The organism is Prochlorococcus sp. G4PB16 (genome assembly GCF_059772465.1).
In genome coordinates this window covers 285,641-343,311 of the sequence record NZ_CM186289.1, presented here as the reverse complement: position 1 = coordinate 343,311, position 57,671 = coordinate 285,641, and the positions used below count along the sequence as shown (strand labels likewise).

Genomic DNA, 57,671 nt, shown 5'->3' with positions numbered 1-57,671 from the left:
ATCTGTATCTTTATAAATAATGTTGGAGATTGAATTACTGCTTTTTTTTGTAAGAGCTATGATTCTTGAGTTACTAAAAGAGTTTTTATATTGTTCAAATGATTCATATAAATGCACATCTACATTTGCCCAGTAATCTAAACCTGCTCTTTTTAAATATTTATCTTCAAAGCTAAACCCCGTTGGCTTAATAATATCTAGAGACATATTAAAGGCTAAACATGATCTACCAATTGTGCCCGTATTCTGGGGAATTCTTGGTTGAAATAATGCGACTCGTGGTCGAGAACTATTTAAGGAATTCATGGTATTAAATAACCAACTTTTTCTAGGTCTATTGCTGTTCCATTTAAAGCAAGCCACCTTTTTTTTGATTGGCGACTTATCAAAGAGGTCAGGGTGCTATGGCGTTCACGAAATAAATGACCTATTGGTGTCGCTGGAACAATTCCCCAGCCAACCTCCTCAGAAACAACAACAATGCATAAATTATCTTCTGAAAGGCAATTAAGAAATTTAATTTGGAAATTATTCCATTGATCTTCATCTTCTATTAAGTAATGCTCAACTAAGCCACCTAAAGAGTCTATTAATATTGATTGATTTTCTTTAATCGATTCAATTTCCTTGCAGATGTCTTTTGGATGCTCAATGATCGTCCAGTAATCTGGTCTTCTCTTCCTGTGAAGATCTATCCTTTGTTGCCAAGCTGGATCATTTGGCCTTGGTTTTGATGTTGCTATGTAAGTGACGGGATCTTGTTCCTTTATTAAAAATTCTGCTAATTCACTTTTTCCACTTCTTGTTGGTCCTGTAATTGTTATGAGTCCTTTATAGTTTTTCGGTATTGGTGTGATCATATTCTGAGTTATTTGATAAATCTATTAATAGTGTTTTTATATAATATATCGATAGGCTTAAAGATTAAAGGTAGGCATAGATATGTATAATAAAGAGTCAATATATTTAGTCAAACTTGATTGAATAGATAAATGTATAAAATTTCAAAGTTAGTTATAATATTTGGATCCTTTTTATTAATTTTTTCAATTATAAATATTGTAACTGCTAGTCAAGTAAATCCAGCTTTAGTTAGAGCAGAAACAATATCTGGAATAGCTTCAATAGCTTTAATAACTATAGGTTATCTATGGACTGAGATTAAACCTAAACAACCATCCAAGGCTAGCTTGGATGGGAAGGAGGGCTTTGAACTTTGTAATGAATTAACTGACGATCAAAGAAATGAATTAGCGTGGGGAAGCCAACAAATACTTACTGCAACAGCAGCTAGTACAATATTAATATATTGGGACAATAAAGTAATTCTTAGAAGAGGCTTGATTTCTGAAAAATTTTTTGAACCTGGAGAAATATGTAAAAGATCTATTGATCAAAACCGTTTAATTTCATTAGTTAATACTGAATTATTTCCAGGTAAAGATGAGTTTGATAGCGTTTTAAGTAATTTACCTGCAGTTATAGTTTATCCTCTTGAAAATAGAGGACTCACAATAGTTGGGGGTTGGTCAAAGAGATCATTTACCAATTCTGATGAAAAATGGATATCAGGATGGTCTGATAAGTTATACGTACTACTCAGCAAGTAGAAAGTTAATAGTTGCTTCAACCTGTTTATCCTTAGATGTAAATAATAAAGTATTATCTTTTTTAAACCATTTCGCAAAGTCAGATTTAATAATTACCTGATATTCCTCTTCCCCTTCAGAATTATATATATATCTATTGAATTCACTATTGTCTATTTTAAGTAGGCTTGCATCAATATTATAAAATCCATTAGTTGCGTTTATTCTAGTATTATCAAAATTAATATTAAGTGGATTATTAATATCAATAATTGAGTTATTTAAATCCCAATCAAAGGAATTAGTATTTATATAGTAATCCTGGTTGTCAAGAAATGATATGTTTACACTATTAAAAACTCTAATAGAATTAGTTAAATTATTGAGAGTTGAATTGCCAGACTTAACTTTAAAGTCATTACCATTTTTATTAATTATTTCGATTGAGCTGTCAAATATATCTATATCATTATTTGATGGGTCAATTATGGCTATAGGACTACTGATTCTTACACTGGTTTGATTATTAGGATTCTCCTGAAGTAGTTCAAAATCATTAATGTAGCTTTTATTATCAACCTGAGTAGAAGATTTGTTTGATCTTTGACACCCAAGGAGAGGGAATGTAGAAATTATTAGCAGAAGATAAATCGATAAATATTTCACTATACAGTATTCTCATTAAATTCAATTTTATGCATTACAGGACAAGGGTCTTGTAGTCCATTGTCAGGATCTAACAAACCCCAATGTAATGATTTTAGAAAATTGATAGTTGTAGAATCAATATTTAGTTGATTTAATATTCTAATACTTAAATTTGGTACAAAAGGATTTAGCAATATTCCTATAATTCGGCAAGATTCAAGTACAGAATATATATCAAGAGCAACAATATCTTTATTTTTTATATCTTTAATTAGCTTCCATGGTGCACGATCATTTAGGTAAAGATTTGCACTATTAGACAGGTCTATAATTGCGTTAGCTGCATTTTTAAAATTACTATCTTTAAATGATTGCATATATTCATCTATTTTTAGCTCTGATTTAACTTTAAGAGGAGATTCAGTTGATAAAGAATTATTTATTGGAATTTTATCATTGAACCATTTTTTAGACATTGTAATCGTTCTGTTTAACAAATTACCAATAGTATTACATAAATCACTATTAACAATATCTACAAATCTTCTCATTTGAAAATCACCATCTTCACCAAATTCAATATCTCTTAAAAGATACCATCTCATCGCATCTATACCACCATATTCCAAGAGATCAATCGGGTCGAGCACGTTACCTAATGATTTACCCATTTTTTGGCCTTCTCGTGTTAAAAACCCGTGCCCAAAAACACTTAAAGGTGGCTTCATACCAGCAGAAAGTAGCATTGCTGGCCAATAAACTGCATGAAATCTGAGTATATCCTTTCCAATTACATGTAAATTTGCAGGCCAATTACATAACGATTCCTCAGTGAGTTCAGGAGAGTTTTGATCACAAAGAGATCCACTAATATAACCTAATAAAGCATCGAACCATACATAAAAAGTGTGATCTTTGTTTCCAGGAACATCTATACCCCATTTTAAGTTTACTCTAGAAATTGAGAAATCCTTTAAACCTTTTGAGACAAAATTGATAATTTCATTTTTTCTACTTTTAGGAGAAATAAACCCGTCAATTTGAATTAATTTTTCAATTTGCTCTTGATATTTTGATAATTTAAAAAATAAATTTTCTTCATCTCTCCACTCTAATTCCTTTTTATGAATAGAACATATTGGGCTTTTATCATCCTCATCTACATCTTTATATTCCTCACATCCAACACAATACCAGCCACTTTGTCTACCCATATAAACATCATCAGATTTCAAAACTTTTGAATAAAATTGATGAACTAATGATGTGTGATCTTCAGAGGTTGTTCTTACAAAACGATCATAACTAATATTTAATTTATCCCATAAATATTTATACTTTTCTGTGATTTCATCACAATGTAGTTGAGGTTTAAGATTTTTACTTTCTGCGGTTCGCTCTATTTTTTGACCGTGTTCGTCAACGCCAGTAAGAAAAAGTACTGTATTTCCACTTAGTCTTTGAAATCGAGCTATTGCATCACAAGCGATTGTTGTATATGAACTACCTAGATGAGGCTTGTCATTAACATAATATAGTGGTGTTGTAATTGTGTATTTCATATTCATAATATATTCTAATTATTATATTGTATTTTTAAAACTCTTGCACAATTATGATGAACGCTTATTTTGATAATGAAATTAATTCAAAAAACATTATATCATTGTTATTATTATTGATTATTTTTTGAACGTTAAAGCTCTCGCCGATATTTAAGCTCATTTTTGAATTTAGATTACATATAGTAGAGAAATGGTAGTCTAGAAAGTATAAAATACAAATGTTTTTATATCTGTTTACCCAATTGAGTAAAATCACATTATATATATTTAAAGAGTTTTTATCGAACCATTTATTTAGCCAATATTTTTGATCCTCTCTATATCTCATAATATTTTGTCTTCCTTGATTATTAATCTCTAGAATCATTTGTTCAACAGCTTCTTTGGATATAAGTTTATTATTATTTAGATATCTATTTAATTGAAAGTTAACTATCAAGTCAGCATATCTTCTTATCGGTGATGTGCCATGTAGATAAGATGTTAATCCTAAACTGGAGTGAGGCATTGGATTTATAGAGTAATATGACTTACCCATGGCTTTCTTAAGTAAAAAATTGTATAAAACTTTATTATTAGAATCTTGAATATTATCTTTAGAAACTTTTTCTATAGGTTGTTGGACTCTATATGGAACTGGAATTTTATTGAGCTTAGTAAAATATGAAATAAGATTTCCATACAAGATCATTGCTTCACTTATTAATTGTCTCGATAACGTTGGATCTATTATCTTAAGGGTGGGATTGTTATTTTCTACAATAATCTTTCCAAATGATTCTAATATTTCGGTAGCACCTGAATTTTTTCTCCAACATTTTCTACTTTGTAAAATTTCAGATATAATACTTAAATCTTCTTCTTCTTTTGGCGCATAATCTATTAGTTCATCAGCTTCTGTATAATTTAGCCTGAAGTCTACTTTAATAATACTCTGAACTATTTCTGAAGAACCAATACTACCGTCTTCATTAAAAATAACACCTAAACTTAATGATTCTCTCTTTTCTTTATCACTTAGACTAAACACATCATTTATTAAAATTTCAGGAAGCATATAATAAGTATTTGTTGATAAATAAACAGTTGAAATAAGCTTCCTTGCCTTCTTATCAATAGCTGATTGATATTCAAAATATGAAGTAGGGGAAGCAATGTGGATCCATAACTTATGTTGAAAAGATATTTTTTCTAAAGAAATAGCATCATCTATTTCAGACGTTTGAGAATCATCTATTGAATATGTTTTAAGATGTGTTAGATCTTTAACTGAAGTATTTGCATTATTTGTTTGTTTAAATCTAGAAATTATATTTTGAACTTCATTATCTATTACTTTATTGGACATTCTATTATTAATAGAATATTAAATTACCCTTCTGGATTAACAAAGGGAAGTAAGGCAATTATTCGTGCTCTTTTAACTGCTGTGGTTAAATCTCTTTGTTGCTTAGCTGTTAACCCCGTAAGTCTTCTAGGTAAGATTTTTCCTCTGTCTGTAATAAATTTCTTTAATAATTCTACGTCCTTATAGTCAATAGGATCTCCAGGCTTTATGGGAGAGAGCTTTTGTTTGAATAGTGAATTAGTCATTTTTAATGTGTGTATAAAAAGAAATGATTATTTTATTTCTCTATGAATAGTCATCTTGTTTAATTCAGGGCAGAATTTCTTAAGTTCCAGCCTCTCAGTAGTGTTCCTACGATTTTTTTCTGTGGTGTATCTAGATACTCCTGCAGAACGCTTTTCTGAGCTAGGTACAGATCTAGACTCAGTACATTCTAAAGTGACCACTATTCTGGTACCTTTTTTAGCCATATCATCTTAGCTCAACTTTTGTGAGTCTATGGAACAAAGTACAATCTTACTAGGCTAAGCACCCTTTTTTATAAATTCATTCGAGCACCTATGTTTAACTCCTGTCAGAACAAATCATGAAGGTATCAGTTTCTTGGCTAAAAGATCTTGTGCAATTTACAAATGATATTGATGAATTGTCTGAAAAGCTTTCAATGACAGGCTTTGAAGTTGAATCAATAGAAGACTTATCAGCCCAAGCGAAGAATGTTGTCATTGGTTATGTTGACGAGATCACACCACATCCAAATGCCGAAAAGCTCAAAGTTTGTTCAGTAGATGTTGGTTTACCCAAAAAGTTAAGTATTGTTTGTGGTGCACCAAACGTAAAAGCCGGATATCACGTACTTGTGGCGAAGGTTGGAGCCTATTTATCTTCAAAGTCATTAAACATAAAATTATCTAATTTACGAGGGGTAGAAAGCGCAGGAATGATTTGTTCATTGGATGAATTAGGGATTGAAAGTAGTAATGAAGGTATAGAAATTCTTGAAGAAAGTGAAACAAATATCCCTCCAATTGGTTCAAATGCTATCGATTATCTTGGTTTAAATGACACAATTATTGAATTAGCAATAACTGCTAACAGGCCTGATGGTATGTCTTTGGCTGGTATAGCACGAGAAATATCAACAATATCAAATTCAAAATTAACATTACCAACTTTAAATTTCAATAAAGAGTTTGAAAAATTTGTGCCACAAATAAGAGAAAAAGAAACGATAGGGTCAGACTTTATTTACTCACTTACGTATATAGATAATATAAACAATACTGGAAAGATAAATAAATCTATATCTAATAAATTAAATTCATTAAGACAAAATTGTATAAACCCTGTTGTAGACATAACAAATTTTTTAATGCTTGAGCAAGGCCAGCCACTACATGCCTTTGATGCAGATCTATTAAATAATATAGTTGGTAGAATTGTTATGCCAAATGATTTTGGTATTAGAAATGGTAGAGAAGGCGAATCATTTATTGCACTCGATAAAAAAGAATATAAATTAAATGAAAATATAAAGGTAATTACATGCGGTGATATTCCAATTGCAATAGCTGGGGTTATCGGAGGAAACAACAGTTCCGTAACTGCTAAAACTAAAAGAGTTTGGTTGGAAGCAGCTGTATTTACTCCTACATCAGTAAGAAATAGTAGTAGAGAAATAGGGCTCAGAACAGATGCAAGTAGTAGATACGAAAAAGGGATATCACCTAAAATGACAACTGCTGTTTCACTAAGAGCTAGTGATCTTATTTCGTTAGAATTAGGTGGTAATATTAAATCGACTCACGTTAATAATGAATTTATTAGAAAAGATATTACTCTCAATCTTAGAATAGACAAAATAAACAAGGTTCTAGGTAAATTGAGTTACATAGATAATAATCTATTAGGTAAAAGTTCTAATGCACTCCGTTATCTTAATAAGAATGATATTGAGCCTATTCTAACAAAACTTGGCTGCCTAATTACGTCAACTTCTAGTGGTTGGGATGTACAAATTCCTCCTTACAGATCAACTGATTTAACTAGAGAAATCGATTTAATAGAAGAAATAGCAAGACTAATTGGATATGATAATTTTGATTCGAATATACCAGATCCTCTTGAGCCAGGAGTACTAAAACCTGAAAATTTAGTTGAAAGACGTTTGCGAAATTCCTTTATCCACAATGGTTTTCAAGAAGTAGTGACTTCATCACTTGTTGGTCCTGATAACACTGATGAAAATGCTGTATTTATCAAAAATCCATTACTGTCAGAGACCAGCAGATTGAGAACAAATGTATGGGATGAACATCTTAAAATACTCAAGAGAAATGTTTCATTTGGAGCTGAAGGGTGTTGGATCTTTGAAATAGCAAAGACATACAAAAAAGATAAAGAAAGCTTTGTTGAAACAAATTTATTATCAGGTGCTTTGACTGGAAATAAACGAATTAGTAAGTGGGGCTCAGCATCAAAACAAATATCTTTAGATTATTTTGAAGCAAGAGGAAAACTTAAGCAATCCCTTGAAGTTCTCGGAATTGAAATTATTGATAAGCAACTTATCGAAAAAGATTTCATGCATCCGGGTCGAACTTCTGAATTATTTCTTGAAGGGAAAAGTATCGGCTTCTTTGGGCAAATACACCCTTATCTCGCCGAGAAATATGATCTAATTAAAGAAACATACTTATTTAACCTTGAGTTTGATTCATTGATTAAGGCAACGACAAGGAAAACAAAATGGACAAGAATTTACAAGGATTACCCCACTGTTCCTTTCATGGAAAGGGATATTGCGCTTATTCATTCAAGAAAATATAGTTCCTTAGAAATAATAAATCTAATAAAGAAATCTGGTAGACCACTTTTAGAGAAAGTGGAATTGATAGATCGTTACGAGGGATCTTCTATTCCCGAGGATTCGATTAGCCAGGCTTTTAGAATAAAATACAGAGATCCTAAAAAAACCCTAATAGAAGAAGATATAAATCCAATTCACGAAAAAATAAGATCTGCTCTTAAAGAAAAATTAAACGCGGAGCTCAGAAGCTAGTCTTAGATGTATTGAGTGCGACTCATTCTAAGTCCAAGACAAAGACCAATACTAGACTAATTAGATGGTTTTGAAAAATATAATACCAATTCAGCATATCTATTCGATAAGTCAAATTATTTACTTGGATTAAAACCAAAATAGGATCAATAACGCTTACGCTAATATCAATAAGTTTTCAAAGTTATTGAAAAATAGTCTTATAAGTCTTAAAAGAGATTTAATTCTAGACCCACAAACGGTCTCATACTAGATGCATGAGAAAAAATTCAATTCTACCCCCCAGAAGCATATCTTATTAACTCAAATCCAAGAGATTAATTACATTGATAGCATGCATAACTGTCTATAAAGCAGTTATGCATGCTATAAAGCCCTGTCATATCAATGCCTTACAGCACTGATATCATTCATGGACAAAAGATGGACATCTTTCGTGTCAGGCTGCATTAAAAAAGCAAACCTATGCAAACAGTAATATTGAAATATCAATTTTTACTCATTTAAAAATGCGAGCGATGAAGTCAAATACCTATATGTATTTTTTTTTTAATAAAAACATCAATAATAATTTTACATAAAGGATTTATTTTTATCCAAATCGATGTTTTTTTTGACGAAATCAAGCCAAATCAAATTCAGTCTACACGATCTGTTTCTAGTCTTATTAATAGACTAATTATGTGTCTTAGCTAAGACACTTGGGATTCTAATTTTGTATAAATCTTTATCCAAATCCAAGTTTCCAACGAAATCAAGCCAAATCAAATCCAGTCTACACGATCTAATTCTGGTCTTATTAATAGACTAATTATGTGTCTTAGCTAAGACACTTGGGATTCTAATTTTTGTATAAATCTTTGAGTAATTGATAAGCCTCATTTAGTTTTCTCATTGTTTCGTTTGATCCTCCAGCATCAGGATGATTGGAAAGAGCCTTTTCTTTATAGGAATCTCTAATAAATGAAAGCGTTAGAGATGAACCAGCCTTAGTTGGTAAACCCAATAACTTAAGAGCACCATGAACAGTCATCGTAGACTCAAGCGTTTGAAATGAAGTCACATTTTGACTACGTTTGAATTTGTTAACGAATCTACGAATGAGAGTGGGTATTCTACTTCTTAGATTTTTAGCTGAGAAGGGGTCTTCTAGCGCCCCAGCCAATATAACCACATCATCAAAAGTTACCGAATTGATTTTCCATTCATTGCAATAGGAATTAAGCATTTTACAGGCAGCATTCCAGGTAAAAGGAATATTTTCTGTGCCATCGACATTTGGCCAGATATCTCTAGCAAGCCATATCATTGAAGCCTCAAGCACACTTTCAGTCGGTTTTTGCCCATAAAGATAGATCCAATGTTTTACAGCAGCATCTTTCGCTTTTAATAAATCATCAATATCAATAGTAGTAATTGAGGTGTCTTCCATATTTTTAAAAGTTTTATCTTTACTCAAGCTTCTCTTTAGATTTGTAGTTTGTTTTCTAATAAAACCTGGTAATTCAATGCCTGTGGAGATAATTTCTTGTTTTTTTCTATGAACATCATTAGCTTCGACTCCATTGACAGCAACATTTTTTATTTCAATATTCTTATTTCCAACTATCACAAGTGCTTTTTCTTCCTGGTTAGTAATATCTATCCCATTTTTAGCAGATGAATTATCATGATTACTATTACGATTAAAATCTAGTTGTCTATTTTCAATTATATCCTCATCTAAATCATTAGAAAAAATAACCTCTAATAATCTCTCGAAAACTAGTCCTCTAGCTCTAAATCCCCACTCTTTGCGAAGTCGATCGACGCCATCAACTAGATCAATCGGCAAATCAATTGATATTCTCTTAACTTCCTTGCCCTCCCCTTCTGTCACAAGATCCTTATATCTAGTCATATATTAATAGTCTTTCTATCTTCAACACACATTTAGCTTTGAATTTATATATATATATCTAATTGAAAATATATTATATTTTCTGTATATTATCTTAAAATTTAATTATGGCCACGTAAATCAATATTATTATGTATTATTTTTTTAGTGTATCAAATAGTAATCAGAAATGAACTTCTGCGAATCATCCAGAAACTGGAGTGAAAGAAAAAAATTTTTTCAAACAAGGAAATTAAATTTTTTAATTTCTGTTAAAGAATCTTATGAAAGAAAACTTGCTGCTATTACTGCATCAATATCAAAACTTGAAGAACAAATGAATTCAACAACAACTGGTGTCGAAAGCTAAATTAACTTTAATCTACATTCTTAAATTACATCCTTTAATATTCTTTCTGGGCCAAATTTTGTAAGAGTATCGACATCAGATCTTTTTGTTCCAAGAAAATAACCGGCGAAACCAAGAGCATTTATATTAAATCCATTGGATCTATCAGTTTTACGAGTTATCAGTGCAAACCACTTAGATGTTATAAGTAAATTATATGGTTTTAAAGGTTTATTAATTAAATCCATATCGCCTATATTCATCTCACTTACCATAGACTTATATGAGTTAAATAACTCATTCGAGCTAGAATCTTTGTATATATTCCTTGGTCTAATAGAAATACAATGAGAAATTTCAGAATGGGTATCCATAGTATTATTTAATAAAGAGCAAAACCATTCATATCTTGGACAAATACTCTCATTAAAATGTCTTGGTAATAATTGAAAATGTCGATGAGGCTGACTAGCACCAGCTTCTTTACTACTATTAAAAAACCATAAACCTGTAGTATTATTATCAACATTCAGAATAGCTTCAAAGTCATCTTTATCTAACCAGCCATTTTGTGGCATCCAAGTATTGGTTATTAATAACATATGCCCTATTTGTACAGGGTATTTATTTAGTATTAATGTATGTTTATCATTTATTGACTGTATTTGTAATCTTTTATCCCAAGGGATAAATGGATTTCGTTTAGGTCCATATTCTATTAAATACTTGGGTATCGGACTTTTAAGAAAACGAAGCTCAAAATCATAACATTCTTCATTAGATTTATATTTTATAGTATTCAAAGGAATTACAGCTCCGCAATTAACAGCTTTTCTATTAATTTCGAGTGCTTTTGACCATATAGATTCGCTCTTCACCTTAGATAGACCTTTGATAAATAATCTTTATAGATTATATAATTATTAATCTATAAATTTAAAATTTAAATAAAAGCTTATTAACCAATTGCTAATCAAAAATTTTAAAAAGCTGAAAGAATGTAATCACAATTCTAGAAGTCATGGAATTTATGCCTGACAAGCCGATCAAGGCATGAAAGATCTAATTCCATCCAGATAATTGGTTCGACGCTCTAGAGACGATTTGCGGGCTTCTAGAGACCACTTAATTCCTTCTTAGATTTTCTTTCTTATTCTTTAAAAGATTATTTTAACAAATATTTTTGAATTGCAAAAGATAAAAGATTAAATTCATGAATTATTTCATAAATCAGTATTCAGCTGAAGTCCATTGCACCGCAAGGACTTTGGGATGAAACAAGGAAATTCAAATTTATCAATTTGCAAAATAGTTTGAGATTATTGGCAAATAAGGTTGACGAAAGCAGGGGGGAAAGAGGTAAAACCTGATTCAGTAATGTGTCCTCAATGGATTGGGACTTTTCTGAAGACGAAGCTTTTTTAGCTCTATGCGATGCGTTTCGCGAGAGCGGGGAAACATCCGCAATGGAATTTTTGGCAACTGGTGAGGGTGCTAGTCACTTTCAGGAACTAACTCAAAATGCTGCTGGAGAGGGCATTGACTTAAGTGACTCAGAATCAATGGCTGAGTTCCAGATGGAAGTATTAGAAACTATTGATGAAATGAATAACTAATTTTTCAAATTAATTTATAAATTGGGGAAAATATTTAAATTCCAAAGTATTTAGCTGCTGGATGTAATGCAACAATAGCTGTTGTACTTTGTTCAGGATGAAGTTGCTCACTTGTATCCATGGAGATGTTAATTTTTTTAGCTTGAAGCCATAACAATTGTTTTCTAGAATCAGAAACTTCAGGACAAGCAGGATAACCAAAAGAATAACGGCATCCTCGATATTTAACATCTAAGATATCTTTTATATTATCTGGTTCATAATCTTCAAATCCACACTCAATCCTAATAATGGAATGTATATATTCAGCAAGTGCTTCTGCAAGCTGCACGGTCAATCCATGAAAAAATAAATAATCAGAGTATGAATCTTGACTAAATAATTTATGGGAATATTCACTAGCTGATTCTCCCATTGTTACAGCCTGCATTGGCAAATAATCTGTAGGTTTATTATTATTTAAATCATTATAAAAATCTGCTATGCAAAATCTTTTTCCAGATCTTTGCCTAGGTAATAAAAAATCACCTAAAAGACTTTGGTGATCTTTATCATATACATTTAAGTTATTACCCACTCTACCACAAGGAAAATATCCATAAACTAAAGATGGATTAATAAGGTTTTCATTTATTATTTTATTCATCCAGTAATCTAACTTCGGCTCTGCCTTCTTAAGTAAAAAGTCCTTATAATCTGATGCAGACATCTGTTTTGACCTTCTCATCTGCCATTGGCCTGCAAATAATGCATTACGATCTAAGAATTTATAAATCTTAGTTATGTCTATATCTTTTTCTAATAAAAACTTTGGGCCAATAAATGGTGGTTGAATAGGTTCTATTTGAGATATATCTTTTGATCTTGAATTATCTTCAAAAGGCTTATCAATTATTTGTTTTATACTAATTTTTTTATCATTATTAGTATTTTTATAATTACCAATAGTGATCCCCTCAGGAGCACCTTCTTTAAAGCCTAAGATATTATCCCAGTTATTTAATTCCTTTGCTTTCATATATGAATCCATAAATTTCAAATCTGTAAATGCATCTCTTCCGTAAATAACTTTCCCTCTATAAACACTTGCACAATCTTGATTAACAAATTTTGGAGTGAGTGCTGCACCACCAAGAATAATAGGCACTGATATATCTTCTTCATTTAATGCTTTAAGATTATCTTTCATAAATGCAGTTGATTTAACTAGTAGTCCACTCATGGCAATACAATCAGCGTTATGCTCTTTCTGAGCATTAATTATTGAATTGACTTCTTGCTTAATTCCTAAATTAATAACTTCATAACCGTTATTTGATAAAATTATATCTACTAGATTTTTGCCAATATCATGAACATCACCCTTAACTGTAGCGATAATAAATTTTCCTTTTGATTGATTAACCTCAGATTTATCCATAAAATCCTCTAAATATGAAACAGCAAACTTCATTGTTTCCGCAGATTGGAGAACAAAGGGTAATTGCATTTGACCCGAACCAAATAATTCACCAACTACTTTCATGCCATCTAATAAATATTCATTAATTATTACCAAAGGTTTATATTTCTTTAATGCTAGATCAAGATTTGAATGTAAATTAGTTTTTTCACCATCAATAATATGATTCTTTAGTTTTTCTTCTATTTGTAATTTAATATCATCATTATTAGTACTTTTATTTATAATTGTCTTTGAATCATCGAAATAACTAGTCAAGGTTGTTAAGGGATCATATGTGCATACTTTATTTTCAAATATTCTTCTATCATAAATAAGATCCATGCAAATTTTTACCTCTTCTTCACTTATTTTGTTTAGAGGTAAAATCTTTGAAGGAGAAACAATTGCAGAATCAAGACCGGCCTTAATTGCTTCATTAAGAAAGATAGAATTAAGAACAATTCTTGCACTAGAAGATAAACCAAAACTTACATTTGAAATTCCAAGGATTAAATGAACTTCTGGATGTTTATCTTTTATTAACTTAATTGCTTTTATAGTTTCTAAACCATTTTTTCTATCTTCTTCTAATCCTGTTGAGATAGGTAATGCTAACGGATCATAAAAAAGTTCATAAGATTTTAATCCAGAATCAGTCGCATCCTTATAGGCTCTTGTTGCTATTTCTGCTTTTTTGTTAGCAGATCTAGCCATTCCATCTTCGTCAATTGTTCCGATTACGACGGCTGACCCGTATCGTTTAGCAAGATCAATTACTTTATAGAATCTATCTGGTCCATCCTCATAATTAGTAGAATTTAAAATACATTTTCCGCCAGCATGTTTTAGCCCACTCTCCATTTTTTCATAATCTGTTGAATCAAGCATTAAAGGCAAATTAATATTATTAACAAGTCTTTTGACTAACATAGACATATCTTCGATCCCATTTCTTCCAACAAAATCTACATTTACGTCTAATACATGAGCATTTTCCTTCAGTTGAGATTTTGCAATTCCAACAAGTCCGTCCCAATCCTCATCGTTTAGTAGTTCTCTTACTTTTTTAGATCCACTAGCATTTAATCTCTCACCTACGATCAAGAAAGAGTTATCTTGTTCATACGGAATAGACTCATATATTGATGATGCAGCTGGGATTATAGATCTTTCTTTTGAAAGAGTATCCAATCTTTGCTCAGAACATAAAAGCTCTTTAGATAAATCTGAAAGTTGCTTAATATGTTCCGGTCTAGTTCCACAACAACCTCCAATTAGTTGAACCCCTAAATCATTAATAAAATGACTAAGTTGGAACTTAAGTTCCATTGGAGTTAGTCGATAATGAGCCTTGCCACCTACATTCTCTGGAAGTCCTGCATTTGGTATACAACTAATATGAAATGGTGAATGTTGCGATAAATATTTAATATGATCTTTCATTTCTTCAGGGCCAGTTGCACAATTAAGGCCCAAAATATCAATATTAAATGGCTCCAGTATTGTTGTAATAGAAGAAATATCACTACCAATAAGCATCTGGCCAGTGGTTTCCATGGTTACCGACACCATTAATGGAATTCTCTTTCCAAAACCAATAGCTTCATTCACGCTTTGCAAAGCAGCCTTGATTTGAAGGACATCTTGGCAAGTTTCAATAATAAAAAGATCAATTCCACCTTCAATTAGTGCTTTAGCTTGCTCGAGATAAGAATTTTTTAGCTCATCAAAACTGATATGACCTAGGGTTGGTAGCTTGGTTGTTGGTCCAATAGATCCAGCTACAAATCGTGGTTTTTCCTTTGATTGATATTTATTTACAACATTCCTTGCTATTTGTGCCGCTTTTAAATTGATCTCATAAGCTTTATAACCAATTCCATATTCATCTAGAACAATTGAAGTAGCACCAAATGTATTTGTTTCGATAACATCACAACCTGCATTTAAAAATGATTCATGTACTTTTTCGACGCTGGAAACTGATGTCAATACAAGGTTTTCATTACAACCTTCTAATGAAGCTCCGCCATAGTCATCTGCATTAAGTTGTTGATCTTGCAGAGACGTGCCGGTAGCGCCATCAAAGACTAATATCGGTCTCTTTTCAGAGTTGAGATAGCCTAAAAAATCAGTCATAAATTATATATTTAACTTATAAAAATGAAAATCATTAATTTAAATAAGTTATATAATCTTATTTTAAGATATATGTACACGTTTAACCCAATTTTCATATTCAGGATCTAAACCTTCTGTAATTTTAGTCAACTTCGTTCTCAATGAATTCATTATTGGCATATCTTTGCTCATTGATGTAGTTTCAATCATTTTTATAGGGGTAATTTTTGCCGCCGTTCCTGTAAGGAATACTTCATCAGATATAAACAATTCTGTTTTATCTACTGGTCTTTCAATAACTTTTAAACCATCTTTTTTTGCCAGTTCTATAACACTTGAACGAGTTATACCTTCAAGAATATCTTGATCAACACCAGGTGTAATTAATTCACCATTACGTACTATAAAAATGTTCATACCACTGGCTTCACTGATTTTTCCTTGACTATTTAATAATAGAGCTTCATCAAATCCACTTTTTACTGCTTCAGTTTTGGCTAAGGAGCTGGTGATATACGCTCCACTAATTTTACCTCTTAATGGAAGTGAGTTGTCCTGCTGACGAGTCCAGCTACTAACGCGACAAGTAACCCCATCAGGTGATAGATAATCACCTAGTTCTATTCCATAAATAAAGAAATTAGTTTCTATATTATGTAATCTTGGTGCAATTCCTAAGTCACTAGTATATACAAATGGTCTGATGTATACAGGTTGATTCGGTTTGTTTTTAACAAGAAATGTTTCAAGAGACTTTAATACAAAATTCTCATCTAATTCAGTCAGCAAAAATCTAGCACTTTGACATAATCTTTTTGCGTGTTTGTCTGCTCTAAATAATAAAAATGATTTACTATTATTCGGATCAGGAATAGCCCTCATCCCTCCAAAAGCTGCAGTTCCATAATGAAGCGCATGAGTAGCTATAGATAGCTTCGCCTCATTAAATGGGATACATTGCCCTTCAAACCAAGCGAATGGAAGAAAATTATGCATTATTAGTTCCAGCTAAGATGAAAACAATCAGCATTTCAGTTTTTACTGTTCTTATTACACATAATAAATGAATGCATAGAATTTCCACCTTTCCAGGGAATGAACCTCAAGAAGAGAATACATTTATCGAACAGCCATCAGCTCCAGTTATCTTCCTAACTAGCGCTACATCTGATATAACCTGTTTATCTACAGTATTAAAGGTCCCTGACAATAGTAAGTGGAAAAATAAAATAAGAGCATTACCCATAGCTTATTTATCTTCAAATGCATCAATTGATCATTATATAACTAATACATGTAATACAGCTGAAATTATTCTTGTTAGGTTTTTAGGGTCAAGATCATACTGGTCTTATGGATTTGAACAATTAGGTTTATGGCAATTAGAGAAACCAAATAGACATCTTATAGTAGTCTCTGGAATTGAAAGTACAGCAAATGATGTTCAAGGAATTAGTAGCTTAAATCAAGAGAAAGTTCATTTAATTCAAACACTTTTAAATCAGGGGGGTATAAAAAACTATAATTATATGCTTCAAACCTTAGAGAAAATAATTGATGTTGAAGAAATTAATTTAAATTCAGATTTAATTGAATATCATGATGAGTTAATAACATGGAAATGGGAAAATAATGATAATCCATCTATTGCCGTATTTCTCTATAAATCACTTTTACAATCGGGCAATACAGAGTTAGCTGATAAAATAAATGATATATCTAATAAATACAAATTAAATGCTAAAATAATATGGATTACAAGTTTTAAATCAAAAAATATAGAGAATAAAATAATAGGTTTATTAGAGAAAGAGAACATAAAAGCAATAATAACTACAACCTCATTTTCATCGGTTGAATATAAACATGATGATGTGAAGAAAAACCTGTGGGATAGATTAGATATACCTGTATATCAACTACTAATATCTAGCTCATCTATAACTGAGTGGAAAAAATCTACAGTAGGTCTTAACCCCATTGATTTATCTATTCAAGTTGTTTTACCAGAGGTGGATGGTCGAATATGTACAATTCCAGTTGCATTTAAAAATCTTACTTATACAGATAATGAATTATCAATTTCTGTATATAAAACAGAGCCATATGAAAAACATATTGAATGGTGCATAAAATATATAAAAAATCTAACTTATCTACAACAAACGAATAATTCAAATAAAAAAATAGCTCTAGTGATAGCAAATTACCCAGTAAAAGACTCAAGAATCGCGAATGGTGTTGGTTTAGATACACCCGAAAGCCTTTTAAATATTTTGAACTGGCTTAAAGACGAGGGATATAATCTAGGAAATGAAGACATTCCTGATAATAGTAAAGAATTAGTTAACCTCATCTTAAGTCATAGGACTAATTCTGAAGAAACAATCTCAAATGAACCTCAATCATATTTAAATATTCAAGATTATTTAATTTATTGGAAAGAACTCGAATCTAACGTTAAAGAAAAGATATCAAATCGATGGGGAGACCCAATTGATTCCTTTCAATTAGAAAAGTCTGGATTTCCTATTAATGGAATCAACTTTGGAAATATAACAATATTAATTCAGTCAAATAGGGGTTTTGAGAGCGATAATTTATCTGATTTACACTCGCCCGACTTACCTCCTACACATAAATATATAGCACAATATTGTTGGCTATATAATACATTTAAAGCGAATGCAATTGTACATCTTGGTAAACATGGAAGTTTAGAATGGTTACCAGGAAAAGGGGTTGGTTTAAGTCATAATTGTTTCCCATTTATTCTTTGTCCCCCTATTCCAAATATATATCCATTTATTGTAAATGATCCTGGCGAAGGCTCACAAGCAAAAAGAAGAACACATGCAATCATTATAGATCATTTAACCCCACCACTATCTCATGCCGGAAGTTTTAATGACCTACTAATAATTGAAAATTTAATTGATGAATATTATGAATCTAAGTTAATTAACGATAATAGAAATGAATTATTAGAAAAAAAGATATTAGATATTTTAATTAAAAATTCATGGCCAGGAATTGAATCAAATAAATTACAAGTACAAAAGGATAAATTAATCATCCAAGATATAATAGATAATGCAGAGAGTTATTTATGTGAAATAAAGAATTCTCAGATAAGAACTGGTCTTCATGTGTTTGGAGTTAATCAGAGTATAGATAAATTATTAGAATTAACACTCACAATTTCTAATGTACCTACAGGAAAAATTCTCGGTCTAACACAAGGTTTAGCAGAAGATTTAGGTTTTGCGTTAGACCCTTGGAATGACGAAGAGAGTAAAAACTTAAACCAAGGTGACATTGATTTATTTAAAGACTATACAGATATTAATGCAAGGAAAGTCGGTAAAGTAGTTGACTGGTTGAATGACATCGGGAAATATATAATAGAGTTTCATTGTTTTAAAATACTTAATTACAAGAATAAATCAAAAAAGAAGATAAAACTTGATAGAAAAATTTTAAATTACCTAGATCATGAAAAACCTAATATTTTTGTAAATCATTTACTAAATAATATTTTACCCAGACTATTAAATAGTTCAGCTAACGAAAAAACAAATTTTCTCGAGGCTTTAAATGGTAAAAGAATTTCTAGCGGCCCTTCTGGGGCTCCTACAAGAGGGAAATTAGAAGTTATACCCACAGGCAAGAATTTCTTTTCGGTTGATATAAGAGCAATACCAACTGAAACAGCTTGGGACTTAGGGAAAAGAAGTGCTGAACAAATAATGGAACTTTACCTACAAGAAAATGGTGAACACCTTTCACACCTTGCTATTTCAATTTGGGGTACTTCAACAATGAGAAATGGTGGAGAAGATATTTGTCAGCTTTTTGCTCTCATGGGTTTAAGGCCAATATGGGACGGTACTTTAAGAAGAGTAGTTGACGTTGAGGTTATTCCCCTCAGTGTATTGAACAGACCAAGAGTAGACGTAACTTTAAGAATTTCTGGTTTATTCAGGGATGCATTTCCACAGATAATTGAATTGATTCGAAGAGGTCAAAATCTTATTGGAAATTTAAAAGAATCCTCTTCTAATAATCCACTTGCTGAGTCATATAGAAATGGAAATACAAAATCAAGAATATATGGATCTGCCCCCGGATCATACGGAGCAGGATTACAAGAAATAATCAATAGTGGATCTTGGGAGAATCAATCAGAACTCGCTGATGCTTATATCGAATGGAGTAAATGGAGATATGAAGGTTCAAATAAAATCATAAAAGACAAAGATGGATTAGAAAGTAATTTATCAAAGGTAAAAGTAGTACTTCATAGTCAGGACAATAGAGAACATGACATACTTGATTCAGATGATTACTATCAATTTCAGGGCGGATTAATTTCTGCGATTAAAAAAACTAGTGGAACAAATCCTCAAGCCTTTTTTGCAGATAATTCAAGGTATCAAAGGCCAAGAATTCATAAACTCTCAAAAGAAATTGATAAGGTTGTTCGTAGCAGATTAATAAACCCTAAATGGATAGAGGGGATTAAAGAACATGGATACAAAGGAGCTTTTGAAATGTCAGCTAGCCTTGACTATTTATTCTCTTATGATGCAACTACAAACTTAGTTCCTAATTGGTGTTATCAATCTATAGTGAGTAATTGGTTAATGAATAATAATACGAAAAATTTTATTAGTGAAAACAATCCCTGGGCTTTAAGAGATATCGCTGAAAGATTACTAGAAGCATCTAACAGAAAACTTTGGACAAATGCAACTAATGAAGAAATATCATCTATAAAAAAATTACTATCAGATATAGATAGTAAAATTGAAAACTATACTTCTAGTAATAATATATAAATTATTTAACGCCTAAGAAGAGATAGTCCGTGGCTATCGGTACCACAGGTTGATAATAATGAATAAGAGTTTGCGCAATCAAATATTTTATCGCATACAAATTCTGATGGGATCCAATTATGTGCTCTTTCATAGTTATACCAAGTTTCAACAGCATCAAAACCAAGTTTAGATGCTTCATTAATCAAGAGATCAAATGGAAGCTTATATCTAGCGGGATGAGCTAAAACGGCAATTCCATTAGCTTTATGAATCGAATCTACTACTGTCGAAGCTAATAATTCATTACCAATAGCAGCCTTATGAGAAACATAAGGTGATAAGTATTTTGAATTATGATCAAAACCAAGACCTAAAACATGAACTAAACAGCCCTTTAATAGACAAGTAATTTCAATACCAGTCCAAAGTTTAGGAAAATTTGATCTCTCCTTATATAAAGAGTCGTTAATTTTGCTTAATTCAATATAAGCGTTAACTGAATGATGATCTGTAATTGCATAATGATCAATATTTAATTCAATTGCTTGGTGATAAATTTGTCTAGCAGTCAAACTTCCATCGCTAAATGTTGAATGCATGTGAAAGTTGATAGAATTCGGACAACTGTTCTTAGTAATTGATTTAATTATTTTAATTAACTTATGATTATCGAAATTAGACATATTAATTAAATCAAAATTTGGATACTGATTCAATTAATTCATCAACCTTTTTAAAATCAGTTAATTCATAAACTTGTGAGATATCCTTAGGTCCATTTGTAATAACCATTATGAATAATATTGCTAATTTATTTACACAATCAAGACTAGGGTAATCTAGTCTCCCAGCAAAAACTCCTTTTATGGTTGGTTCCCATTGTACTTTTTTAAGAAATTTTATAATATAAGGATTAGTTTCTGGTGTGTTTTTTTCGGGTTTCCGAGCAGTAAGATTTAATGAAAAGAAGGCAGTCTTTTTTTTCTCTAATGTTTCTTTATTGGTATTAATAAACTCATAAACATTCTTGCGATGATAACCATATCTTACACTTGCTCCAAGAACAATCTCGCTGAAATCTGACAAGTTAAATTTATCGGATTCCTCAAGAGAAGAAATTGTTATCTCCTTATCTTTATTAAGTTTTTCAGACATATATTCACATATATGTTTTGTATGTCCGTCAACGGTTGAATATAAAATTAAAAGTTTAGACTTTTCTTCAGTCACAGTTAGTTTTTGATACTTGCTTATATTTTACTTCTAATTTTCAATAAAAACCTGAATTATCAATTTCTATTAATTATTGATAGTTATATCAATAGTGATTAACTATCTCTGATTCGTTATAATTTATCATTAAATTAATCATTTTCGTCTGGATGAAAATATTTCCGGATAACACCAGCCGTAGATGATCCTAATCCTGGTGTTGATGAAAGTTCGGAAAGAGATGCCATTTGGATTGCCTCTATTGATCTAAAATGCTCCAATAATAATTTGATTCTTTTTGGTCCCAATCCTGGTATCTCATTTAATTGAGAGCGTTTCATACGTTGACTTCTTTTTTGTCTGTGAAAGGTAATTGCAAACCTATGAGCTTCATCTCTAATTCTTCTTAACAAAAGCATTCCAGGTTGATTAGGGTCAGTGTCTAATGATTGTTTAACATTTGGAATAAATATCTCTTCTTTCTTCTTGGCTAAAGATATGAGATTTATATTTTGATCTAGATTCAACTCTTCTAAAGCCTCTAATACCGAACTTAATTGCCCTTTACCTCCATCTATTACAACTAAATCAGGCCAATCATTTAAATTATCCTTATCTAACACACTAGATTCATTACTTGATAGTTTATTCATATCACCTCCATCATCTTTATAACGAGCCCATCTTTTAAATCTCCTAGTAATAACTTCAGCCATTGATTCGAAATCGTCACTATGTCCTAGTTTTATATTTGAACTTTTAATTTTATATTTTCTGTAATGTTGCCTAGCCGCAATACCATCAATAAATACTACTTGAGAAGCTACAGCATCACTACCTTGAATATGACTAATATCATAACATTCAATTCTTTTTGGAATTTCTACTAACTCAAGTATATTGGTCAAATCGTCAAGCTCAACTAAATTTTTATCATGAGATTGTCTAATTCTTTGCAACTCCATATTTGCATTCTTTTCTACTAATTTTATAATTTCCGCCTTCTTAGATCTTTTTGGGATTGTTATATTAACTTTTTGCTTTTTTAATTCACTTAGCCATTCCGATATTATGTATGTATTTTGTAATTGATGTTGTACTAATATTTCTGAAGGTATTTCAATCGGATCAACATTTGAGTAATGATTTTCTACAACTTTTTGAAGTATTTGAGAAGTACTGAGATTATTATTATCTGAGAAATATCCAAGTCTTCCAATTAATTTTCCTGAGCGCATTTGAAAAATTTGAATAGAGGATATATTATCTTCTGATGCCAATGCGATTATATCTCTGCATACAGATGAATCAGGAATAATCATCTTTTGAGATTCATACAATCTATCTATACCTTTTAGCTGATCTCTGACAGATCCAGCTTCTTCAAACTTCAATGACTCTGAAAAAGAATGCATCTGTTTTTCTAATAATAGTCTCAATTCTTCAGTTCTCCCTTGAAATATCATTTCAACACGTTTTAGTGTATTTTTATAATCTTCTGAACTTATTTCTTCTTGACAAACGCCTGGACATCTTCCAATTGAATAGTTAAGACACGTTCTATCTTTGTAAAGCGGTATTCTTCTTTGTCTAAGAGGAAAAAGTTTCTTTATACTAAACAGGGTCTGTCTAAGTAAATAAACATCAACGTATGGACCATAATATTTATCTTTTTTCTGTCTTTCCCGTCTTTTCCTAGTTAAAAAGATTCTTGGATATTTATCACCCCAGGTTATACAAATATAGGGATATTTCTTATCATCTTTTAATAGAACATTAAAATAGGGTTGATTAGATTTTATTAAATTTGATTCTAGAGTTAAGGCTTCACTTTCGGTATCAGTAACTATCAACTCAATATCTACAACTTGCCTAACCATTAAAGAGATTCTTGGAGTCAATTCATCGCTGGCTCGAAAATAACTTCTAACTCTATTTCTTAACTTTTTTGACTTACCAACATATAACAATCTATCCTCTCGATCTTTCATCAAATAACAACCAGGATCGTTTGGTATATCCTTCAAAAAATTCGATAGTCTTGACTTGTCCTTAATTAACGGCGTTAATTCCACCGATAATGTCTCGTTAAATTAACCGCCATAGTTCCAACCTGTACTCGCTAAATTTAATGCAGATCCATCTTTATTCAATACTGCACTCTTTACTTCAGCGACAAAGACTGTATGGTCGCCGTGTTCTACGCCCGAAATAACTTCACATTCAACTCCACCTATTACATCTTCGATTAAGGGCATACCAAACTCTCCATAAGTGAATTTACAAGCTTCAAATCGTCCACCTAATCCTTTTTGAGGCTTAAAGAACACAGCTGCTAGATCCTTTTGATCTTCTCTCAAAACATTAAGAGAAAACATCTTAGTTCTTTGAATAATTCCATGACTAGATCCATCTGCGCGAACAGCCATTACAACTAATGGTGGCGTAAATGATCCTTGCGTTACCCAGCTAGCAGTAAAACCATTTATTTCATCTCCTTCTCTTACTGCACATATAAATAATCCATGAGGGATTTTGCGCAAAAGAACTTTTTTGGCATCCTGATCAAGAGTCATGCGCTTTGATACGTTTATATTTATGAGATTCTATGAAAGAAATGGACTTTTTTAAAGTTAAAAAACCATGAAGGCACTTTATCCTGGTAGCTTCGACCCTTTAACGTTTGGACACCTTGATCTAATTCAAAGAGGAAGTGATTTATTTGGAGAAGTTCTCATTGCGGTATTAGAAAATCCTTCGAAAAAGGCAACTTTCTCTTGCGAAAGAAGAATAGAGCAGATTAAAAATGCAACCAGAGATATACCAGGTTGTAGAACAATAGCTTTTAAAGGTCTAACTGTGGATTGTGCTCGTGAACATAATGCGGATCTAATATTAAGAGGATTAAGAGCCATGAGTGATTTTGAATATGAACTACAGGTTGCTCATACAAATAGGTCTTTAAACAAACAATACGAAACAATTTTTCTTGCGACTGAAACACATCATAGTTTTTTAAGTAGTTCTGTAGTTAAAGAAGTCGCAAGATTTGGTGGAGAGATTCGTCATATGGTTCCTGAGTTTATAGCCAAAGATCTAATGGCACTAAAATACTAATTAATTACAATTATCAGTATTATCTACTATTGATAATATATTCATTATATGTTTTGTCGAATTATCCATGTTGTTAACTATAATACTAAAAAATTTACCTTCCCCTAAAATAATACCAGAAACGGATCTAACATTATTAAGTCTCCCGGATTTAGCCAAAATTCTACCCTTAAGGTTTATTGGAGCTTTTACATTAGCTAGCGAGCCCCTAACACCTAATATAGAAAATGATGAGAAATAATAGTCAGAAAATCTATTAAGTTTCATTCTTCTCAAAAACTGAGATAAACCATAAGTGGTTACTCTATTCTTTCTCGATAAACCACTAGCATCTGCAAAGATAAAATTGTCAGAATTAAAGTTTTGATCTTTTATCCAATTATTGTATTTTAGATTAGGGAAATTATGAGACCAATCACTTATTGAATGTCTGAAAATAACTTCAGCAGTAAAATTATGGCTCTCAGAATTAACAAGGTTAAGTAAAATATATAAAGGAGCAGAATTGATAACTTTAATTGTCGAAATATAATCAATAGGATAGTTTTCGTTAACGGATTTTACAAAATATTTTTTTGATAAATTCTTTTTTCTTAGAGCAGTTTCTAGCTCATAAATAAAATTATCAATTGGATTATTTAAAGAATTAATACTTGAATTACTAGCTATTGAATATTTAGTAATAGGTGCCCCATATTCTTCATTTCTATCGGCATAGGACCAGCTTGAAGGCCACCAATTTTTTGGATTGTTTTTTTTAACGACTATTGGCGTTTTTAAACGTAAATTATAATTAGTATTATTAAGATCGCTAATTAAATCTTCTAAATGACTTTTATCAAAATCAGGATCACCTGATGCATCTATATATAAGCTTCCATCATTTATCTCTTTAATAGATGTATTAAGAGTATAATAAGGTCCTAGAATATCTAAAGAGAAGCCACTAGAAAGGATCTTCTGATTAGAGGCAGGAATCCTAGGTATTTGACCATTAATATCTGCAATGAAGTCACCAGAATCATCTAAAATACTAACGCTAATATTAGATTTAAAGTTATAAGTATACTCCTCCAACTCGTCTTGCAAAGGCTGACATATATTAAACTTTTCAAGACCTATAGTATTAATATTAATTCTTTGTCTTAAATATGAATATAATTTAAATAAATTACTATTTAAAATATTTATTGATAATAAAATTATGCCAATATATAAATAATGTTTTTTTCTCATGGATTATAAGTTTAGGATTATAGTTTCATCATCAGGACGTTTATCAAATGATTTAACAAAAGTATATCCATCGGGGTTTAATTTAAAAAGCTCCCAGTCATTAGGAAATCTTTTCAATAATGCACCCATAGATAATGGTTGAACAAAGTAAATTACCTTCCATTTTTCAGCAAATCTTTTTCTCATTTCTCTACCGACACTTCCAATTCCTACTATTGGATCTTCCAACTTACCGTTAACCATAATTACCGTTGAATTGGTATGAGAACATACTTTCTCAAACATCTCAATGTCATATGGTTGAGGAGAACAGACTAATAATAAAGAATTCAACGAATCTGTAGAATTAATAAACTCCTTAAATGTAAAAATCTTATTGGTCAATCCAGGGTTATCTCTTTTAGCAAGAGCCGCACCACCAGCATCGGCCCATAATAAAACATTATCTAATTTAATTTCAGTTAGTTTGTGAGATAAACGAAAAATTATTGGATTGATTCGTAATCCTTCAAATTTAAGGTTGATAGAAAGAAAAGATTGTTCAGAATTACTTAAAAAATAACTTTGAATTGATTCAAATACATTTGTTTCAGCTTCTCTAAGATCTGAGGGTAGGATATTCATAATTTGATGTTCATTGTTTTTAGAGTTCTAAAGATTGCAATAATTCATATATTATATTTGAAACTGAATTAATATCATCATTTGAAATCCATGGACCAATAGTTATTCTTATTCCAGATTCTTGGAGTGGTTTATCAATATTAATTGCTACCAGTATTGGATTTGGTCCTTGACTAGATGATGAGCAAGCACTACCACTGCTTATATAGACGCCATGTTGTGACAATAATCGAACAATTTCTCTACCATTAATTGGATTCATTGATTTTGTATGACAGAGAAATGAGAGATTATTCGGTAATCGTTCTTTAGGATGACCAGTAAATGTAAGTTGTTTAGTCTTAACTAGATTATTTTTTAAAATAGAAGTCATTTTAGAAACATTATTCTCTGGAAATAAAGTTTCATTAGCACTAACTTCTACATATTCATTTTGTAGGTCAATTGCTGTAGAAAAACCTGCAATAAGCGGAACTGACTCAGTACCAGATCTTATAGAGCCATTCTTAAATCCATAGTAAGGATCATTTATCAATAAATCTCGAACGCCCTTTCGCAACATTAATAATCCGATTCCTTTAGGGCCTTGAAGTTTATGCGCAGAGGCACTAAGCATATCAACATTTAAATTAGTCCAATCAAAAAGACCGCTAGGGAGGACCTGTGTCGCATCAGTATGAAAAAGTATATTTCGTTTTTTACATTCCATACCTATTAGATTTATGGGCTGAATGGACCCAATCTCACTTTGCCCCCAGATTATCGAAACAATTTTTGTCGGAGGAGATAACATTTCATCCAACAGATCTAAGTCAATAATTCCATAATTATCTACAGGCCAGTATTTAATATCCCAGCCATCATTAAGCAATTGATTGGCTATTAAATTAATAGAAGGGTGTTCAACGCTACTTATAACAAGTCTTCCTTTATCAAGATTTTTAGATACAGATTTAAGAGCAAGATAATTCGATTCCGTTGCTCCAGAAGTGAAAAATATTTCGTCAGATGTAGCTTTTAATTTATTAGCTATTGATAATCTAGATCTTTCTAAAATATCTCTTGCGACAACCCCAACTTTATGAATACTTGATGGATTCCCCCAGCATTCAGATTGTATATCCTGTAATTTATTAATAACATCAATGTGTGGCGGAGTAGTCGCTGATGCATCGAGATAAATATTTTTCATATAGAAGAGTGATTAAATATCTATCTCTCCACTAAATACTTTTAATGCAGGCCCCTGCATTAAAACTGGACCTGCTTGATTGGGCCATTCAATTTCTAACTTTCCGCCTGGTAAATACACATTAGCTTTATTTAAAGTTTTACCTAGATTAGCTGTTACTACTAGACAAGCGCAAGCTCCAGTTCCACAAGCCAGTGTGGGCCCGCATCCTCTCTCCCATACTTTAACTTTAATATTTGATTTATCAATTAATTCTACAAAGTGAACATTGGTATCATTGGGAAATGTATTGTGTTTTTCAAGGTATCTTCCCCAATCTTCAAATGGTATATTTTCAATTTTATCAACAAATACGATCATATGAGGATTTCCCATGCTAGCAGCATAAACATTTAAAGTTTGATCATTTATAGTAATCTTTCCATTGGGAATAGTAAAATTATTCATTAACAATTTAGTAGGTATATCTTCAGGCAAAAGGATAGGTTCTCCCATATTTACTTTGATATTTTTATTACCATCAATAGAGGTAATAATCTGACCAGCTTTAGTTTCAATTCGAATCTCAGACTTATCTTTAATTTCATTATTATCGTTTATATTAGCTATCAAGCATCTTATTCCATTGCCACACATTTCTGGTTCAGAGCCATCAGAATTAAATATCCTCATTTTCACAAAACATTTATTTTTGGATTCTAATATAAGAATAATTCCATCAGCTCCGATGCCAAAATTTCTATTACATAGATGTTCAATAAAGTTATCTTTATTTTCAGTAAATAAATTATCTAAGTTATTATCGCGAGCATCAAAGATAATGAAATCGTTACCAAGTCCTTGATATTTTGAGAAATTATATTTCATGATTTAAAGGTTGTTTAACTAAGTTCTTAGAAAATAAAGCGTTCCTGGTAGCAATTTCAGAACTATTCGCATATTTGGCATCAATTTATGAGAACATTATCTGATTGGCAAATCAACTACTGAAGGAGATCTTTTTTGAATAATACTACTTCAGAGATTATCGACCAGCGTTACGAGCCTCGTGATATAGAAGCTTATTGGCAAAAAGAGTGGGCTAATCAAGGGCTCTATAGAACAAATACTGATGTAAACAAAGACAATACTTTTTACGCCTTATCAATGTTCCCATACCCTTCCGGTTCTTTACATATGGGGCACGTGAGAAATTATGTCATTACAGATGTACTGGCAAGATATAAACGGATGAAAGGTTATAACGTCCTTCATCCAATGGGATGGGATGCCTTCGGTTTACCGGCTGAAAATGCAGCAATAGAGAGAGATACAAGTCCATCTACCTGGACAGATAAAAATATTTCACAAATGAAAGATCAATTAGATCGACTTGGATTATCACTAGATTGGTCCAAAGAAGTTACTACTTGCAAAGAAGATTATTATAAATGGACTCAATATATATTTAATCAATTACATAAAAATAATCTTGCCTATCAAAAAAAAGCAACAGTAAATTGGGATCCAATTGATCAAACTGTTCTTGCAAATGAACAAGTAGATGCTGAAGGTAAATCTTGGAGATCTGGAGCTAAAGTTGAGAAAAAGGAATTAAACCAGTGGTTTCTAAGAATTACTAGTTTTGCAGAAGATCTAAATAAGGATTTAGTTAAGCTTAAAGACTGGCCAGAAAGAGTCAGGATTATGCAAAAAAATTGGATTGGGAAATCAATAGGTGCTGAAATAACATTTGATATCAAAAATCACGGACAAAAAATAACAGCTTTCACTACAAGAATTGATACAGTCTATGGCGTAAGTTATCTTGTCTTAGCATCAAATCATCCATTAATTGATCAATTGATAAATGAAAAAGATATTGATCAATTAATAGAATTCAGAAAAGAACAAGAAAAGTTAAGTGATCTAGAACGCAATTCAGATAGTAGAAAAAAACTTGGAATGTATTTAGGAGTAAATGCAATTAATCCTGCAAATAATAAGGAGATACCTGTTTGGATTGGCGATTATGTGATTATGGAATATGGAACTGGAGCTGTAATGGGTGTTCCAGCTCATGATAGTAGAGATTATAAGTTTGCTAAATCATATGATTTACCAATTACTTATGTCATAAGACCCAATAATGATGAAGATGATAATTATTTAAAGGCTGAGTATGTAGACAAGGGAATAATGATCAATTCTGATATATTCAATGGGATTGAGTCTGAAATTGCAAAAACCAAAATACTTGAATTAGGTTCCAATTCTAATTGGGCAAAACCAAAAATCACATATAAGTTAAGAGATTGGCTTATATCTAGACAAAGATATTGGGGTTGCCCAATTCCGATTATTAATTGCAAGAAGTGTGGTCAAGTAAGAGTTCCGGACGAGGATCTTCCTGTCTCTCTACCTGTTGATATTAAATTAACTGGTAAAGGGAAGTCACCTTTAACAACAAAAACAGAATGGATAAATACTTGTTGTCCTAAATGTGGACTTAAAGCGAAAAGAGAAACTGACACTATGGACACTTTTATGTGTTCATCTTGGTACTTTTTAAGATATATAAACCCAGAAAATGAGGAAAATCCATTTATAAAAAACGAAATAGATAAATGGCTACCTGTTAAACAATACGTTGGCGGTATTGAGCACGCAATTCTTCATTTACTTTATTCAAGATTTCTAACCAAAGCTCTAAAAAGCTGTGGATTAATAAATATTGATGAACCTTTTAAGAAACTATTAACTCAGGGAATGGTCCAAGCTATTACTTTTAAAAATCCAAATAATAATAAATATTTTTCTAAAGATCAAATTATTGACATTAATGATCCTAAAGATCCAATAACTGGAGAAAATATTGAAATTATCTATGAAAAGATGTCAAAGTCCAAATATAATGGTGTCGACCCATCATTAGTCATAGATAAATATGGTGCAGACACAGCTAGAATGTTTATTCTTTTTAAGGCTCCTCCTGAAAAAGATTTAGAATGGGATGACTCAGATGTTGAAGGACAATATCGATTTATACAGAGACTCTGGAAGTTTGTTATGAATACTTTAGATCTAACAAAGAGTAATTCAAGATTAAATATAGAAAAAGAAAAGTCTAAAGATGATGAAGCTCTTCGTTTAATTAATATTGCTATAAAAGAAATTACTGATGATCTGGACAATCTTCAATTCAATACAGCAATATCTGAACTCATGAAAGCTGTGAATGGCCTAAATTCAATAGTTAATAGCTGTAGTAATGAAACTCTAACTGATGTGATATCAATATTAGTTAAAATAATTTCTCCATTTTCTCCACATATTGCAGAGGAGCTTTGGAAGACAATCGGAAATACTAAAAGTATTCATCTTCAATCATGGCCGGAACCAGACCTAGGAGCAATTGAACAAGATACATTTAAACTTATTATTCAAATCAATGGAAAAGTAAGAGGGTCAATCGATGCTAGTAAAAATCTATCTAAAGAAGTATTAGAGGATATGGCTATTAAAAGTGATTCAGCTCAGAGGTGGATAGATGGAAAAGAGCCCAAACGAATTATTGTTGTTCCAAATAAATTAGTAAATATAGTTATTTAGAAATCATTTTTTCGAAATAATTAGTTGATCTGGATTTGATTGATTACCAATCATTGAATAATGATCTGAATTTTCTGAAAGTTTTCTCATAATTAAATATATCGACTCAGTAGAATCATTAGACAATTCATCATTGATTTGACTTAAAGTTCTATCTTTTCCATCATCCAAAAGTTCTTCAATTTCTTTTTGAAGATTGATTATGTTTGTAGCGGCTTTTTTTCCAGCTTCAACACCAGGTTGATTGTAAGCATTAACATTAATCAATTCTGCATACAAGCTAACTGCTCGCTCAAATAATGCGATTAAAGCTCCAAGACTAGATTCATCAAAAGATTTAAATGTAATTGTCAAATTTTGTCTTCCTCCTTCAGTCAACGCTGCTCGAGTACCTTGAAGAAACCCAGACAAATAGTCACCAGGTTTTTTATTATTCACTTCAACTATCTCTGCTGGATCGTGAAGAATCTCAATAAAATTAACAAAGAAATTATCAACACCATCTCTTAATTGCTGCACATAGGCGTGTTGGTCAGTAGAGCCTTTATTTCCATAAACTGCGATACCTTGATTAACTTGATTTTTATCTCTATCAAACTTCTTGCCTAAAGATTCCATAACAAGTTGTTGAAGATATCTACTGAAAACTTCTAATCTGTCTCTATAGGGAAGTACAACCATATCTCTTAACCCTTTTCCATTTCCTGCTTTGAACCAAGCTAAGGATAAAATAGCTGCTGGATTATTTTTTATATCTTTTACTCTTGTTAGTGCATCCATTTGAGATGCCCCATCTAAAAACTTGTTAATATCAGCGCCAATCAAGACAGCAGGTAATAATCCAACAGCACCAGTAATACTTGTTCTTCCACCAACCCAATCAGGTAAATCAAAAATATCTAACCAATTTTCATTAACTGCTAAAAGATCTAACTTACTACCTTTAGATGTAATAGCTACAGCTCGAGATGACCAATTCTGATTGTTATCACTGACAAACTTCATAGCTTGCTCCATACCAATCAAAGGTTCCGGAGTGCCTCCTGATTTACTAACAACTACAAACAACGTGGTTTCAATATTAGGAAGAATGGAATTTAATTTATGGGAAATCCCTTCAGGGTCAACGTTGTCAAGAAAATGTAGATTCAAGCCGATTGAATCTCGCTTAAATGACTCTTTAATTAGTAAGGGGCCTAAACCACTACCACCTATACCTATCCAAAAAACATCAGTATATTTTTCTCCGTCGCGGTTTGTTATTTCACCATTTAATATAGATTCTCCAAATTTTGATATATCTTGAATTTCATTGGCAATAGATACTGAGATTTCCTGACTTGGAGCTATCTGAGGATTACGAAGCCAGTAATGACCAACTTGCCTACCTTCATCAACATTCGCAATCAATCCATTCTCTATACTTTCTACCGAATCAAAAGCCTCAGAATAAATGTCCTTAAATTTTTCAAAATCGCTGATCTCGACATCCATTCTGCTTATATCTAGCCAAAAACCTAATGAATCGTCGCTAAATAGAAGGTCGCAATACCTTATCCATTTATCGTTGTTATTCATCTGGAAGGTGTCAGTTATTGCCATTATTGATAAAAGATTACTCCTTAATGAGTTCTGTTAGCTGGTATTCTCAAATGAGAGCCGTAAAACAAATTGATTTAATTTATATTAGTCAAGAATAGTTTTCAAATGGCAAATGTTTAGTAATTGACAAATAAAATTGTAAATAACCTTGATAATTATTTTTGTCCAAAGTTAGCGATATCTAAATGATGATTTAACATTCATTACTATTAAATATGTCTTTATATTTAGATATTGTAATTTCTTCTAATGGTCATATATTTAGTAGTAAATAATCATTATTTTATGAAACAAGATAATAAAGAATATACGGACAACAATTTATCTTGTGATTTAGATGAAGAGTGCCTAATTAGTCCTTTAGATTCAGAAAGCCCTATATTTGAGCCAAAAATACGATTAGGCATCCTTGCCTCAGGTAATGGCTCGAATTTTGAGTACATTATTAAATCCATTCTAAACAAACAACTTAACGCGGAAATCTCTATATTAATTGTCAATAATACTAATAGCTTAGCCATAAAAAAGGCAATCAAATACAAAATACCTTATGTAATTATTAATCATAAAGACTGCAATTCTAGATTAGAACACGACATGTTAGTAATGATGAAACTAGAGGAATTATCCGTAGAACTAGTTGTTATGGCAGGATGGATGAGAATTGTTGGTGAAGAAATAATTAATAGGTTTAAAAACAGACTAATTAATATACATCCATCACTTTTACCATCTTTTAAAGGCGTTGATGCGATACAACAGGCAATAGACAATAGGGTAACTATTACTGGATGTACAGTTCACTATGTCCAAAAAGAGGTTGATTCTGGCTCAATAATTATTCAAGCTGCAGTGCCTGTTAGAGAACAAGATAGTAAAGAGAGTTTAAAAAAAAGAATTCAACATATGGAACATATAATATTACCTTTAGCGATAGCAAAAGTAGCAAAGAATATAAGAACTGGCTTCAAGGATAATAAGTAATCTTTGGTAGACCAATGTCTGATTCAAGTCCGTGCATAATATTTAAATTTTGTATAGCTTGACCTGCTTGGCCTTTTAGAAGATTATCAATAACACTCATTAGTACTATTCTTCCATTACGTTTATCTACTTCAACTGAAATCATAACTTTATTAGTATTTTTAACCCATTTAGTAGCTGGATAAGTTCCTACAGGCAAGATATCAATAAATGGTTGGTTTTTATAAAAAGCTTCAATTACAATTTTGCAGTCTTCTGCTGTTAATCCAGGATCTCTTAAACGAGCATAAACTGTAGATAAAATTCCTCTAACCATTGGCACCAAATGAGGCGTAAATTGTAAATTCACTTCATGACCAGCAAAGTGACTAGCGATCTTCTCAATTTCTGCCGTATGCCTATGCCCAATGACTCCATAGGGCTTAATTGACTCGGCACATTCAGACAATAAAAGTTGTTCACTTGGATTTCTCCCTCCCCCAGATGTACCAGATTTTGCATCAATAATAATTCCTTCACTTTCTATTAATCCTTGTTTTAAGAATGGAATTAGTACACTAAGAGAGGATGTTGGGTAACAACCTGGACAAGCAATCAATCTTGATTTTGAGATCTCATTACTAAATTCCTCTGAAAAGCCATAAACAGCCTCCTCACATAATTCATAGTCATATCTTTGATATTTTGCAGCTTCTTTGGAATACACTTCCTTCCATTTGTCTAATGATTTAAATCTATAATCAGCTGATAAGTCGATTACTTTAATACCTTTTTTTAATAATAAGGGAGTTAGTTGTGATGATAAGCCGTTAGGCAGACTCAAAATTGCATAATCAGAATTCTGAGAGATTTCATCAATATTGTTTTTTGATATCTTAATATCGCTCAAAAGTTTCATAAAAGGGTTTATTTCATTCCAGCTTTTACCTACTGATCGCTCTCCATTTAAAGTTGAAATCTCAAAGCATGGATGCTCATTAATCAACTTAACGAGTTGAAGTCCTCCATACCCAGATGCTCCAATAATTGCGATCCTCCCAGCTTTCAATGTACTAATGGCCATAACATCTAGTTTATTTCGTAGAATGATGAGATATTCATTTGAGACTAATTAGCAAAGAACCATTTCACCACATACACGAGGAATAAGTTGAAATCAGAAGATTGTTATGAAATTGAATTTGATGATATAGCGGATGCTCTTGCTGCTATACGGAACGGCGAATGTGTTGTTGTAGTTGATGATGAAAAGAGAGAAAACGAAGGAGATTTAATCTGTGCTGCTCAATTTGCGACTCCTCAGCAAATTAATTTCATGGCAACTGAAGCTAGAGGCTTGATATGTCTAGCAATGCAAGGGGAACGATTAGACAAGCTAGATCTTCCCTTAATGGTCGACAGAAATACCGATTCAAACCAAACAGCCTTCACGGTAAGTATCGATGCAGGTCCTGAATTTGGTGTCTCAACTGGCATATCGGCTGAAGATAGAGCTAAAACAATTCAAGTTGCTCTTAATAGTCAAACAAAACCAATAGATTTGAGAAGACCTGGTCATATTTTTCCCTTAAGAGCAAAAATAGGTGGGGTATTAAAAAGAGCTGGTCATACAGAAGCAGCCGTAGATTTATCTTTGCTAGCTGGCCTATCTCCTGCAGGTGTTATCTGTGAAATCCAAAATCAAGATGGCTCAATGGCAAGACTGCCGGAATTAAAAACATACGCCAAGGAAAGAAATTTAAAGTTGATAAGTATTGCAGATTTAATTCATTACAGACTTGAAAATGAGCGTTTTGTGTACAGACAAGCAATTGCAAAGTTGCCTAGCTTATTTGGAGATTTCAAGGCAATTGGCTATAAGAACGAATTGGATGGATCTGAACATGTAGCGATAATAAAAGGAGATCCAGCAAATTTAAAAGAGCCCGTATTAGTAAGAATGCACTCAGAATGTCTAACTGGTGATGCATTCGGATCATTAAGGTGCGACTGCAGACCTCAATTAGAAGCGGCCTTATCAAGAATTTCTGAAGAAGGGGAAGGTGTTGTTGTATATCTAAGGCAGGAAGGAAGAGGTATAGGGTTAGTTAACAAATTAAAAGCTTATAACCTCCAGGATGGAGGATTAGATACGGTTGAAGCTAATGAGAAGTTGGGTTTTCCTGCAGACCTAAGAAATTATGGAGTAGGCGCACAAATTTTGACAGATTTAGGAATAAACAGACTTAAGTTATTAACCAATAATCCAAGAAAAATAGCAGGTCTTGGTGGATATGGACTTCAGGTTGAATCTAGAGTTCCATTAGTGATTTGTCCTGGAGATCATAATGCAGCCTATCTTGAGGTAAAAAGAGAAAAACTTGGACACTTAATTGGTAATAATATGCAGAAAAATCTATCCAATGAAAGACAAAATATTGTTGTATATTGGGATGGAAAAGTTAACGATAGCGAATTAAAACATTTTGAAGATAAAGCTAATAAATGGTCAGAGAATCATTTTTTAAATATTTCTATTCAAAACGCTCCAAGATTAATTGCTCTATGTGAAAACCCATTATTTATATGGAATGTTAGGCATAGAGATATTAAGGCTCATTTAGAAGGAAACTTAATAGATAAAAGGTTACTTGAGTCACTTCTTAAAGAACTAAGTAATTGGAAACACACAAAAAGAATTGGAATAATTAAGACAGATAATTATGAAAAACTTTTACATCCATCTCAAAATATATTAATAGAAGAGAAAGAAATTAGCGAACTTTCAAATTTTGAAAATTCGCCTTTATTTGATTGGGATTTAAAAGACAAAACCACAACTATTGAATGGAGTTAGTAAAAGTATAAATTCTATTTTATAAGACTTATACCATTGATTCTAGTACCATTAGTAATAGATAGGAGGATTTTCATATCATCAGTTTTACCAAAGACAGTATGTACTCCATCCAAATGTGGCTGCGGAGCGTGAACTAAAAAGAATTGGCTGCCGCCAGTATTCTTTCCTGCGTGCGCCATAGAAAGAGAACCCGCCACATGTTTATTTGAATTAATTTCACAATCAATAGAATAACCAGGGCCTCCAGTCCCAGGAGTGCCTCTTGACCCTTCTCTTGTATTCGGACATCCACCTTGAGCCATAAAGCCATTGATTACTCTATGGAAAGAAAGGCCATCATAAAAACCCTCTTTAACAAGCTTCAAAAAATTTTCTACTGTTTTGGGTGCATCATTATCAAAAAGGTCAATAGTCAATTGTCCTTTATCTGTTTTCATCAATACTTTTGTCATAGCTCTAGTTATTTTTTTTTATAATAACTGTTTTTAAATTCAGTGCAGGAAATATATTATAAATAATAAAAAGTTTAGATTAACTATAATTCATTCACATTTTAGCGTAGATAGTGCTGCTCTTAAATCCCCATTTGAATCATCAAGTAATTGCTTAGCTTCAATAACATCCATTCCAGACAAAGCAATCAATAAAGATAACTTTACGGATCCATTTGTCTTCTTTAGAAGTTGAACAGCAGATTCTTTATCTACCGAAGCAATATCAAATAAAATACCAATTGCTCTATCAGTTAACTTATCATTGCATATTGATAAATCAATCATTCTATTACCAAAAACCTTTCCTAATTTAATCATCACAGATGTAGAAATTATATTTAAAGCCATCTTTGTAGCTGTTCCAGCTTTTAATCTTGTAGAGCCTGCAAGAATCTCTGGTCCAGTAATAAGCCTAATATCAATATCATTATCTAAAGGTGAATCACTTTGTGGAACTGATGAAATAGAAATAGTTAGTGCTTTTATACTTTTAGAATAGTTTAATGCTCCTAGAACATATGGAGTTCTACCACTAGCTGTTATACCTATTAAGACGTCTCTAGTGTTAAAATTTCTACCTTTGAGGTCAGAAATAGCAAGCTCTGATAAATCTTCTAGAGATTCAGAACTTTTTGTTAATGATGATATTCCTCCAGCAATTATTCCTTGAACCAAATCTGGATTAGTACAAAAAGTTGGTGGGCATTCTGATGCATCAAGTACTCCTAATCTTCCTGAAGTTCCAGAACCAATATAAAATAATCTTCCATTTGATTTAAGTTTTAGCGTAATCTCATCAATAGCATCAATTATCTCAGGAATAGCTTTCTCAACAGCCTTCTGTGGTTCTTTATCAGCTTCAGAGAAAATATTGACAATTTCATTAGTGGATTTAGTATCCAAATCATACGAGGTATTATTAATCTGCTCAGTTAGTATTCGATAATTATTATTTTTCAAATCATTATTGATATTAATCATAAAAGATTTTCCAAACGTTTTTTTATGTCCTCAAGTTGATCATTAGAGGAGTTTTGTTCATTTAAATTATCTTGATTGCTCCAATTTCCTACTTCTAAGTTAGAGAGAGGTGGGGAAATCATAAGCCGTTCTTCATCTGTACTCGGAATAAATCCTTTTTCGACATAACGAGCTTCATAACCGGCTTCAACACAAAAAGCTTCAATATCCATCCTCGTTAACTCCTCAACAGATGGGGTTGGGAAATCTTGAGCTTCAAGAAGGCCACAATATCTATCAGCATCGTCCTTATCTTCGAACATAAGGATTACTGTTGTCCCTTTAAGCTCAAGGGAATGTATACCCTCACTTTCAGTCCCCGCTTCATACAAAAGGACATGAACTAACATAGGAATTAAATAATCAAATTAATTATAAATAGATAAAATGAATAAACAATATGTTTCTAATAATTCTCCATAGATAATTCATTTAAACGTTGATATAGTGCAATTTCAGAATCACTTAAACTATCTGGTAGCACAATTATTATTTCAACAATTTGATCACCCCGATACTCTTCATACACCAATCCCCGACCCCTAAGTCTCAACAACCTTCCTGTTGATGAATTAGGAGGAACTTGCAATGTTACCGAACCATTAAGTGTTGGAATATCAACAGCACAACCTAGCAAAGCATCATGAGGAAACAATTCAAGACGATACATAACTCTTAAACCATCAATCCTCAATCCTTCGGCAGTTTGAACTTTTAATTGAACAAAATGATCACGACAACCAATTGCTGCGCCTTCTATTCGTAATCTCCAACCATCGCCTGCAAACGGCGGAGTTAAAAGTTCAACGAGTGTGCCATCTTGCAACTGAATTTCAACTGATGATCCATAAAGAGCTTGTTCTGGAGAAATTTCAACAATTGATTCTTGGTCTTCATAAATTAAGGTTGGTGGTGGTGCTGGCTCACTTGTAGTAGGAATATATTCATTAAAATTAGGTTTATCAAAGTTTTCATCTTCGTCTTCATCAAAATGATCATATTGATAATCAATATGATCATTTTCTTCATTTGAATTAATTTTAATTCCTAACACAACATCTAAATACTCTTCATAAGTTGGAAATCTATTTTCAAAGATATCCTGATTTTTATTGTTTTTTTTCTCCCATTCTTTTCTCTTTTTTGGATCACTTAAAATTGCATAAGCTTCATTAATTAATTTGAATCTTTCTTCGGCATTTATATCATTTTTATTTAAATCAGGATGCCACTTTCTAGCTTCTTTCCTAAAGGCTGATTTAAGTTCACCAGGTTCACACTCCGGTGAGACTCCAAGCAGTGACCAATAATTCGGATCAACGGTAGTATTCATTATCCCAAGGATCTATATTCCTTTTTCCATAATTATTTTCACCATTTCTATTTTTGCCTTGTTGTGAATAGTCCCAAGGATCATCATCCCAGTAATCATCTGAAAATAATTCATCCTTTAAAGATCCAAAAGTATTTTTAATCCCTTGTATGGGATTACTATCAGATTTTCTTTCTGCTGATAATCGGCGGTTCAAGCCAAATAATGCTTCCTGAAGAGAACCAACTGCATATTCAAGTTCTTGCAAATCATTTTCTTGTAGAAAATCTTCAACGTCCCTCATGGCAACTTCTACAGCCCTTTGTTGTCTTTCTGCGCCATAAGGGCCCAGCTCAAGAGAAGCGTCTCTTAGTCGCCTTTCAGCTTGAGCAACAAGTGTTAAAGCATTATTTTTTTGATCAATAGATGCTCGCTTTTTTCTATCCTCAGATGCCTTTAGTTTTGACTCCTCAATCAATTTATTTACTTCATTTTGATTCAAATTTGAACCACCAGTGACACTTACAGACTGTTTCCTTCCCGTGGTTCTGTCAGTTGCGCTTACTTCTAATAAACCATTGGCATCAATATCAAAAGCTACTTGAACTTGAGGGACACCTCTTGGGGCTGGAGGAATACCAGATAATCTGAATTTACCCAATGATTTATTGTCAGAAGCCATTTGCCTCTCGCCTTGCCATATGTGAATTTCTACTGATGATTGATTCGAGGCAGATGTACTAAAAACGTCTGATTGCCTAACCGGGATGGAGGTATTCCTAGGGATAAGGACTTTCATCAATCCCCCAACAGTTTCAAGGCCTAACGAAAGAGGAGTGACATCATTTAACAAAAGGTCTCTCAGCTCTCCTGAAATGATTCCACCTTGAATTGCAGCGCCAATAGCAACTACTTCATCTGGGTTAACAGATTGACAGGGAGGATTTGGAACTAATGTTTTAACTAATTGCTTTACCATTGGCATTCTAGTACTACCACCAACTAGAACAACTTCATCAATGTCTTCGGGATTCCACCCAGAATCATCAATAACAGTATTAACAGGTTCAAATAATTTATCTAAAAGATCAGTGCAAATACTCTCGTACATTTTCCTTGAAAGAGTTGTCTCAATATGTAATGGCCCATCATTACCGGTAGAAATAAAAGGAAGTGAAATTGGAGTAGATTGAACACCCGACAGTTCTTGTTTAGCTTTCTCTGCAGCCTCAGTAAGTCTTTGTAATGATTGCCTATCTCTTCTTAAGTCTATTTTGTTTTTTTCTAAAAAATCTTCAGCAAGCCAATCAACAATTTTTTGGTCAAAATCATTACCACCCAATTGAGTATCACCACAAGTTGCCTTTACATCAAAAACGCCATTAGAAATTGACATTAAAGAAACATCAAATGTGCCTCCACCCAAATCAAAAACTAAAACCTTTCGAGAAGAACTCTTGTCAAATCCATAAGCGAGAGCTGCTGAAGTAGGTTCATTTAAAATCCTTTCAACAGATATACCAGCCAAAATCGCAGCATCTCTAGTCGCTTGCCTTTGTGAATCATTAAAGTAAGCAGGAACTGTTATTACAGCTGAATCAACATTTTCCCCTAAATAGGTTTCAGCATCGTCTATTAACTTTCTAATAATATTCCCAATCAATTCTTCAGGGGCATATTCTCTTTTTGTGATAGGAGAGGTTATGCGAACATTTCCTTGATCATTTGATCGAACGTTGTAAGGAACTGAAAGGCTTGTTTCTTCAAGCTCATCCCAAGCTCTACCAACAAATCTTTTTAAATTTGAAAAAGTGTTTTTTGGATTTAGTACTAATTGCCTCCTAGCTAGTTGACCAACTAACAATTCAGATTCTTTAGTAAAACCAACAACTGATGGTGTAGTTCTAGCTCCTTCGGCACTAGAAATTACTATGGGCCTGCCAGCCTCCAACACCGCTACGACGGAATTTGTCGTTCCCAAGTCAATGCCAACTATTCTCCCCATGGCAATACTTATTTAAGCCCCACAGTAAATAGCATTTAAGGGTATTCAATACTTATTATGTACCCTTCAACACTTAACGCCAATCATTAACCCTCTCTTAGTGAAAAATTTGAAATTACCTATAGATTCATAATGTAAATGCTTTTGCTAGTGGACAAAGCAACTACATCGAACTTTTCACTAAGAATGAGACCAACTTCTGAGAAGTTGGTAGATATTGGCTTTAAAAATTTCGTAATTGCCATGGCTTCAATGGTAGCTGTGGTTCTTTTTTCTATATTTACAGTTGTTTACTATGAATCAACCGAGTCGATTTCAAGATATGGTCTGAGATTTCTTTTTAGCTCGGCTTGGAATCCTGTTACAGATGAGTATGGAGCATTCACTGCTATATATGGAACCCTTTTTACATCAATTGCTTCATTGTTAATTGCTATTCCGTTGGGCGTTGGCACTGCAATATTTATAACTGAAAATCTAATTCCAAAATACATAAGAGATGTAATTGGCATAATGATTGAGCTTTTAGCCGCTATTCCATCAGTAGTTTTAGGACTATGGGCAGTATTTATAATGGAACCGTTTATAAGACCATTTTTAAACATAATTTATGAAATATTTGGATTCATCCCATTTTTTAGCACGCAGCCCTTTGGCGCTGGAATGATGCCTGCAATACTAATTTTGGTAGTAATGATATTACCTATAATCACTTCGATTTCAGTAGACTCATTAAATCAAGTTCCATCAAATCTTAGACAAGCTGCTTATGGAATAGGAGCCACAAGATGGACAACAATTTTAAAAGTGATTATTCCAGCAGCAATTTCGGGAATAACTGGAGGTGTTTTACTAGCGCTAGGAAGAGCCATGGGTGAAACAATGGCTGTGACAATGATTATAGGTAATTCTAATAATTTTAGCTGGTCAATCTTTGCTCCTTCATATACTATTTCATCAATGCTAGCTAATCAATTTGGAGAAGCAGATGGTAGCCAAGTCTCTTCTTTAATGTATGCAGCATTAATCCTTATGATATTAACATTAATGGTTAATGTATTTGCTCAATGGGTTGTTAAAAAATTGAGTTTAAAATATAAATAGAAATGAAATCATATCAACATACTAAATTAAACTATAATCCTTCTTTAACTAGAAATATAGGCAACAATATATTAACAATTACTGCTGCTTTTTTTGCAGCAATTTCTGTTCTCCCATTATTATTAGTCATAAGCTATATTCTAATTAAAGGTATAAGCTATATAAATATTGAGACATTAATACTTGAGCCTGAGCCTCCCGGAGACGATCTTCTATCTGCCGGAGGTATAGGACCTGCAATAACTGGAACTTTCATAATGACAGTTATTGCATCAATAATATCTATACCAGTGGGAGTAGGGGGAGGAATATATCTAGCTGAATATTCTAAGTCTGGAAGATTTGCAAAATTTATTAGATTTGGATCAAATGTTCTTGCAGGAGTCCCCTCAATAATTGCTGGTGTGTTTATATACGCAATAGTTGTATCTACAAAAATATTATTTGGCTCAATGTTTAGTGGTATAGCAGGTGGTATTTCCCTATCAATTTTAATGTTGCCAACAATTATAAAAACAACTGATGAAGCATTAAAATTAGTTCCAGATAATTTGAGAAGAGCCGCCTTCGGTATTGGCGCTTCTAAATTCACAATGATATCTAAAATCACATTGCCAGCAGCATTTAGTTCCATATCTACGGGTATACTTTTATCACTTGCTAGGGCAGCAGGTGAAACAGCACCATTAATATTTACGGCGTTATTTTCCAGATATTACATAACAAGTTTTGATGATCTTTTTTACGAAATGGGATCTTTATCAGTACTAATCTATAATTTTGCTCTTGAACCATATGAAGCACAAAATCAATTAGCTTGGGCAGCATCTTTTGTTTTAGTTGTTGTTCTTTTAAGTTTAAATATCCTATCAAGATGGATAGGAACACTTGGTGCCTTTCCTAAGAATAAAGTATAATTATGGATATAAAAATTATAAAATGATTGATAAATTAAATTCAAAAGATAAAAAATCTGTAAATGATTCTACTATTTCTGTTTCCTTAGATAATGTCTCGATTAAATATGGAAATTCAGTTGCAGTTAAAAATATCTTTTGTGATATAAAAAAAAATCAAGTTACTTCTTTTATCGGGCCGTCGGGTTGTGGCAAATCGACCGTTATTAGAGCAATAAATCGTATGAACGATTTAATTGAAGGCTGTAAATTATCAGGTAGTGTGATTTTTGAAGGCACAGATATATATGCAAAAGAAATAGATCCAGTTGAAGTTAGAAGAAGAATTGGAATGGTATTTCAACAACCTAATCCTTTCCCAAAAAGCATTTACGAAAACATTGCGTTTGGAGCGAGAGTAAATGGTTATAGAGGTGACATGGATCAATTAGTAGAGCAATCGCTTGTCAAGGCAGCAGTGTGGGATGAATGCAAGGATAAATTAAACGAAAGTGGTTATTCATTATCTGGGGGGCAACAACAAAGATTATGTATAGCAAGAACAATCGCAATTGAACCTGATGTGATTTTAATGGATGAGCCATGCTCAGCACTTGATCCATTATCTACATTAAAAATTGAAGAGACAATACATGAATTAAAGAAGAATTATACAATCATAATTGTTACTCACAATATGCAACAAGCTAATAGAGTGAGTGATTTTACAGCATTTTTTAATACAGAAAAGAAAGGTAAAGATCTTGGAGGAAAAGTTGGATTCTTAGTAGAGTTTAGTAAAACAAAGAATATGTTCAATTCACCAAAGCAGAAATCTACTCAAGACTATATTTCTGGAAAATTTGGATAATCACTCATAGCATTATGATTAAAAACCAATATGAAGGAGCGGAGAGAGAGGGATTCGAACCCTCGATAGGGTTGCCCCTATACAGCATTTCCAGTGCTGCGCCTTCAACCACTCGGCCACCTCTCCTTAAATTCAGCAATGAAATTATTTTTCGATTGCTTAATTTAAATATATACCACAAGAGAGGTCTTATTAAAGATTTCAATGTTGGAATTATCTATTAAATATTTTCAAGTCAAACAAAGCCCTATAAATCATTATTTTATTAACGAGAATAAATTGATTTACAGACAAATAGAATCTTCTAATATTAGACGATTATTATAAATAAAAAAATAGCTATGATTATACCTTCCTGTAAAAACGCAGCTATAGATGCAGATTTAACTAAAGATGAAATTAGTAAATTATTAGAGATTTCTAAGCAAGCCGCAGAAAAAGGTGGTGCTTCACTAATGAATAATTATGGAAAGATTAAAACCATAAAATGTAAGGGAACTGCTGGAGATCTTGTTACTAATGCAGATATAGAATGTGAAAAGATAATAATAGATTATCTAGAAAAAGAGACACCTAATATTTCTATTCTTGCTGAAGAAAGTGGATATAAATTAAAAGACGGAGAATTAAAATGGTGCATAGATCCTCTTGATGGAACAACAAATTATGCCCATGGATATCCATTTTTCGCAACTTCAGTAGGATTAATTTGGAATAGCAATCCAATATTGGGATCAATATCAGTACCTTCATTGAATGAAATTTATTATGCTTCTCCAGAACATGGATCATTTTGTAATGGCGAAAAAATAAATGTCACTCACACATCTTCCTTGTCTAATTCACTCTTAGTTACTGGTTTCGCTTATGACAGAAGAGAAGTAACAGATAATAATTATTCAGAATTTTGTTGGCTAACTCATCGTACACACGGTGTCAGAAGAGGGGGAGCAGCCGCCGTAGATCTAGCATTTGTAGCATCAGGCAAAGTGGATGGTTTCTGGGAACGCGGTCTTGCTAAATGGGATATGGCAGCAGGAGTTCCAATAGTGGAAATGGCAGGTGGGATAGTAACTAATTATCCTTCCGGTGATTTTGATCTGAACAGCGGCAGAATTCTTGCTTGTAGTCCAGAGATAAAAAATGAGCTTATAAACGAACTTAAACAAATTAGACCATTAACACCTAACTCTTATGGTGGAAAATAATCCGAATTTATGTGATCCTTAAGCAATAAAAAGATTCAAATAATGACCTTGCAACCTGCCTCGGGTGCGCGTGACTTAAATCCTCAGCAAGTAAAAAAGAACCATCTTATTGCCTCGAAACTTTCATCTTTATATCAACTATGGGGATACGAGCGAATATCACCGCCACATATTGAGCGTATAGAAACACTTATGGCAGCTGGTGGTATTTCCAATAATGAAATACTAAAAATCGTTTCTGATGAACCTCTTGGGTTAAGGCCAGAAATAACTGCGTCAATTGTACGTGCTGCTTCAACTCGATTCAATGAATACGAAAGGCCACTTCGTTTTTGGTCAACAGGAACTTCATTTAAATGTAATCAAAGCATCGATGGCGGTATTGATATTGAAGAGTCATTTCAAAGCGGAGTTGAATTAATAGGAACTAAAGCAATTAATGCAGAGATAGAACTTCTATCTCTGCTGATCGAATCATTAGAAGTAATTGAAATTGATCAGAAATATAAATTGACTTTACTTATTGGAAATACATATCTATTGGAACTTATTTTAGGCTCATTTGATTCAACCAGAATAAACCAAATAAAAAATATTCTCTGCAATCTTGATTACATAGAATTGAGTATTCTTGATGTAAAAGATGAACAAAGAAAGTTTATAAAAAATATAATGAAAATGAGAGGCACACCAGAACAGGTATTAAATAATTTAACAACAATTTATGGCTCGAATTCTTACATTGATAACCTAAAGGAATTATTTACAATTATTGAGCCCTTGGCTAAAGAGAAGGGGATAGAAGTACAACTAGACCCAACATTAGGGACCAAATATAAATTATATAGTGGATTAACATTTTCTCTTGTTTCATCATATTCAAGTGCTCCAGTTATCCTTGCGAAAGGCGGGAGATATGATGATTTAGTAAAGAAATTTAGTTCAAGCGATCAGAATTGCTTCGGAATCGGATTTAGTATTAGCATTGATAAAGTAAGGGAATTAATCTCATCAAGCGAGGAAATGATAGGTAATAATGAAAAAGTATTAATAGCATATAAGCAAAGTGCAAGTTTGTATAAAGCATTAAAACGCCAAAAAGAATTTCATGTTCAAGGGATTGTCTCCTTAATTTCACATGAACCCCTAAAGACAAATGATGCAACTCATCAACTTCTAAAATCTAATAGATGTACTAAAATAGAATGGATAGATTGATATCAATCACCCATATCTTTTTAATGATTGTCAGGGATCGATAACTATTGAGCTTTAAAAAATAACACTTTTGCTTTTAAAACCTAAATAGAAATTTGTATCGCTATGATGATTGAAATTTAGTTAAGTCATGTCTGTTAAAGAAGAAGGAACTATTCTAATTCACACAGAAAATATATTTCCAATAATCAAAAAAGCAGTCTACTCAGATCATGAAATATTCATTAGAGAGCTTATAAGTAACTCGGTAGATGCAATCAAGAAAAGGAAAATGGCTGCCTTTGCAGGAGATTGTGTCGCAGCTGAAGATGAAAAAATAAAAATCTCAATTGATAGAGAACATAAGACATTGACAATTAGTGACAATGGTATAGGAATGACTAGTGATGAAATTAAGAAATATATTAATCAAGTAGCTTTCTCAAGTGCAGAAGAATTTCTTGAGAAATATAAACAAACAGATGATAGATTCATAGGTCATTTTGGACTCGGTTTTTATTCTAGTTTTATGGTTGCAGAAGAAGTTGAAATAATAACTAAGTCAGCAAAGAATGATTCACAAGCTATTCAATGGAAATGCAATGGTTCGCCTGAATATTCACTTGATGAATCAGATAAAGAAGAAATAGGTACAGATATAATTTTACATTTAATGGAAGAAGAAAATGAATACATTGAACCAAGCAGGATTAAAACATTAATTAAAAAATATTGTGATTTCATGCCTATTGAAATCTTGCTTGAAGAAGAAGTTATCAATAAAATGAATCCACCATGGAGAGAAAACAAACAAAATCTTAAAGATGAAGATTATATTGAACTTTACAAATATCTCTATCCTTTTCAAGGCGATCCTCTTTTATGGGTTCACCTAAACACTGACTATCCATACAGTTTGCAAGGGATATTATATTTTCCAAAAATAAGTGGAAGAGCAGATTGGGAAAGTGGTGAAATCAAATTATTCTGTAATCAGGTATTTGTTAGCGACTCAATTAAAGAAATTGTTCCTAGATACTTATTACCTTTGAGGGGAGTAATAGATTCACCCGACATTCCCTTAAATGTAAGCAGAAGCGCACTACAATCAGACAGAAGAGTTAAATCTATCGGTAACTTTATCGCAAAGAAGTTAGCCGATAAGCTTACAACATTAAAGAAAGATGAAACTCAATTTTATGCTGATATTTGGGACTCCATATCACCCTTTATAAAAATAGGTGCTATGGAAGATGAGAAATTTGCCGAACAAGTAAAAGAGATAATTTTATATTCGACAACAAAAACCACTTCAGCAGATAATGAAGAAACTAATGAACTAATAAAATCTGGTTCAAAGACTTTTACCACTCTTGAAGGTTATAAGAATAGGCTAACTGATGAGAACAAAAAGGTTTTATATTCAACAGATGAAGTCTCTCAATCAACAGCACTCAACATGTGGACTTCGCAAGGCAAAGAAGTTTTAAAACTTGATACTGTTATTGATACCCAATTTATTCCTTGGTTAGAAGAAAAAAATAAAGAAATAAATTTTGTGAGAGTTGACTCAGAACTTGATGAAAGTATTAAAGATGATTCGCCTGAAATTGCAGATAAAGATGGAAATACAAAGTCAGAAACACTTAAAAAGATAATTAGTTCATCTCTAAACAATGAAAAAGTCACCGTACAAGTTCAAAGCCTTAAAGGTGAAAATTCTCCTCCTTCATTAATATTATTACCAGAACAAATGAGAAGAATTAATGATATAACAGCACTAATGGAACAGAAACTTCCTGGTCTGCCTGAATATCATAATTTAATCGTCAATTCAAACCATCCACTTATTGAAGGATTACTAAAATTAAATTCCAACTCTATAATCGTTGAAGGATCTAGCAAATCAGAGGAGACTCAATTAGCCAATGACATAGCTATACATGTTTATGAGATGGCAAAACTATCAATTGGAGGTCTAGAAAATAAGGATATTGCAGCTTTTCAAACTAGGAATGCTGAGGTGTTAGGGAAATTAATGCAAAAATTGGTGTAATCTCAACCTCATTTGATAGAATAAAAATAAGATTAAGTTTGAAAAATGTCTAGGGTTTGCCAACTTACAGGCACAAGAGCTAATAACGGAATGTCAGTCAGCCATTCCCATATTAGAACAAAAAAACTGCAGCAAGCAAATTTGCAGCAGCGAAGATTATGGTGGGAAGAAGAAAACAAATGGATAAATATAAGAGTAACGACAAGAGTACTAAAAACTATTCAGAAGAAGGGATTAGGTAAGTATGCAAAATCATTAGGGGTAGATTTGAACAAACTTTAAATTTGATTAGGTAATCAAATGAATAGAAGAAAATTTGTAAAATATTTTTTTTTATTTTCCAGTATTTTATTGATTAAACCCTCAAGACTATTTGCAAGTATCAATTCTGTTGGTCTTGGGAAAAAAGCACCTAATTTTTCATTAAATGGTTTCAACAAAAACTATCCTAATCAAAAGGAATGGTCTCTAGATGATTTTTCAGGTAAATGGTTAATTTTATATTTTTATCCTAAGGATTTCTCAAGTGGTTGTACGTTACAAGCCAAAGCATTTCAAGATAATCTTTCTAAGTTTAAAAAACTTAATTCCTTTGTAGTTGGAATCTCTGCTGACAATCAAGAAGAACATGAATCATTCTGTACATCCGCAAAACTTGGATATACCCTACTTTCAGATACAACAGGAGAAATAAGTAAATCATATGATTCATGGTTAAATCCCTATTCAAAAAGAAATACATTCTTGATCAATCCAGAGGGTATAGTTGTATATAAATGGATAGGAGTAAAACCCATTGGACATGCTCAAGAAGTTTTAGAAGAGCTTATTAAACAGAAGCAAATATATGCATGAACTTTCATTAGGGACATGGTTTATCCACATTGCAACTCTACTTGAGTGGGGGATTGCAATAATAATAATTGACTATATTTCATCAATATCAAATAACAAGTCTTTAGGTTATTTTGCTTTAGCAATGTTGCCAAATCTAGCAAGTGCAATGGCAGCAATTACGTGGCATATATTTGATAACAGTATTGAATTAAAAGGATTAGTTGTGCTTCAGGCAGCTCTGACAACTATAGGAAATATATCTCTTGCATTTGCGGCATGGAACTTGTTTCGATCTGAGTCATCACAACCAAACCAATGAATATTTCAATTCTTAGTCTTGAGTCAATTGCACGAATTGATCCTAGTCCATTCTTTATCCTTTCACTAATTCCTTATCTACTATTCCTGCGTTACGCTGGCAAAACAAAAGCGATACCAAAAATATCATTTTTAGGATTTAAGTTAACTCTCTTATTTGTATTCATGACGATTGTTTTTGCAATAATCGCGCAAATTTATTTTGGGGATGAACTAACAAATGTAGATGTACTACACGGGCTAGCAGAATCGTTTTTAACGATTAGCGATGCTTTTGTTGTCTACGGTTTTGTTTTGATGCTGCAGTCAATCAAAACTAAAACAGAAGTAAAAAACTCTTAAGAGGTGAGTAACATTTGACGCAAAAGCATTGTTTATGGTCGATAATGAAATTATTCAATAGGGATAAAAGATGTTGACAACATTACTAGCAGCTGCTGATCCAGTGACATTTCAGTGGTCTCCAAAATGTGCAGTTGTGATGATCATTTGCAATTTACTTGCATATGCTATAGCTAGATCAAATATTGAAAAGCCAAACGAAGGTTTCCCAATGCCTAATTCACAATTTTATGGCGGACTAAGTCATGGTTCTTTTGTTGCCGCGAACTGTTTAGGTCATGTTTTGGGAATAGGTTCAATTTTGGGACTAGCAGCAAGAGGCGTTTTATAAAATAATTTCGAAACTTAATTACAGTTGAAAAGGATTATCAAAAAAATAATCCTTTTTTTATTAAAAAATTAATTAAATTTAAATTTATTTTTAATTTGATCTGCCATCTTTTCTGGAGTCAAGCCAAGAGATTCCTTGCTTTGCTGAGGAGTTGCATGATCTACTAATTGATCTGGTATACCAATTCTTAATGTAGGAACAAAAATATCATTTTCATTAAAAGATTCAAGAACTGCTGATCCAAAGCCCCCCAACAATGTTCCTTCTTCCATTGTTACTACTTTACCAATTCTATTTACAGCATTATGAATAGTTTCCTCATCTAATGGTCTGACAAAGCGAGCATTAATCACAGTGCTATTTACTCCAAATTCTTTAAGTATTGCTGCTGTTTTAATTGCTGGGCAAACCATAGAACCATAGCCAATTATTAATAAATCTTCGCCCTCTTCTATTATCTCCGCCTTACCAATTTCTAGAGACGCCCACCCTTCTTCCATCAACGCTGCTCCTTCACCTGACCCTCTTGGTATTCTTAGCGCTGAAGGACCATTGTGATTGATACATGTAACAAGCATTTGCTGTAATTCAGACTCATCTTTTGGAGCCATAACAGTAAAGTTTGGGACACATCTTAAATAACTAATGTCATATTGCCCCTGATGAGTCGGGCCATCTGCACCAACAATTCCGGCTCTATCTAAAACAAAAGTTACAGGTAAATTCTGTATTCCAATATCGTGAATTAACTGATCATATGCTCGTTGTAAGAAAGTACTGTAAATCGCTACAACTGGTTTGATCCCTTCGCAAGCCATTCCACCAGCGAGAGTTACAGCATGTTGTTCAGCTATACCAACATCTACATATTGATCAGGAATAGCTTTCTGTAAAAGATTTAAAGCAGTACCTTCTGCCATCGCTGCAGTAATTCCAACAATCTTGCTGTCTTGCTCGCAAAGTTTTACTAAAGTTTGACCAAAAACCTTACTAAAACTTGGAGGTTTAGGGGTTTTAGAAGGAATAGATTTGCCTGTTGTCAAATCAAAAGAAGACTGAGCGTGGTATCCAACCTGGTCAGCCTCAGCATACGGATAACCTTTTCCCTTAGTAGTAGCGACATGGACCATTACTGGTCCACCAACTTTATGCGCAGCATTAAATGTCCGAATTAATGCAGAAATATCATGTCCATCAACTGGACCCATATAAGTAAAGCCCAATTCCTCAAATACGGCACCAACGCTAGGAACTGCCAAACGTCTAACGCTTCCACTAAGAGATTTAAATTCTTCTTGGATAGCATCTCCCATAAATGGGAGATTTTTGACACTTTCTTGAACACTGTCCGATATAAATTGGACAGGTGGACTGTGCCGCATACGATTTAAGTAAGTAGACAATGCTCCAACAGGAGGGGAAATAGACATGTCATTATCATTCAAAACAACCAAAAGAGGAGTTTTTGGTAGGTGTCCAGCATGATTTATAGCCTCTAATGCCATTCCACCGGTTAATGCACCATCACCAATCACGGCTACACATTTATAGTCTTCACCTTTTCTATCTCTTGCAATCGCCATTCCAAGAGCAGCTGAAATAGAGGTGCTCGCATGCCCTGCTCCAAAATGATCAAATTTACTTTCAGTTCTTTTTAGGTAACCAGCTACTCCTTTTTGCTGTCTAAGTGTATCAAATCTGTCATATCTTCCAGTAATTAACTTGTGAGGATATGCTTGATGTCCAACATCCCAAATAACTTTATCGACATCTAAATCTAAAGTCTGATAGAGAGCAATTGTTAACTCAACAACACCAAGACCTGGACCTAAGTGGCCACCACTAGTAGAAACTACTTGAAGATGTCTTTCTCTAATTTGACAAGCAACATCTTCCAATTCACTAATGGCTAATCCATGAAGCTCATTTGGATGACTTAACTGGCTCAGACGCATATAACTCTGAGATTGAATTCTCCCAATCTACGAGGTCTACCCTACATTTTGATAAAACTTGCACAAGAACAAATGGAATGTAGAAAATATATAAACTCAAAATCTGCGAGAAACTAGATATGGAGGACTATTTACAGAAAATACTAAGAGCTCGCGTTTATGACGTTGCTGAAGAAACACCACTAGAAAGGGCAAAAAACTTAAGCAAAAAATTCAAAAACAATATTTGGCTGAAGAGAGAAGACCTTCAACAAGTCTTTTCATTCAAGTTAAGAGGTGCATTTAACCGCATGTCGCAGCTAACCAAGGAAGAGCTTTCTAAAGGAGTGATTGCATCAAGTGCCGGCAACCATGCCCAGGGAGTTGCCTTAAGTGCCTCATTCCTTAAATGTAGATCAGTGATAGTGATGCCTCTGACAACTCCCATAATGAAAGTAAGAGCTGTTGAGTCACACAAAGCAGAAGTTATTCTTTACGGGGAAACTTATGATGAATGCTATGAAAAAGCATTAGAAATTTCAAAGAAAGAAAATCTAACATTCATTCATCCATTTGATGATCCAGAAGTAATAGCTGGACAGGGAACAATAGGTCTAGAAATACTTAGACAGAGTCATAAGCCACCTAACGCAATTTATATTGCAGTAGGAGGAGGAGGACTAATAGCTGGAGTAAGTTCATACGTAAAAGCAATTTGGCCAGATACAAAGATTATTGGTGTTGAACCGGAAGATGCCTGCGCAATGACACTCTCAATAAAAGCTAATAAACCAGTAGAGCTTGAAAGTGTTGGATTGTTCGCAGACGGTGTTGCGGTAAGGAAAGTAGGAAAAAACACGTTCAAAATTTGTAAAAAATATGTTGATGAAATGGTTACTGTAAATACTGATGAAATTTGTGCGGCTATAAAAGATGTTTTCGAGGATACACGATCAATTCTTGAACCTGCAGGGGCACTATCTATTGCTGGATTAAAAAAACATGTTTTTAATAATCAGTTAAAAGATAACCATCTCATTGCAATAGCTTGTGGAGCAAATATGAATTTTGAACGACTAAGATTTGTAGCAGAAAGGGCAGAATTAGGTGAAGAAAAAGAAGCTATGTTAGCGGTGGGAATTCCTGAAAAAGCTGGAAGCTTAAAGATTTTATGCGAAACACTAGGGTCTCGTAGTTTAACTGAATTTAGTTACAGAATGTCAGAAGGTAAAACAGCACAAATATTTATGGGTGTAGAAGTGTCAGATATCAATGATCGAAGATTATTAGTTAATGAAATCAAGCAAAAAGGTTTTGATTGTCTTGATTTAAGCAACGATGAATTATCAAAGGTTCATCTCAGACATATGGTTGGCGGGCGACTACCAAGAACAATAAATCAAGTATTTAAAAAAGAATGCAGAGAATTACTCTATAGATTTGAATTTCCAGAAAGGCCTGGAGCTTTAATGAGATTTGTAAACTCAATGAGACCAGAGTGGACAATAAGTATCTTCCATTATCGAAACCATGGTGCTGATACTGGAAGAATCGTAATAGGTGTGCTGGTAAACGATTCCGACATTCCCGCTTGGAATGAATTTGTTGAAGAAGTTGGCTACAAAAATTGGAAAGAGACCGATAATCCAGCTTATAAATTATTTTTAGGTGCAGACTTTAATTAGACGCGGTAATTTTGGATATAAAAGAAAATAAATTCTAAACGCAAGATCATGAATGAAAGCAGAGAAATATCATTACCAGCGAAGATAGAGGCAGTCCTTTATCTCAAAGGAAGGCCAACATCATCAAAAGAGATGGCTGATCTACTTAATAAAGACATTGCTGAAGTTGAAAAAGCACTCTGGGAACTAAAGGCAGGATATGCGCAGCGTGACACTTCTCTAGAAATAAACGAAAGTAAAAATTATTACAGTTTGGAATTAAGGCAAGGACTTGGTGAGTTAGTTCAAGATCTCCTCCCAGCAGATTTATCGATAGCAACACTAAGAACCCTTGCAACTATTGCACTAAAGAAAAAGATCCTTCAATCAGAATTGGTTGATCTCAGAGGATCCGGTGCATACGATCACATTAAAGAGCTTGTAGAGAAAAACTTCGTGGAAAGAAGGCGACAGAAGGATGGACGTTCTTTCTGGTTAACACTTTCAGAAAAATTTCATCAAACTTTTTCTGTATTACCTGAACCAGATCAAGCAGAAGACAAAAAGGCGGCGTAATATAATACAAAAAATTAAAGGCTAATGGGTTACGAAATTATTCCAACAATTCTTCTTGTACTACTAAAAACACTTGGAATTTATTCAACAATATTGATCATTAGGGTTTTGCTTACCTGGTTCCCAAATCTTGATATGAGTAATCCCATACTTGTAAATTTATGTGCTATTACTGATCCTTACCTAAATTTTTTCAGAGGAATTATACCTCCATTAGGAGGGTTAGATTTATCTCCTATTTTAGCTTTTGTTGTTATCAGAGTTGTTCAAGGGATTCTTGGTAATGCTGCTGCACTAGCGATGGGAGGATTTCAACTATATGGATAATTTTCAGATCAACGGTTATCTCCACTCCCTTGAATTTTCCCTCGAGATTTGCGGCTGTTGAGCTTTTCTAAGTTTGCATTAGCTACCTCTTCCAATTCAAATCCCAGTTCGCTAGAAAGTTGTGATATGTACCAAAGAACATCACCTAATTCAAATTTAATTGCATCCTTACTATCTTTATCAAATACACCATTTTTATCTCTTAGAATTTTTTTTACTTTGTCAGCAACTTCACCTGCTTCTCCTACCAGACCTAATGTTGGATAGATAGCATTTCTTCCAACTTTAGGATAGAGAGCTGTCTTACGAGATTCTCTTTGATAGTCATTTAATTCCATGTTTATTTTCTTGAAAAAGCAAAGTTGGCAAATAAAACACAATCAGATGTTAGTTTTTTGTTATCACAAGTCACATAAATGACAATACTCGATCTAGCTAGAAGGACAAAAATCGTTGCCACCATTGGGCCCGCAACTGAAAGTGCGAGTCAAATAACTAAATTAGTAGAAGCTGGAGCCACCACCTTTCGTCTAAATTTTAGTCACGGAGACCATGATGAACATGCTCGAAGAATAGAAACAATTAGAAAAGTTTCGGATGATCTAGGCATTCACATAGGAATCCTCCAAGATCTTCAGGGGCCTAAAATTAGACTAGGTAGATTTAAAAACGGTCCGGTTAATGTTGAGAATGGTGATAAGTTTATTCTTACATCAAAAAATATTGACTGTAATAAGGATCAAGCAAATGTCACTTATGACAAACTTGCTGAAGAAGTAACTGTTGGAAATCGGATCCTTTTGGATGACGGAAGAGTAGAGATGAGAGTTGAAGAAGTTGATTTGAAGCAACAAAGATTAATTTGTTCAATAACTGTGGGAGGAGTTCTATCTAATAATAAAGGGGTTAATTTCCCGGATGTTCAACTATCTATTAGGGCTCTAACAGACAAAGACAAAGAAGATCTAGCATTTGGTTTAAAACAAGGTGTTGATTGGGTAGCGCTCAGCTTTGTAAGAAATCCTTCTGATTTAATAGAGATAAAAGATTTAATTAGAAATCATGGGTTTGATACTCCTGTAGTTGCAAAAATTGAAAAATTCGAAGCTATTGATCAAATCGACTCCGTTTTAAAACTATGTGATGGAGTAATGGTAGCGAGGGGAGATCTTGGTGTAGAGATGCCTGCAGAAGAAGTACCATTATTGCAAAAACAACTTATTAAAAAGGCAAATAGCCTTGGTATACCAATTATTACGGCCACACAAATGCTTGATTCAATGGCCTCAAGTCCAAGGCCTACAAGAGCTGAAGTAAGTGACGTAGCTAATGCAATACTCGACGGTACAGATGCTGTAATGCTTTCCAATGAGACTGCTGTAGGTGATTATCCAATTGAAGCAGTAGCTACGATGGCAACTATTGCGAAAAGAATTGAAAGAGATTATCCACAAAAAGCTCTGGAAAGCCATCTTCCAAGCACTATTCCAAATGCAATAAGTGCAGCTGTAAGTAGTATCGCTAGACAAATAAATGCAGCGGCAATAATTCCTTTAACAAAGAGTGGGGCAACTGCAAGAAATGTAAGTAAATTCAGGCCTGCAACACCAGTTTTAGCAGTAACAAATGAGAAAACCGTAGCAAGTACACTTCAACTTGTCTGGGGAGTCACACCACTTCTGATTGAGAATCAAACAAGCACATCAAAAACATTCGATGATGCAATGAATATGGCAAAGAAAATGAATATTCTAAAAAAAGGGGATCTAGTAGTAGAAACAGCAGGAACCTTATCAGGCGTTAGTGGATCAACAGATTTAGTTAAGGTTGGGATAGTTAGTTCCGAAGAAACTGAAACTACTTTCATTTAATAAAAATATGAAAAGGAAACTCCCGCTTTCTGAAACCTCGGGAATGGCAATAAAAAATCTGAAATCAAATAAGTTTAGAAGCCTTCTAACAATGCTTGGAATAGTAATAGGTAATGCTTCGGTAATAACACTTGTAGGTGTAGGCAGAGGTGCTCAAAACCTTGCAGAAAATCAATTAAGCAACCTTGGAGCAAATGTTTTATTTGTTGTACCTGGGAATAATGACACAAGAAGGAGAGGAGTAGCTTTCCCTAAAAACCTAGTACTTAAGGATGCCATAGCAATAGAACAACAAGTACCAACTGTTAAAAGAGTAGCTCCGCAAATCTCATCAAACGAAGTCATTCAAACGGGTGCAAAGAGCACAAGTAGTTCTATTTCAGGTGTAACAAGTGATTTTTTAGTTGTAAGAAGTTTTGAAATTGCAAAAGGACGCTTTATTGATGATCAAGATACTAAAGGCGCAAA

Annotated in this window: 52 protein-coding genes, 1 tRNA gene and 1 pseudogene (2 of these 54 running past the window's edge); 25 read left to right on the top strand and 29 right to left on the bottom strand. The window is 32.8% G+C overall.

Annotated features, from left to right (window positions below):
• Positions 1-306: the 5' portion of a tRNA (cytidine(34)-2'-O)-methyltransferase gene (locus AC6EIZ_RS01800; protein WP_498511874.1), read on the bottom strand. Its footprint begins 195 nt before the window's first position; only the first 306 of its 501 coding nucleotides appear in the window; it begins with the start codon at positions 304-306; its stop codon lies beyond the left edge, outside the window.
• Entirely contained in the window at positions 303-860 is a 558-nt protein-coding gene (locus AC6EIZ_RS01795; RefSeq protein WP_498511873.1) for a bifunctional adenosylcobinamide kinase/adenosylcobinamide-phosphate guanylyltransferase, read from the bottom strand. Before AC6EIZ_RS01795 ends, AC6EIZ_RS01800 begins: the two co-directional genes overlap by 4 nt.
• Positions 861-992: 132 nt before the next feature.
• On the opposite strand from AC6EIZ_RS01795, the gene AC6EIZ_RS01790 reads away from it, so the two are divergent.
• Entirely contained in the window at positions 993-1,610 is a 618-nt protein-coding gene (locus AC6EIZ_RS01790) for a cofactor assembly of complex C subunit B (protein ID WP_498511871.1), read from the top strand.
• Here AC6EIZ_RS01790 and lptC read toward each other — a convergent pair.
• The 5 genes from lptC to rpmG are packed head-to-tail and all read right to left on the bottom strand — an operon-like array spanning position 1,596 to position 5,620.
• Positions 1,596-2,255, bottom strand: a complete 660-nt coding sequence (lptC, locus tag AC6EIZ_RS01785; RefSeq protein ID WP_498511869.1) for an LPS export ABC transporter periplasmic protein LptC — start codon at positions 2,253-2,255, stop codon at positions 1,596-1,598. The genes AC6EIZ_RS01790 and lptC overlap by 15 nt on opposite strands.
• Complete coding sequence (gene metG, locus AC6EIZ_RS01780; protein WP_498511868.1) at positions 2,255-3,805, bottom strand: methionine--tRNA ligase; 1,551 nt, start codon at positions 3,803-3,805, stop codon at positions 2,255-2,257. The genes lptC and metG overlap by 1 nt, the downstream gene beginning before the upstream one ends.
• A 58-nt stretch (positions 3,806-3,863) precedes the next feature.
• Positions 3,864-5,150: a ribonuclease catalytic domain-containing protein gene (locus AC6EIZ_RS01775; protein WP_498511866.1), complete on the bottom strand. Its 1,287-nt coding sequence runs from the start codon at positions 5,148-5,150 to the stop codon at positions 3,864-3,866.
• A gap of 23 nt (positions 5,151-5,173) precedes the next feature.
• Positions 5,174-5,395 (bottom strand): 30S ribosomal protein S18, encoded by a 222-nt coding sequence (gene rpsR, locus AC6EIZ_RS01770; protein WP_011293874.1) that lies wholly within the window; start codon positions 5,393-5,395, stop codon positions 5,174-5,176.
• 27 nt (positions 5,396-5,422) lie between these two features.
• Positions 5,423-5,620 carry a 50S ribosomal protein L33 gene (rpmG, locus tag AC6EIZ_RS01765; protein WP_011823694.1) on the bottom strand — a complete coding sequence of 66 codons (198 nt, stop codon included), beginning with the start codon at positions 5,618-5,620 and terminating at the stop codon, positions 5,423-5,425.
• Between the two features lie 116 nt (positions 5,621-5,736).
• Between rpmG and pheT the strand changes: the two genes are divergently transcribed.
• Complete coding sequence (pheT, locus tag AC6EIZ_RS01760) at positions 5,737-8,211, top strand: phenylalanine--tRNA ligase subunit beta (protein ID WP_498511865.1); 2,475 nt, start codon at positions 5,737-5,739, stop codon at positions 8,209-8,211.
• Between the two features lie 841 nt (positions 8,212-9,052).
• Here the strand turns inward: pheT and AC6EIZ_RS01755 are convergent.
• Positions 9,053-10,111, bottom strand: coding sequence for a molecular chaperone DnaJ (locus AC6EIZ_RS01755; RefSeq protein ID WP_498511864.1), 1,059 nt, complete (start codon positions 10,109-10,111; stop codon positions 9,053-9,055).
• A 169-nt stretch (positions 10,112-10,280) separates the two neighbouring features.
• Here AC6EIZ_RS01755 and AC6EIZ_RS01750 point away from each other — a divergent pair, with 169 nt between their 5' ends.
• Positions 10,281-10,460: a hypothetical protein gene (locus AC6EIZ_RS01750; RefSeq protein WP_498511862.1), complete on the top strand. Its 180-nt coding sequence runs from the start codon at positions 10,281-10,283 to the stop codon at positions 10,458-10,460.
• Between the two features lie 20 nt (positions 10,461-10,480).
• Here AC6EIZ_RS01750 and AC6EIZ_RS01745 read toward each other — a convergent pair whose 3' ends face one another.
• The gene (locus AC6EIZ_RS01745; protein WP_498511861.1) at positions 10,481-11,317 is read right to left on the bottom strand and encodes an ATP adenylyltransferase family protein; all 837 of its coding nucleotides are present in this window, start codon (positions 11,315-11,317) and stop codon (positions 10,481-10,483) included.
• Positions 11,318-11,827: 510 nt separating this feature from the next.
• Between AC6EIZ_RS01745 and AC6EIZ_RS01740 the strand changes: the two genes are divergently transcribed.
• Positions 11,828-12,055 carry a DUF8667 family protein gene (locus AC6EIZ_RS01740; protein ID WP_498511859.1) on the top strand — a complete coding sequence of 76 codons (228 nt, stop codon included), beginning with the start codon at positions 11,828-11,830 and terminating at the stop codon, positions 12,053-12,055.
• A 34-nt stretch (positions 12,056-12,089) separates the two neighbouring features.
• Here the strand turns inward: AC6EIZ_RS01740 and metH are convergent, their stop codons facing one another.
• Both metH and AC6EIZ_RS01730 read right to left on the bottom strand, forming a co-directional pair.
• Positions 12,090-15,638, bottom strand: coding sequence for a methionine synthase (gene metH, locus AC6EIZ_RS01735; protein ID WP_498511857.1), 3,549 nt, complete (start codon positions 15,636-15,638; stop codon positions 12,090-12,092).
• A 63-nt stretch (positions 15,639-15,701) separates the two neighbouring features.
• Positions 15,702-16,616, bottom strand: a complete 915-nt coding sequence (locus AC6EIZ_RS01730; protein ID WP_498511855.1) for a branched-chain amino acid transaminase — start codon at positions 16,614-16,616, stop codon at positions 15,702-15,704.
• Between the two features lie 71 nt (positions 16,617-16,687).
• Between AC6EIZ_RS01730 and cobN the strand changes: the two genes are divergently transcribed.
• The gene (gene cobN / locus AC6EIZ_RS01725; protein WP_498511853.1) at positions 16,688-20,461 is read left to right on the top strand and encodes a cobaltochelatase subunit CobN; all 3,774 of its coding nucleotides are present in this window, start codon (positions 16,688-16,690) and stop codon (positions 20,459-20,461) included.
• 5 nt (positions 20,462-20,466) lie between these two features.
• Here cobN and AC6EIZ_RS01720 read toward each other — a convergent pair whose 3' ends face one another.
• From AC6EIZ_RS01720 to AC6EIZ_RS01705, 4 genes are all read right to left on the bottom strand, one after another.
• A complete protein-coding gene (locus tag AC6EIZ_RS01720) occupies positions 20,467-21,042 on the bottom strand; it encodes a PHP domain-containing protein (RefSeq protein WP_498511852.1) in 576 nt (191 codons plus the stop codon).
• A 94-nt stretch (positions 21,043-21,136) separates the two neighbouring features.
• Positions 21,137-21,673 (bottom strand): menaquinone-dependent protoporphyrinogen IX dehydrogenase, encoded by a 537-nt coding sequence (gene hemG / locus AC6EIZ_RS01715; protein WP_498511850.1) that lies wholly within the window; start codon positions 21,671-21,673, stop codon positions 21,137-21,139.
• 134 nt (positions 21,674-21,807) lie between these two features.
• Complete coding sequence (gene uvrC, locus AC6EIZ_RS01710) at positions 21,808-23,730, bottom strand: excinuclease ABC subunit UvrC (RefSeq protein WP_498511847.1); 1,923 nt, start codon at positions 23,728-23,730, stop codon at positions 21,808-21,810.
• A gap of 18 nt (positions 23,731-23,748) precedes the next feature.
• Positions 23,749-24,231 (bottom strand): flavin reductase family protein, encoded by a 483-nt coding sequence (locus tag AC6EIZ_RS01705; RefSeq protein WP_158466579.1) that lies wholly within the window; start codon positions 24,229-24,231, stop codon positions 23,749-23,751.
• Positions 24,232-24,298: 67 nt separating this feature from the next.
• Between AC6EIZ_RS01705 and coaD the strand changes: the two genes are divergently transcribed.
• Entirely contained in the window at positions 24,299-24,772 is a 474-nt protein-coding gene (coaD, locus tag AC6EIZ_RS01700) for a pantetheine-phosphate adenylyltransferase (RefSeq protein ID WP_498511844.1), read from the top strand.
• On the opposite strand, the gene AC6EIZ_RS01695 is transcribed toward coaD, so the two are convergent.
• From AC6EIZ_RS01695 to dapF, 4 genes are read right to left on the bottom strand one after another with little or no spacing between them, the layout of a single operon-like run.
• On the bottom strand, positions 24,773-26,008 hold the full coding sequence (locus AC6EIZ_RS01695) for a D-alanyl-D-alanine carboxypeptidase (protein WP_498511842.1): 1,236 nt from the start codon (positions 26,006-26,008) through the stop codon (positions 24,773-24,775).
• 3 nt (positions 26,009-26,011) lie between these two features.
• Complete coding sequence (locus AC6EIZ_RS01690) at positions 26,012-26,632, bottom strand: DUF1995 family protein (protein ID WP_498511840.1); 621 nt, start codon at positions 26,630-26,632, stop codon at positions 26,012-26,014.
• 19 nt (positions 26,633-26,651) lie between these two features.
• Positions 26,652-27,824: a cysteine desulfurase family protein gene (locus AC6EIZ_RS01685; protein ID WP_498511838.1), complete on the bottom strand. Its 1,173-nt coding sequence runs from the start codon at positions 27,822-27,824 to the stop codon at positions 26,652-26,654.
• 12 nt (positions 27,825-27,836) lie between these two features.
• Positions 27,837-28,691, bottom strand: coding sequence for a diaminopimelate epimerase (dapF, locus tag AC6EIZ_RS01680; RefSeq protein WP_498511837.1), 855 nt, complete (start codon positions 28,689-28,691; stop codon positions 27,837-27,839).
• 135 nt (positions 28,692-28,826) lie between these two features.
• Here dapF and leuS point away from each other — a divergent pair, with 135 nt between their 5' ends.
• The gene (leuS, locus tag AC6EIZ_RS01675; RefSeq protein WP_498511835.1) at positions 28,827-31,415 is read left to right on the top strand and encodes a leucine--tRNA ligase; all 2,589 of its coding nucleotides are present in this window, start codon (positions 28,827-28,829) and stop codon (positions 31,413-31,415) included.
• A 3-nt stretch (positions 31,416-31,418) separates the two neighbouring features.
• Here the strand turns inward: leuS and AC6EIZ_RS01670 are convergent, their stop codons facing one another.
• Positions 31,419-33,017 (bottom strand): glucose-6-phosphate isomerase, encoded by a 1,599-nt coding sequence (locus AC6EIZ_RS01670; RefSeq protein WP_498511833.1) that lies wholly within the window; start codon positions 33,015-33,017, stop codon positions 31,419-31,421.
• Between the two features lie 285 nt (positions 33,018-33,302).
• Between AC6EIZ_RS01670 and purN the strand changes: the two genes are divergently transcribed.
• On the top strand, positions 33,303-34,001 hold the full coding sequence (purN, locus tag AC6EIZ_RS01665) for a phosphoribosylglycinamide formyltransferase (protein ID WP_498511831.1): 699 nt from the start codon (positions 33,303-33,305) through the stop codon (positions 33,999-34,001).
• On the opposite strand, the gene argC is transcribed toward purN, so the two are convergent.
• Positions 33,985-35,064 carry an N-acetyl-gamma-glutamyl-phosphate reductase gene (argC, locus tag AC6EIZ_RS01660; protein WP_498511829.1) on the bottom strand — a complete coding sequence of 360 codons (1,080 nt, stop codon included), beginning with the start codon at positions 35,062-35,064 and terminating at the stop codon, positions 33,985-33,987. The two genes, purN and argC, sit on opposite strands and share 17 nt — an antisense overlap.
• A gap of 87 nt (positions 35,065-35,151) precedes the next feature.
• Here argC and ribBA point away from each other — a divergent pair, with 87 nt between their 5' ends.
• A complete protein-coding gene (gene ribBA / locus AC6EIZ_RS01655; protein WP_498511827.1) occupies positions 35,152-36,837 on the top strand; it encodes a bifunctional 3,4-dihydroxy-2-butanone-4-phosphate synthase/GTP cyclohydrolase II in 1,686 nt (561 codons plus the stop codon).
• 14 nt (positions 36,838-36,851) lie between these two features.
• Here the strand turns inward: ribBA and AC6EIZ_RS01650 are convergent, their stop codons facing one another.
• The 5 genes from AC6EIZ_RS01650 to dnaK form a co-directional block, all read right to left on the bottom strand.
• Complete coding sequence (locus AC6EIZ_RS01650; protein WP_498511825.1) at positions 36,852-37,292, bottom strand: peptidylprolyl isomerase; 441 nt, start codon at positions 37,290-37,292, stop codon at positions 36,852-36,854.
• A 90-nt stretch (positions 37,293-37,382) separates the two neighbouring features.
• Complete coding sequence (gene murQ, locus AC6EIZ_RS01645; RefSeq protein WP_498511823.1) at positions 37,383-38,315, bottom strand: N-acetylmuramic acid 6-phosphate etherase; 933 nt, start codon at positions 38,313-38,315, stop codon at positions 37,383-37,385.
• Entirely contained in the window at positions 38,312-38,704 is a 393-nt protein-coding gene (locus tag AC6EIZ_RS01640) for a DUF3110 domain-containing protein (protein ID WP_498511822.1), read from the bottom strand. Before AC6EIZ_RS01640 ends, murQ begins: the two co-directional genes overlap by 4 nt.
• A gap of 56 nt (positions 38,705-38,760) precedes the next feature.
• Entirely contained in the window at positions 38,761-39,687 is a 927-nt protein-coding gene (locus AC6EIZ_RS01635; RefSeq protein ID WP_498511820.1) for a DnaJ domain-containing protein, read from the bottom strand.
• Positions 39,671-41,671 (bottom strand): molecular chaperone DnaK, encoded by a 2,001-nt coding sequence (gene dnaK / locus AC6EIZ_RS01630; RefSeq protein WP_498511818.1) that lies wholly within the window; start codon positions 41,669-41,671, stop codon positions 39,671-39,673. The genes AC6EIZ_RS01635 and dnaK overlap by 17 nt, the downstream gene beginning before the upstream one ends.
• Before the next feature lie 186 nt (positions 41,672-41,857).
• Here dnaK and pstC point away from each other — a divergent pair, with 186 nt between their 5' ends.
• Genes pstC through pstB form a run of 3 tightly spaced genes read left to right on the top strand, consistent with a single transcriptional unit; the run spans position 41,858 to position 44,542 of the window.
• A complete protein-coding gene (pstC, locus tag AC6EIZ_RS01625) occupies positions 41,858-42,775 on the top strand; it encodes a phosphate ABC transporter permease subunit PstC (protein WP_498513155.1) in 918 nt (305 codons plus the stop codon).
• 2 nt (positions 42,776-42,777) lie between these two features.
• The gene (pstA, locus tag AC6EIZ_RS01620) at positions 42,778-43,692 is read left to right on the top strand and encodes a phosphate ABC transporter permease PstA (RefSeq protein ID WP_498511816.1); all 915 of its coding nucleotides are present in this window, start codon (positions 42,778-42,780) and stop codon (positions 43,690-43,692) included.
• A gap of 22 nt (positions 43,693-43,714) precedes the next feature.
• Positions 43,715-44,542: a phosphate ABC transporter ATP-binding protein PstB gene (gene pstB, locus AC6EIZ_RS01615; RefSeq protein ID WP_498511815.1), complete on the top strand. Its 828-nt coding sequence runs from the start codon at positions 43,715-43,717 to the stop codon at positions 44,540-44,542.
• A 39-nt stretch (positions 44,543-44,581) separates the two neighbouring features.
• Here the strand turns inward: pstB and AC6EIZ_RS01610 are convergent.
• A tRNA-Ser gene (locus AC6EIZ_RS01610) sits at positions 44,582-44,668 on the bottom strand.
• Positions 44,669-44,883: 215 nt separating this feature from the next.
• Between AC6EIZ_RS01610 and AC6EIZ_RS01605 the strand changes: the two genes are divergently transcribed.
• The 8 genes from AC6EIZ_RS01605 (at position 44,884) to psaK (ending at position 50,831) form a co-directional block, all read left to right on the top strand.
• On the top strand, positions 44,884-45,750 hold the full coding sequence (locus tag AC6EIZ_RS01605; protein ID WP_498511813.1) for an inositol monophosphatase family protein: 867 nt from the start codon (positions 44,884-44,886) through the stop codon (positions 45,748-45,750).
• Between the two features lie 42 nt (positions 45,751-45,792).
• Positions 45,793-46,968: an ATP phosphoribosyltransferase regulatory subunit gene (locus AC6EIZ_RS01600; RefSeq protein WP_498511811.1), complete on the top strand. Its 1,176-nt coding sequence runs from the start codon at positions 45,793-45,795 to the stop codon at positions 46,966-46,968.
• A gap of 130 nt (positions 46,969-47,098) precedes the next feature.
• Positions 47,099-49,003 (top strand): molecular chaperone HtpG, encoded by a 1,905-nt coding sequence (htpG, locus tag AC6EIZ_RS01595; protein ID WP_498511809.1) that lies wholly within the window; start codon positions 47,099-47,101, stop codon positions 49,001-49,003.
• A gap of 45 nt (positions 49,004-49,048) precedes the next feature.
• A complete protein-coding gene (gene rpmB, locus AC6EIZ_RS01590) occupies positions 49,049-49,285 on the top strand; it encodes a 50S ribosomal protein L28 (RefSeq protein WP_498511807.1) in 237 nt (78 codons plus the stop codon).
• A gap of 18 nt (positions 49,286-49,303) precedes the next feature.
• The gene (locus AC6EIZ_RS01585) at positions 49,304-49,858 is read left to right on the top strand and encodes a peroxiredoxin (RefSeq protein WP_498511805.1); all 555 of its coding nucleotides are present in this window, start codon (positions 49,304-49,306) and stop codon (positions 49,856-49,858) included.
• Positions 49,851-50,159 carry a DUF2499 domain-containing protein gene (locus AC6EIZ_RS01580; RefSeq protein WP_498511804.1) on the top strand — a complete coding sequence of 103 codons (309 nt, stop codon included), beginning with the start codon at positions 49,851-49,853 and terminating at the stop codon, positions 50,157-50,159. The genes AC6EIZ_RS01585 and AC6EIZ_RS01580 overlap by 8 nt, the downstream gene beginning before the upstream one ends.
• Complete coding sequence (locus AC6EIZ_RS01575; RefSeq protein ID WP_498511802.1) at positions 50,156-50,500, top strand: DUF3593 domain-containing protein; 345 nt, start codon at positions 50,156-50,158, stop codon at positions 50,498-50,500. Before AC6EIZ_RS01580 ends, AC6EIZ_RS01575 begins: the two co-directional genes overlap by 4 nt.
• Before the next feature lie 70 nt (positions 50,501-50,570).
• Positions 50,571-50,831 carry a photosystem I reaction center subunit PsaK gene (gene psaK, locus AC6EIZ_RS01570; protein WP_498491981.1) on the top strand — a complete coding sequence of 87 codons (261 nt, stop codon included), beginning with the start codon at positions 50,571-50,573 and terminating at the stop codon, positions 50,829-50,831.
• Positions 50,832-50,899: 68 nt separating this feature from the next.
• On the opposite strand, the gene dxs is transcribed toward psaK, so the two are convergent.
• Positions 50,900-52,786 carry a 1-deoxy-D-xylulose-5-phosphate synthase gene (gene dxs / locus AC6EIZ_RS01565; protein ID WP_498511800.1) on the bottom strand — a complete coding sequence of 629 codons (1,887 nt, stop codon included), beginning with the start codon at positions 52,784-52,786 and terminating at the stop codon, positions 50,900-50,902.
• Positions 52,787-52,905: 119 nt separating this feature from the next.
• Here dxs and ilvA point away from each other — a divergent pair, with 119 nt between their 5' ends.
• The 3 genes from ilvA to AC6EIZ_RS01550 are packed head-to-tail and all read left to right on the top strand — an operon-like array spanning position 52,906 to position 55,332.
• Positions 52,906-54,450: a threonine ammonia-lyase, biosynthetic gene (gene ilvA / locus AC6EIZ_RS01560; protein ID WP_498511798.1), complete on the top strand. Its 1,545-nt coding sequence runs from the start codon at positions 52,906-52,908 to the stop codon at positions 54,448-54,450.
• Positions 54,451-54,498: 48 nt separating this feature from the next.
• Complete coding sequence (gene scpB / locus AC6EIZ_RS01555; protein WP_498511796.1) at positions 54,499-55,005, top strand: SMC-Scp complex subunit ScpB; 507 nt, start codon at positions 54,499-54,501, stop codon at positions 55,003-55,005.
• Between the two features lie 24 nt (positions 55,006-55,029).
• Positions 55,030-55,332, top strand: coding sequence for a YggT family protein (locus AC6EIZ_RS01550; RefSeq protein ID WP_498511794.1), 303 nt, complete (start codon positions 55,030-55,032; stop codon positions 55,330-55,332).
• Between the two features lie 8 nt (positions 55,333-55,340).
• Here the strand turns inward: AC6EIZ_RS01550 and AC6EIZ_RS01545 are convergent, their stop codons facing one another.
• Positions 55,341-55,670, bottom strand: a complete 330-nt coding sequence (locus tag AC6EIZ_RS01545; protein WP_498511792.1) for a nucleoside triphosphate pyrophosphohydrolase family protein — start codon at positions 55,668-55,670, stop codon at positions 55,341-55,343.
• A gap of 78 nt (positions 55,671-55,748) precedes the next feature.
• On the opposite strand from AC6EIZ_RS01545, the pseudogene pyk reads away from it, so the two are divergent.
• Together pyk and AC6EIZ_RS01535 are read left to right on the top strand one after the other, a co-directional pair.
• Positions 55,749-57,176, top strand: a pseudogene (pyk, locus tag AC6EIZ_RS01540) (pyruvate kinase); the annotation flags it as partial.
• Positions 57,177-57,210: 34 nt separating this feature from the next.
• Positions 57,211-57,671, top strand: the 5' end (the start) of a protein-coding gene (locus tag AC6EIZ_RS01535; protein ID WP_498511791.1) for an ABC transporter permease. 769 nt of this gene lie beyond the right edge of the window; 461 of the gene's 1,230 nt are visible here — the first part of the coding sequence; its start codon is at positions 57,211-57,213; the stop codon falls past the right edge of the window.

Excerpts from the sequence above, each read along its gene's own strand:
- AC6EIZ_RS01795 (WP_498511873.1), bottom strand. The coding sequence starts at position 860 with ATGATCACACCAATACCGAAAAACTATAAAGGACTCATAACAATTACA.
- AC6EIZ_RS01790 (WP_498511871.1), top strand. The coding sequence starts at position 993 with ATGTATAAAATTTCAAAGTTAGTTATAATATTTGGATCCTTTTTATTA.
- metG (WP_498511868.1), bottom strand. The coding sequence starts at position 3,805 with ATGAATATGAAATACACAATTACAACACCACTATATTATGTTAATGAC.
- AC6EIZ_RS01775 (WP_498511866.1), bottom strand. The coding sequence starts at position 5,150 with ATGTCCAATAAAGTAATAGATAATGAAGTTCAAAATATAATTTCTAGA.
- rpsR (WP_011293874.1), bottom strand. The coding sequence starts at position 5,395 with ATGACTAATTCACTATTCAAACAAAAGCTCTCTCCCATAAAGCCTGGA.
- rpmG (WP_011823694.1), bottom strand. The coding sequence starts at position 5,620 with ATGGCTAAAAAAGGTACCAGAATAGTGGTCACTTTAGAATGTACTGAG.
- pheT (WP_498511865.1), top strand. The coding sequence starts at position 5,737 with ATGAAGGTATCAGTTTCTTGGCTAAAAGATCTTGTGCAATTTACAAAT.
- AC6EIZ_RS01755 (WP_498511864.1), bottom strand. The coding sequence starts at position 10,111 with ATGACTAGATATAAGGATCTTGTGACAGAAGGGGAGGGCAAGGAAGTT.
- AC6EIZ_RS01750 (WP_498511862.1), top strand. The coding sequence starts at position 10,281 with ATGAACTTCTGCGAATCATCCAGAAACTGGAGTGAAAGAAAAAAATTT.
- AC6EIZ_RS01740 (WP_498511859.1), top strand. The coding sequence starts at position 11,828 with ATGGATTGGGACTTTTCTGAAGACGAAGCTTTTTTAGCTCTATGCGAT.
- metH (WP_498511857.1), bottom strand. The coding sequence starts at position 15,638 with ATGACTGATTTTTTAGGCTATCTCAACTCTGAAAAGAGACCGATATTA.
- AC6EIZ_RS01730 (WP_498511855.1), bottom strand. The coding sequence starts at position 16,616 with ATGCATAATTTTCTTCCATTCGCTTGGTTTGAAGGGCAATGTATCCCA.
- cobN (WP_498511853.1), top strand. The coding sequence starts at position 16,688 with ATGCATAGAATTTCCACCTTTCCAGGGAATGAACCTCAAGAAGAGAAT.
- AC6EIZ_RS01720 (WP_498511852.1), bottom strand. The coding sequence starts at position 21,042 with ATGCATTCAACATTTAGCGATGGAAGTTTGACTGCTAGACAAATTTAT.
- AC6EIZ_RS01705 (WP_158466579.1), bottom strand. The coding sequence starts at position 24,231 with ATGACTCTTGATCAGGATGCCAAAAAAGTTCTTTTGCGCAAAATCCCT.
- coaD (WP_498511844.1), top strand. The coding sequence starts at position 24,299 with ATGAAGGCACTTTATCCTGGTAGCTTCGACCCTTTAACGTTTGGACAC.
- AC6EIZ_RS01695 (WP_498511842.1), bottom strand. The coding sequence starts at position 26,008 with ATGAGAAAAAAACATTATTTATATATTGGCATAATTTTATTATCAATA.
- AC6EIZ_RS01690 (WP_498511840.1), bottom strand. The coding sequence starts at position 26,632 with ATGAATATCCTACCCTCAGATCTTAGAGAAGCTGAAACAAATGTATTT.
- AC6EIZ_RS01685 (WP_498511838.1), bottom strand. The coding sequence starts at position 27,824 with ATGAAAAATATTTATCTCGATGCATCAGCGACTACTCCGCCACACATT.
- dapF (WP_498511837.1), bottom strand. The coding sequence starts at position 28,691 with ATGAAATATAATTTCTCAAAATATCAAGGACTTGGTAACGATTTCATT.
- AC6EIZ_RS01670 (WP_498511833.1), bottom strand. The coding sequence starts at position 33,017 with ATGGCAATAACTGACACCTTCCAGATGAATAACAACGATAAATGGATA.
- purN (WP_498511831.1), top strand. The coding sequence starts at position 33,303 with ATGAAACAAGATAATAAAGAATATACGGACAACAATTTATCTTGTGAT.
- argC (WP_498511829.1), bottom strand. The coding sequence starts at position 35,064 with ATGGCCATTAGTACATTGAAAGCTGGGAGGATCGCAATTATTGGAGCA.
- AC6EIZ_RS01650 (WP_498511825.1), bottom strand. The coding sequence starts at position 37,292 with ATGACAAAAGTATTGATGAAAACAGATAAAGGACAATTGACTATTGAC.
- murQ (WP_498511823.1), bottom strand. The coding sequence starts at position 38,315 with ATGATTAATATCAATAATGATTTGAAAAATAATAATTATCGAATACTA.
- AC6EIZ_RS01640 (WP_498511822.1), bottom strand. The coding sequence starts at position 38,704 with ATGTTAGTTCATGTCCTTTTGTATGAAGCGGGGACTGAAAGTGAGGGT.
- AC6EIZ_RS01635 (WP_498511820.1), bottom strand. The coding sequence starts at position 39,687 with ATGAATACTACCGTTGATCCGAATTATTGGTCACTGCTTGGAGTCTCA.
- dnaK (WP_498511818.1), bottom strand. The coding sequence starts at position 41,671 with ATGGGGAGAATAGTTGGCATTGACTTGGGAACGACAAATTCCGTCGTA.
- pstC (WP_498513155.1), top strand. The coding sequence starts at position 41,858 with ATGAGACCAACTTCTGAGAAGTTGGTAGATATTGGCTTTAAAAATTTC.
- pstA (WP_498511816.1), top strand. The coding sequence starts at position 42,778 with ATGAAATCATATCAACATACTAAATTAAACTATAATCCTTCTTTAACT.
- pstB (WP_498511815.1), top strand. The coding sequence starts at position 43,715 with ATGATTGATAAATTAAATTCAAAAGATAAAAAATCTGTAAATGATTCT.
- AC6EIZ_RS01605 (WP_498511813.1), top strand. The coding sequence starts at position 44,884 with ATGATTATACCTTCCTGTAAAAACGCAGCTATAGATGCAGATTTAACT.
- AC6EIZ_RS01600 (WP_498511811.1), top strand. The coding sequence starts at position 45,793 with ATGACCTTGCAACCTGCCTCGGGTGCGCGTGACTTAAATCCTCAGCAA.
- htpG (WP_498511809.1), top strand. The coding sequence starts at position 47,099 with ATGTCTGTTAAAGAAGAAGGAACTATTCTAATTCACACAGAAAATATA.
- rpmB (WP_498511807.1), top strand. The coding sequence starts at position 49,049 with ATGTCTAGGGTTTGCCAACTTACAGGCACAAGAGCTAATAACGGAATG.
- AC6EIZ_RS01585 (WP_498511805.1), top strand. The coding sequence starts at position 49,304 with ATGAATAGAAGAAAATTTGTAAAATATTTTTTTTTATTTTCCAGTATT.
- AC6EIZ_RS01580 (WP_498511804.1), top strand. The coding sequence starts at position 49,851 with ATGCATGAACTTTCATTAGGGACATGGTTTATCCACATTGCAACTCTA.
- AC6EIZ_RS01575 (WP_498511802.1), top strand. The coding sequence starts at position 50,156 with ATGAATATTTCAATTCTTAGTCTTGAGTCAATTGCACGAATTGATCCT.
- psaK (WP_498491981.1), top strand. The coding sequence starts at position 50,571 with ATGTTGACAACATTACTAGCAGCTGCTGATCCAGTGACATTTCAGTGG.
- dxs (WP_498511800.1), bottom strand. The coding sequence starts at position 52,786 with ATGCGTCTGAGCCAGTTAAGTCATCCAAATGAGCTTCATGGATTAGCC.
- ilvA (WP_498511798.1), top strand. The coding sequence starts at position 52,906 with ATGGAGGACTATTTACAGAAAATACTAAGAGCTCGCGTTTATGACGTT.
- scpB (WP_498511796.1), top strand. The coding sequence starts at position 54,499 with ATGAATGAAAGCAGAGAAATATCATTACCAGCGAAGATAGAGGCAGTC.
- AC6EIZ_RS01550 (WP_498511794.1), top strand. The coding sequence starts at position 55,030 with ATGGGTTACGAAATTATTCCAACAATTCTTCTTGTACTACTAAAAACA.
- AC6EIZ_RS01545 (WP_498511792.1), bottom strand. The coding sequence starts at position 55,670 with ATGGAATTAAATGACTATCAAAGAGAATCTCGTAAGACAGCTCTCTAT.